Annotated in this window: 45 protein-coding genes; 23 read left to right on the plus strand and 22 right to left on the minus strand. The window is 45.3% G+C overall.

Annotated elements, in window-relative coordinates; genetic code table 11:
• Positions 1-138: 138 nt before the first annotated feature.
• Together QUA36_RS23035 and QUA36_RS23040 are read right to left on the minus strand one after the other, a co-directional pair.
• Entirely contained in the window at positions 139-3,294 is a 3,156-nt protein-coding gene (locus tag QUA36_RS23035) for a PAS domain-containing protein (RefSeq protein WP_333459231.1), read from the minus strand.
• 580 nt (positions 3,295-3,874) lie between these two features.
• On the minus strand, positions 3,875-4,813 hold the full coding sequence (locus tag QUA36_RS23040; protein WP_333459232.1) for a glycosyltransferase: 939 nt from the start codon (positions 4,811-4,813) through the stop codon (positions 3,875-3,877).
• A 309-nt stretch (positions 4,814-5,122) separates the two neighbouring features.
• On the opposite strand from QUA36_RS23040, the gene QUA36_RS23045 reads away from it, so the two are divergent.
• Complete coding sequence (locus QUA36_RS23045; protein ID WP_333459233.1) at positions 5,123-6,331, plus strand: argininosuccinate synthase; 1,209 nt, start codon at positions 5,123-5,125, stop codon at positions 6,329-6,331.
• Between the two features lie 356 nt (positions 6,332-6,687).
• On the opposite strand, the gene QUA36_RS23050 is transcribed toward QUA36_RS23045, so the two are convergent.
• Positions 6,688-8,136 carry a GTP-binding protein gene (locus QUA36_RS23050; protein ID WP_333459234.1) on the minus strand — a complete coding sequence of 483 codons (1,449 nt, stop codon included), beginning with the start codon at positions 8,134-8,136 and terminating at the stop codon, positions 6,688-6,690.
• 212 nt (positions 8,137-8,348) lie between these two features.
• Here QUA36_RS23050 and QUA36_RS23055 point away from each other — a divergent pair, with 212 nt between their 5' ends.
• A complete protein-coding gene (locus QUA36_RS23055) occupies positions 8,349-9,179 on the plus strand; it encodes a type II CAAX endopeptidase family protein (protein WP_333459235.1) in 831 nt (276 codons plus the stop codon).
• 118 nt (positions 9,180-9,297) lie between these two features.
• Here QUA36_RS23055 and QUA36_RS23060 read toward each other — a convergent pair whose 3' ends face one another.
• The 3 genes from QUA36_RS23060 to QUA36_RS23070 form a co-directional block, all read right to left on the minus strand.
• Positions 9,298-9,675 carry a HEPN domain-containing protein gene (locus QUA36_RS23060; protein ID WP_190659296.1) on the minus strand — a complete coding sequence of 126 codons (378 nt, stop codon included), beginning with the start codon at positions 9,673-9,675 and terminating at the stop codon, positions 9,298-9,300.
• Positions 9,665-10,129, minus strand: a complete 465-nt coding sequence (locus QUA36_RS23065; protein ID WP_333459236.1) for a hypothetical protein — start codon at positions 10,127-10,129, stop codon at positions 9,665-9,667. The genes QUA36_RS23060 and QUA36_RS23065 overlap by 11 nt, the downstream gene beginning before the upstream one ends.
• Before the next feature lie 419 nt (positions 10,130-10,548).
• Positions 10,549-12,489, minus strand: coding sequence for a bifunctional serine/threonine-protein kinase/formylglycine-generating enzyme family protein (locus tag QUA36_RS23070; protein WP_333459237.1), 1,941 nt, complete (start codon positions 12,487-12,489; stop codon positions 10,549-10,551).
• Between the two features lie 56 nt (positions 12,490-12,545).
• On the opposite strand from QUA36_RS23070, the gene QUA36_RS23075 reads away from it, so the two are divergent.
• On the plus strand, positions 12,546-12,923 hold the full coding sequence (locus tag QUA36_RS23075) for an S-layer protein (RefSeq protein ID WP_333459238.1): 378 nt from the start codon (positions 12,546-12,548) through the stop codon (positions 12,921-12,923).
• An 81-nt stretch (positions 12,924-13,004) separates the two neighbouring features.
• Here the strand turns inward: QUA36_RS23075 and QUA36_RS23080 are convergent, their stop codons facing one another.
• From QUA36_RS23080 to psbH, 4 genes are all read right to left on the minus strand, one after another.
• A complete protein-coding gene (locus QUA36_RS23080) occupies positions 13,005-13,271 on the minus strand; it encodes a DUF3146 family protein (protein ID WP_332958583.1) in 267 nt (88 codons plus the stop codon).
• Positions 13,268-13,930: an aminoacyl-tRNA hydrolase gene (gene pth, locus QUA36_RS23085; RefSeq protein ID WP_332958584.1), complete on the minus strand. Its 663-nt coding sequence runs from the start codon at positions 13,928-13,930 to the stop codon at positions 13,268-13,270. The genes QUA36_RS23080 and pth overlap by 4 nt, the downstream gene beginning before the upstream one ends.
• Positions 13,931-14,191: a TatA/E family twin arginine-targeting protein translocase gene (locus QUA36_RS23090; RefSeq protein ID WP_333152463.1), complete on the minus strand. Its 261-nt coding sequence runs from the start codon at positions 14,189-14,191 to the stop codon at positions 13,931-13,933.
• A 151-nt stretch (positions 14,192-14,342) separates the two neighbouring features.
• Positions 14,343-14,546, minus strand: coding sequence for a photosystem II reaction center phosphoprotein PsbH (gene psbH / locus QUA36_RS23095; protein ID WP_015176007.1), 204 nt, complete (start codon positions 14,544-14,546; stop codon positions 14,343-14,345).
• Positions 14,547-14,758: 212 nt separating this feature from the next.
• On the opposite strand from psbH, the gene psbN reads away from it, so the two are divergent.
• The 8 genes from psbN (at position 14,759) to QUA36_RS23135 (ending at position 21,648) form a co-directional block, all read left to right on the plus strand.
• Complete coding sequence (psbN, locus tag QUA36_RS23100; protein ID WP_190742515.1) at positions 14,759-14,890, plus strand: photosystem II reaction center protein PsbN; 132 nt, start codon at positions 14,759-14,761, stop codon at positions 14,888-14,890.
• The gene (locus QUA36_RS23105) at positions 14,871-15,047 is read left to right on the plus strand and encodes a hypothetical protein (protein ID WP_333459239.1); all 177 of its coding nucleotides are present in this window, start codon (positions 14,871-14,873) and stop codon (positions 15,045-15,047) included. Before psbN ends, QUA36_RS23105 begins: the two co-directional genes overlap by 20 nt.
• Positions 15,048-15,150: 103 nt before the next feature.
• Positions 15,151-16,251, plus strand: a complete 1,101-nt coding sequence (aroC, locus tag QUA36_RS23110; RefSeq protein ID WP_333167538.1) for a chorismate synthase — start codon at positions 15,151-15,153, stop codon at positions 16,249-16,251.
• 1 nt (position 16,252) lies between these two features.
• Complete coding sequence (locus QUA36_RS23115) at positions 16,253-17,164, plus strand: MBL fold metallo-hydrolase (protein WP_333163148.1); 912 nt, start codon at positions 16,253-16,255, stop codon at positions 17,162-17,164.
• Positions 17,165-17,726: 562 nt separating this feature from the next.
• On the plus strand, positions 17,727-18,722 hold the full coding sequence (locus tag QUA36_RS23120) for a hypothetical protein (RefSeq protein ID WP_333459240.1): 996 nt from the start codon (positions 17,727-17,729) through the stop codon (positions 18,720-18,722).
• 867 nt (positions 18,723-19,589) lie between these two features.
• Positions 19,590-20,183, plus strand: a complete 594-nt coding sequence (locus tag QUA36_RS23125) for a class II aldolase/adducin family protein (protein ID WP_333459241.1) — start codon at positions 19,590-19,592, stop codon at positions 20,181-20,183.
• 267 nt (positions 20,184-20,450) lie between these two features.
• Positions 20,451-21,005, plus strand: a complete 555-nt coding sequence (locus QUA36_RS23130; RefSeq protein ID WP_333167530.1) for an Npun_F5560 family protein — start codon at positions 20,451-20,453, stop codon at positions 21,003-21,005.
• A complete protein-coding gene (locus QUA36_RS23135; RefSeq protein ID WP_333453056.1) occupies positions 20,998-21,648 on the plus strand; it encodes a hypothetical protein in 651 nt (216 codons plus the stop codon). Before QUA36_RS23130 ends, QUA36_RS23135 begins: the two co-directional genes overlap by 8 nt.
• Positions 21,649-21,692: 44 nt before the next feature.
• Here QUA36_RS23135 and QUA36_RS23140 read toward each other — a convergent pair whose 3' ends face one another.
• Together QUA36_RS23140 and QUA36_RS23145 are read right to left on the minus strand one after the other, a co-directional pair.
• Positions 21,693-22,037, minus strand: a complete 345-nt coding sequence (locus tag QUA36_RS23140) for an STAS domain-containing protein (protein ID WP_333167526.1) — start codon at positions 22,035-22,037, stop codon at positions 21,693-21,695.
• A gap of 64 nt (positions 22,038-22,101) precedes the next feature.
• Positions 22,102-22,236 (minus strand): hypothetical protein, encoded by a 135-nt coding sequence (locus tag QUA36_RS23145; RefSeq protein ID WP_333459242.1) that lies wholly within the window; start codon positions 22,234-22,236, stop codon positions 22,102-22,104.
• A gap of 149 nt (positions 22,237-22,385) precedes the next feature.
• Between QUA36_RS23145 and QUA36_RS23150 the strand changes: the two genes are divergently transcribed.
• Together QUA36_RS23150 and QUA36_RS23155 are read left to right on the plus strand one after the other, a co-directional pair.
• Entirely contained in the window at positions 22,386-23,009 is a 624-nt protein-coding gene (locus QUA36_RS23150; RefSeq protein ID WP_333054585.1) for a DedA family protein, read from the plus strand.
• A 235-nt stretch (positions 23,010-23,244) separates the two neighbouring features.
• Entirely contained in the window at positions 23,245-23,457 is a 213-nt protein-coding gene (locus QUA36_RS23155; protein WP_333252133.1) for a Uma2 family endonuclease, read from the plus strand.
• Positions 23,458-23,731: 274 nt separating this feature from the next.
• On the opposite strand, the gene QUA36_RS23160 is transcribed toward QUA36_RS23155, so the two are convergent.
• Entirely contained in the window at positions 23,732-24,145 is a 414-nt protein-coding gene (locus tag QUA36_RS23160) for a DUF1542 domain-containing protein (RefSeq protein ID WP_333252114.1), read from the minus strand.
• A 44-nt stretch (positions 24,146-24,189) separates the two neighbouring features.
• Positions 24,190-24,846, minus strand: a complete 657-nt coding sequence (locus tag QUA36_RS23165) for a hypothetical protein (protein ID WP_333252115.1) — start codon at positions 24,844-24,846, stop codon at positions 24,190-24,192.
• Between the two features lie 157 nt (positions 24,847-25,003).
• Between QUA36_RS23165 and QUA36_RS23170 the strand changes: the two genes are divergently transcribed.
• Complete coding sequence (locus QUA36_RS23170; protein WP_333459243.1) at positions 25,004-25,789, plus strand: pentapeptide repeat-containing protein; 786 nt, start codon at positions 25,004-25,006, stop codon at positions 25,787-25,789.
• Positions 25,790-26,211: 422 nt separating this feature from the next.
• On the opposite strand, the gene purM is transcribed toward QUA36_RS23170, so the two are convergent.
• A complete protein-coding gene (purM, locus tag QUA36_RS23175) occupies positions 26,212-27,240 on the minus strand; it encodes a phosphoribosylformylglycinamidine cyclo-ligase (RefSeq protein WP_333459244.1) in 1,029 nt (342 codons plus the stop codon).
• 471 nt (positions 27,241-27,711) lie between these two features.
• On the opposite strand from purM, the gene QUA36_RS23180 reads away from it, so the two are divergent.
• The 3 genes from QUA36_RS23180 to QUA36_RS23190 all read left to right on the plus strand — a co-directional run bounded on the left by QUA36_RS23180 (position 27,712) and on the right by QUA36_RS23190 (position 32,182).
• Positions 27,712-28,794, plus strand: coding sequence for a septal ring lytic transglycosylase RlpA family protein (locus QUA36_RS23180; RefSeq protein WP_333459245.1), 1,083 nt, complete (start codon positions 27,712-27,714; stop codon positions 28,792-28,794).
• A gap of 341 nt (positions 28,795-29,135) precedes the next feature.
• A complete protein-coding gene (locus QUA36_RS23185) occupies positions 29,136-30,752 on the plus strand; it encodes a bifunctional pantoate--beta-alanine ligase/(d)CMP kinase (RefSeq protein ID WP_333459254.1) in 1,617 nt (538 codons plus the stop codon).
• A gap of 494 nt (positions 30,753-31,246) precedes the next feature.
• Positions 31,247-32,182, plus strand: coding sequence for a polysaccharide deacetylase family protein (locus QUA36_RS23190; protein WP_333459246.1), 936 nt, complete (start codon positions 31,247-31,249; stop codon positions 32,180-32,182).
• Between the two features lie 100 nt (positions 32,183-32,282).
• Here QUA36_RS23190 and QUA36_RS23195 read toward each other — a convergent pair whose 3' ends face one another.
• The 3 genes from QUA36_RS23195 to QUA36_RS23205 form a co-directional block, all read right to left on the minus strand.
• Positions 32,283-32,426 carry a hypothetical protein gene (locus QUA36_RS23195; protein ID WP_333167512.1) on the minus strand — a complete coding sequence of 48 codons (144 nt, stop codon included), beginning with the start codon at positions 32,424-32,426 and terminating at the stop codon, positions 32,283-32,285.
• Between the two features lie 39 nt (positions 32,427-32,465).
• Positions 32,466-33,533: an FAD-dependent oxidoreductase gene (locus tag QUA36_RS23200; RefSeq protein ID WP_333459247.1), complete on the minus strand. Its 1,068-nt coding sequence runs from the start codon at positions 33,531-33,533 to the stop codon at positions 32,466-32,468.
• Between the two features lie 64 nt (positions 33,534-33,597).
• Positions 33,598-34,350, minus strand: coding sequence for a methyltransferase domain-containing protein (locus tag QUA36_RS23205; protein WP_333167508.1), 753 nt, complete (start codon positions 34,348-34,350; stop codon positions 33,598-33,600).
• A gap of 169 nt (positions 34,351-34,519) precedes the next feature.
• On the opposite strand from QUA36_RS23205, the gene QUA36_RS23210 reads away from it, so the two are divergent.
• The 3 genes from QUA36_RS23210 (at position 34,520) to QUA36_RS23220 (ending at position 38,361) form a co-directional block, all read left to right on the plus strand.
• Positions 34,520-34,960, plus strand: a complete 441-nt coding sequence (locus QUA36_RS23210) for a winged helix-turn-helix domain-containing protein (RefSeq protein ID WP_333459248.1) — start codon at positions 34,520-34,522, stop codon at positions 34,958-34,960.
• Between the two features lie 1,033 nt (positions 34,961-35,993).
• Positions 35,994-36,839, plus strand: a complete 846-nt coding sequence (locus QUA36_RS23215; RefSeq protein ID WP_333167503.1) for a YaaW family protein — start codon at positions 35,994-35,996, stop codon at positions 36,837-36,839.
• 43 nt (positions 36,840-36,882) lie between these two features.
• On the plus strand, positions 36,883-38,361 hold the full coding sequence (locus tag QUA36_RS23220) for an O-antigen ligase family protein (protein ID WP_333459249.1): 1,479 nt from the start codon (positions 36,883-36,885) through the stop codon (positions 38,359-38,361).
• Between the two features lie 207 nt (positions 38,362-38,568).
• Here QUA36_RS23220 and glmS read toward each other — a convergent pair whose 3' ends face one another.
• The 3 genes from glmS to QUA36_RS23235 form a co-directional block, all read right to left on the minus strand.
• Positions 38,569-40,491, minus strand: a complete 1,923-nt coding sequence (gene glmS, locus QUA36_RS23225) for a glutamine--fructose-6-phosphate transaminase (isomerizing) (protein WP_333459250.1) — start codon at positions 40,489-40,491, stop codon at positions 38,569-38,571.
• A 158-nt stretch (positions 40,492-40,649) separates the two neighbouring features.
• On the minus strand, positions 40,650-40,895 hold the full coding sequence (psaC, locus tag QUA36_RS23230; protein WP_015175986.1) for a photosystem I iron-sulfur center protein PsaC: 246 nt from the start codon (positions 40,893-40,895) through the stop codon (positions 40,650-40,652).
• Positions 40,896-41,493: 598 nt separating this feature from the next.
• Positions 41,494-42,705, minus strand: a complete 1,212-nt coding sequence (locus QUA36_RS23235) for a chloride channel protein (RefSeq protein WP_333459251.1) — start codon at positions 42,703-42,705, stop codon at positions 41,494-41,496.
• Positions 42,706-42,843: 138 nt separating this feature from the next.
• Between QUA36_RS23235 and QUA36_RS23240 the strand changes: the two genes are divergently transcribed.
• Positions 42,844-42,987, plus strand: coding sequence for a hypothetical protein (locus tag QUA36_RS23240; RefSeq protein ID WP_333459252.1), 144 nt, complete (start codon positions 42,844-42,846; stop codon positions 42,985-42,987).
• Positions 42,988-43,326: 339 nt separating this feature from the next.
• On the opposite strand, the gene QUA36_RS23245 is transcribed toward QUA36_RS23240, so the two are convergent.
• Positions 43,327-44,232 (minus strand): CoB--CoM heterodisulfide reductase iron-sulfur subunit B family protein, encoded by a 906-nt coding sequence (locus QUA36_RS23245; RefSeq protein WP_333459253.1) that lies wholly within the window; start codon positions 44,230-44,232, stop codon positions 43,327-43,329.
• Between the two features lie 384 nt (positions 44,233-44,616).
• Between QUA36_RS23245 and acpP the strand changes: the two genes are divergently transcribed.
• Together acpP and fabF are read left to right on the plus strand one after the other, a co-directional pair.
• Positions 44,617-44,871 carry an acyl carrier protein gene (gene acpP / locus QUA36_RS23250; RefSeq protein WP_006633716.1) on the plus strand — a complete coding sequence of 85 codons (255 nt, stop codon included), beginning with the start codon at positions 44,617-44,619 and terminating at the stop codon, positions 44,869-44,871.
• Between the two features lie 97 nt (positions 44,872-44,968).
• Complete coding sequence (fabF, locus tag QUA36_RS23255) at positions 44,969-46,222, plus strand: beta-ketoacyl-ACP synthase II (RefSeq protein ID WP_333363213.1); 1,254 nt, start codon at positions 44,969-44,971, stop codon at positions 46,220-46,222.
• Positions 46,223-46,658 lie beyond the last annotated feature (436 nt).

Raw genomic sequence — 46,658 nt, forward strand, 5'->3', positions numbered from 1 at the left:
GATTTTAAATCACCCTAACCTTCCTTCAGTCTTGTCTTATGGTACTCTGGCTGCTTAAAAACTGTCCGGAGTATTGTTAGTGAACCACCCCCTACAATAATTAGGGTTAATTTACCGCAGATGATTTAACAGCTTATCCTAACTTTTAACTTTTAACTTTTTTTGCGAAATCGGCAGTTTGATCGCAAATTCTGTTCCCCGGCCAACTTCTGAATGACACTCCAACTTACCGCCGTGGGTGTCTTTCACAATTTGGTAACTAATTGACAACCCCAAACCAGTGCCGCTGCCGACAGGTTTGGTAGTAAAAAATGGGTCAAACATCCTGGACTGAACTTCGGGACGGATACCGAGTCCGCTGTCAGAAATCCGCACACACACTTGATTTTCGCTGCTGACTTCAGTAACAATGCGAAGCTGGTTAACTTTGCAAGTACAGTGGGCTGATGACTCTTCCATAGAGTCGATCGCATTTACCAGCAAATTCATAAATACCTGGTTTAATTGAGCCGGATAACACTCGACTTTGGGCAGGTTCCCGTAATTTTTAATAACTTGAATCTCTCGACGTTTTGGCTGTGACTGGAATCGGTGCTGCAAAATCACCAAAGTGCTCTCTATCCCTTCATGAATATCTATTACTTTGCGCTCTGTTTCGTCTAGTCTCGAAAAGTTTCTCAAAGACAGGACTATCTGCTTAATTCGGTTAGCACCTTCTTGCATTGAAGCCATGATTTTTGGAAAATCCCCAGCAATAAAATCTACCTCGACTTCTGCCAATTCATTGGCTATTTCATGAACTGGTTTAGGATAGTATTGCTGGTAGAGCTCGATCAATTTTACCAAATCGCGAGCGTACTGTGCGGCGGGAATAATATTGCCATAGATGAAGCTGATAGGGTTATTAATTTCGTGAGCTACTCCCGCTACCATTTGCCCGATACTTGACATTTTCTCGGCTTGAATAAGCTGAGATTGAGCTTTTTGTAAGTCTGCTAAAGTTTTTTCTAACTGTTTCGCTTTTTCTCGTTCTCGCTGTTCGCTAAATTGTAAATCTACTTCGGCTTGTTTGCGATCGCTAATATCAATATGCGTACCCGTCATCCGCAAAGGATTTGCCGAAGCGTCGTGTTCCATCACCTTCGCTTGAGCTAAAATCCACTTCCACTCGCCGGATTTTGTCAGCATCCTAAATTCCACTTCGTAAGTAGGACTTTTGCCTTGCAGGTGAGCATTTAGCGCTGCTTGAGCCGGAGACAAATCCTCTGGATGTACCAGTTTTTCCCAGGATGCAAAACTATTTGCTATTTCCTCTACTTCATATCCCAGCATCATTTTCCACCGCGGATTAAAATAGACTTCTCCCGTAACCAGATTCCAATCCCACAATCCCATCGCACTGCCTTCAAATGCCAGATAAAAACGTTCTTCGCTAATTTGTAAAGCTGCTTCGGCTTGTTTGCGATCGCTAATATCCATCACTGTTCCCAACAGTTTTATTACTTCTCCGGTTTCGCTAAAAACAGCTTCCCCCCTTCCTTCCACGTATATAATTTGACCGCTAGGATGCAAAAATCGAAACTCTCTTTTGTAGGAAATGCCTTGTGAGATAGTTAGGCTGACTGTTTGTTGAAAGAATTCTCTGTCGTCGGGATGACACATTTTTAAAAGTTTGGCAGATGTCGGTTCAGTTGCGGTTGAGTCAAGACCAAAAATGCGGAATACTTCTTCTGACCAAATAATTTTATTTGTGACTACATCAAATTCCCAACTGCCGATATGGGCAATTTTCTGGGCTGCTGCTAGACTAGCTTCGCTTTGTTGAAGTTTAAGCCGCTGTTGTTTATCTTGTTCCAGAAGATTTGCTTGAGCGATCGCAATTCCCATTTGTGCCGCCACAGCGCTCAATAATCTGATCTCATCCTGTGTCCAGTGGCGAGGGCGATCGTACTGGTGCAAGCATATCATTCCGTTGGCTTTTCCCTGGTAGGAAGTGCGGATGGATATCATCGAATTCAAACCTATTTGAGAACACAAATCTCTGACATTTTCTAGCAGCGGTTCGGCAAAAACATCGTCAGAAACTACAGCTTGATCTTGGGACAATATAAATTGAACGTGAGGATTGCCATGTACAGGAATTTGTAGTTCTAAAAGCGATTGGGATGCGGTTTTTCTGTACTCAGCCACATTAGGTAGGCGGGGAATTGGGTGTTCGGTATAGGTGTGAATCAAGCAGCAATCGGCATTAAAAATTCGACCTATTTGGGCGGCCGCTGTTTGAAAAACTTGATCCGGCTTTAAGCTGTAGCGAATTTCGAGAGTAATTGTTTCTAGCAGAAATCTTTGCTTAATTTGCCGTTCCAAAGCAGCTAAAGCTGTTTTAAGTTCGAGTTCTGCTTGTTTGCGATCGCTTATTTCAGTAGCCGTCCCCAAAATTTTCCAAGGTTTGTCGTCTGCTGTTCTGGCAAACACTGTATCCACGCTAACAAACCAGAGATATTCACCATTTTTGTGCTGAATTCGGTACTCTAACTCAAAGCTTTCACCGTCCTTTGCTGCGTCAATTTTGCTCAGATGTTCTGAGAATCCTGGCAAATCGTCAGGGTGTATTAAGTTAGGAATAAATCCTCCTGCCATCTTCTGGATTTCTTCAAGGGTGTAGCCAATATCGCTATAGATTTCGCGGTTGATATACAGAGTTCGCTGTTCTATCAAATCGGAAACGTACAAAAGGTTAGGATGTGTTTGAATTACTGCCGACAGCCAGCGTTGGCTGTCTCGGAGTTCTGCTTCGATCCGTTTGCGTTCTTCTATTTCTGCTTGCAGCCGCGCATTTTGTGCTAAGATTTGTTTATAAAGACGGCTCAGAAGCAGTTGATTTTCGACGCGACTCACCACTTCTTCTGTTTGAAATGGTTTACTAATGTAGTCTGCCCCCCCCACCGAAAAAGCTTTGACTTTATCAAAAACTTCATTTAAAGAGCTAATAAAAATTACAGGAATATGTTTGGTTTGCGGACAAGCTTTTAGCTGTTCGCAGACTTGATAACCATCCATACCGGGCATCATGATGTCCAGCAAAATCAAGTCTGGTGGGTTCGACATAGCAAAGTTAAGAGCCAATTTGCCATCTCGTGTCGGCCGCACTTTATATCCCCGCTTAGACAAAAGCTGGGATAAAAGCCGCAAGCTTTCTGGATGGTCGTCCACCATTAAAATATTTTCTTGTAAGACAGTGTTTTGAAGTCTAAGTGTTTCTAGTCTTGGATTTTTATCGTCAGTTGTATTCACAGCAAACCCTCAAACTATTCAAGTTGTATATGTGGGAATATTTTTAAAGTCCTTAACCGCTTTTAGCTAACACTCTCAGATCAACCAGCACAACTATTGACTATATAGCACACTCCTAAATTATCTGTCATTATATCAAAAATAATGCTCCTTTGAAAATGTTAGTGGCTCCAATTATCGAAGCCGAGTGAGAAAACAGCCTAGATGCCTCAAATCAAAGGCTAAGCAAGCAATTTTGATTAAAGGTAAAACTTTTACTTTTACAAATTTTATAACCCGGTTTTGCCTCCCTTGACCGGGTGGCTCTGTATTGTGTTTTATCAGCAGATATACACACTCTAAAAGTTAATTAAAACAGGCCGGGAAATGGGTGTCAACTTAAGACTAAATTTCTTTTATTTCTGGTTTTTACCCAAGTCTTGAATTTCCTAAATCCCCCTTCCTTGTTAAGCAGCCATAGGGCAGTGTAGGCATAATTGTCCGACAGTACCCCGTTACTAATTATGAGCTTAAGTTGACACCAATGGGCCCTGAAAAACTCATACAATATCTTATATTTTATTTGCGGGATGGGGTTGACTTAGGGTATTTTTGTTTCGGTCTGCAATTCCCCAGAAGCAGCGTACACGGCTTTCACGTTATACCAATTCAGAAAAATCCGAGCGATTTCTAAAGCTAACTGCGGCTTACCTTGGTCAATCAACCACTGCAAAAAAGGAGTCATCGTTCGCTCGTTTAGCATCCCACCTAATGATAAAACTCCCCACAGAATTTGGTGCAAAAAAGTCATTTGAATCATCATCCGCACTTCCCAATTTGGGTGTTTTTGATAAAACAAAACTCCCATTCTCCCGCGCTGAATTTCTCGGTCAATCATGCCGGGAATTTGCTCTAAACTAAAAGGTGGATGCCAGTGATAGCCGACAGCAGCCGGACATTTAATCAGTTTCAAACCTAATTTTTTTAACCTGACACCCAATTCTAAATCTTCCCATCCGTACAGTTGAAAGCGATTGTCAAACAGTCCAGCAGCCAGCAGCCAGTGGCGGGCGATCGCCACATTTCCCGTAGCAAAATAAGCCGCCGAAAAATCCGTTATTTTGTAGGGTTCCGAAGTAGGATTATCGAAATTGCAAGTATTAATCACACTGCCGTAAGTAAAAACCGCATCCGTATCTTTGTAACCCTGTAGCAAAGCATCGGCGTGCGCTTGCAAAAAATGCTCTGTTACCACCAAATCGCTGTCAATAAAAATAATCGTATCGCCCTTAGCATCTTCAACGCCCAAATTCCGGGCCGCCGCCGGGCCCTGGTGAGATTGACAGATCGATCGCACATGAGGCAACAAGTCGGCATTTGTCGCCAACCACTCCAGCGTCCCATCGGTCGATCCGTCGTCCACCACAATTACTTCATACTCTCTGGCAATCTCACCGAACTGCTGATTTTCCAAAGCCAGTAGACATTTTGCCAAAATCGGTTTACGATTGTACGTCGGAATCACAACACTAAAAAACACGGTTTTTCCCCATCTCCACAGTTACCGTATCCCACGGTAGCAGATTTTTCGCAGCAACTCCCCCGCGAAATAGCCAAGTTTAGCAAAAAAAGAATATATAAATCTGTACTATTTCTGACAAGAATCGATCTCAATTAGGTGCATAATGAAAAGTCGGTTAAACCTCACATTAGGCACCATTCTCAAGAACAGGCAAGATGCCCGTTCCACAAAAATGATATTTTTTTGTGGGGTGGGCCGAAGAGCCCGCCCTGAAAAGCTTAGTGACAAGGGTGCAAGATGTCAGTTAAATTCAGGATGTAAATAGCAATGAGTCGCGCTAAAAAAGTTGTGCTAGCATATTCGGGCGGAGTCGATACCTCCGTCTGCATTCCTTACCTCAAAAACGAGTGGGGTGTGGAAGAGGTAATTACTCTGGCTGCGGATTTGGGACAGGGAGACGAATTAGAACCGATCCGCAAAAAAGCTTTAGCATCCGGTGCTTCGGAATCTTTAGTTATTGATGCTACCGAAGAATTTGTCAAAGACTATGCGTTTCCAGCGATTCAAGCTAACGCACTTTACGAAAACCGTTATCCCCTTTCGACTGCCCTCGCTCGCCCGCTGATTGCTAAATTGTTAGTAGAAGCGGCGGAAAAATACGGTGCAGATGCGATCGCCCACGGTTGCACCGGCAAAGGAAACGATCAGGTGCGGTTCGATGTGTCGATCGGCGCGCTCAACCCCAAGATTAAAATCTTAGCACCAGCGCGGGAGTGGAAAATGAGCCGCGAGGAAACGATCGCATACGGCGAGAGATGCGGCATTCCGTCGCCTGTCAAGAAGTCTTCGCCTTACAGTATCGATCGCAACTTATTGGGAATGGCAATTGAAGCCGGAATCCTCGAAGATCCTTGGGCGGAACCGCCGGAAGAAGTGTTTTTGATGACAAAGGCGATCGAGCAAACTCCCGACACACCCGAATATATTGAAATCGGTTTCGAGTTCGGAAATCCTGTCAGTTTGAACGGCAAAGAGTTATCACCAGTCGCCTTAATTTCCCAACTCAACGAAACAGTTGGAAATCACGGAGTCGGGCGCATCGACATGATTGAAAACCGCCTAGTTGGGATTAAATCGCGGGAAATTTACGAAACACCAGCGATTTTAGTTTTGATGCACGCGCACCGGGACTTAGAAAGTTTGACGCTGACAGCAGATGTAACGCGATACAAGCGAGGCATCGAAGAAACCTACAGCCAAATGATTTACAACGGTCTTTGGTACAATCCTTTGAAAACCGCTTTAGACGCATTTATTCAGGACACGCAAAAGCGAGTAACTGGAACCGTGCGGCTCAAACTCTTCAAAGGCAATGCGACTATCGTCGGCCGCAAATCTGACAATTCTCTGTACAGTTTCGACTTAGCAACCTACGGCGCAGAAGACGAATTCGATCACAAAGCTGCCGAAGGATTTGTCTATGTTTGGGGACTACCAACCCGCATTTGGTCAGAGAAAAATAGAGGTTATAAATAGGATCGAATTAGGGTAGAAAACCTGATGTTAAGCCGCCAAATCGAATTCGGATTAACAATTCGATGTTAACCCGCCGAATCGAATTGGCGGCTACACAAGCAAAGTCCGCCTTCGCGGAATTAGAGTAGAGTTTGCACGGCGCATCTTATTTGCCACAATCGCCCAACCTGTGCCAATTGGCTAAGTCATGAGTTAGTAAGATACAGTAATAATTGGTAATTGGTAATTGGTTGTTATCCTAATAATTTGTTAAATTGTCTTCACACAAATTTAGCTTTGAAGCAGGGGTTGAAACCCCTGCCAGATTGCGGCAGGGCTGCGCCATAATTGCTGGGTAAACGTAAAAAAGCCGATCGCTAAGATTTCTGTTTTTCCACACTTCCCAAATCCAACTTAGCCCGCAACTCCTCCTTAATCCGATTTAAAATAGAATCCTCATCCAAAGAAGACAAAATCTTGCTCACAACAGCCTTTGGCCCATCATCTCCCCAAGAAGCGCCATTAGCCAAATAAGCCTTAGTAACTTGACCAATACCGTAGGAAGAAACCCCCGCAATTGCAGCTTGCGTCACCGCTACAGACAAATAAGGCCCTAAAGCCAAACCCCCCGTCGCCGGCGTCGCCAAACCCAACAATCCTTTCAACGAGCTCAAACCAAAATTAGCCAACAATTCGCCGGCAGTAATCCCGCCCATACTAATCGCAATCTTTTGCAGCAATTCCACCGCGCCCGCTTCCGTCATCGCAATGCCGTAAACTTTAGATAAAGTTAAGATCATCACCACATCAATTACCGCACCGCTAAGAATATCAACTACAGTAATTGGATTAAGTGCGATCGCCACAGCTTTAGTCATTACCCCGTTCCAGATAATGCGATTAGCCGCGTCATCTCGAATTTCCATTTTTCGCTGCACCAAATGCTCGTTAATATCCCCCGCACAGAGCATCGTATTCAGCGCGACCAAAGATTTGCCTTCCCGGTCTAAAATCTCCAAAATCTTTAATTTTAAATCTTGCACTTGTGGCAAACTGCGAGTCATTTGCACGCCCATACTTCCGTCGGGACGGCGCACCGCCCTCGCCGTCAAAGGCGAAGCCGCCGCCATCACAATTTCATCGGGAGACAACAATTCTCTTACGCGATCATCTCGAATTTTATGATAAATTGCCAGCCTGTCTGCATCAGGATACTGGTCAATTTTATTAAACACTAATAACATCGGTTTTCCGGCTTCCCGCAACTGCGAAAGTGCTGCGTATTCCACCTTTGTAATGTCGCCAGCAACTACAAACAAAATCAAATCTGCTTGTTGAGCAACGCGGCGGGCTAAAAGTTCGCGAGTTTCGCCGTCAACTTCATCTATTCCCGGGGTGTCGATTAATTCTACTTGCGACAAACGGTAAACAACTGGCGAAAGTCTATCGGGCAAATTCTCATCAATTCCCTCTCCGACATCCCACTGCCCGATAGTCGTGGTGCGAGTCACCCCGTGAGTCGGGCCAGTTTCAAACACATTTTGACCTAGCAGCGCGTTCAAAACCGAAGATTTTCCCCTTCCCACCATCCCAAACACAGCTATTTGCACGCAAGCGCGCTCTAGCTTGTCGAGCATTTTCTCCAACCCGCCAATTTCCGGTTCCAGTCCAGTTCGCTCTTGAACTGTCAAGTCGAGATTTTCTACTATATCTCGCAGAGCATCTTTAGCGTGGCGCAGGTTGAGTTCTGCCTGAATGTCTGCGAAGCTTAAAATTGTGTCATCTAATTCGCGATCGACATTTGAAAAATCGGAGGCTTCAGTCATTGTTACCTGATGTTATAGCTTTGCTTCACTTAAATTTTTAACCGATATGATGCCATTCTAGCTTTTTCCGTCTGCTTTGTACATTAGGGGTACGGCAATGGTGTGTTTAGAATCCGGGTAGGGACACAGCAATGCTGTGTCCTAATCCTGGTAAGGACACAGCATTGCTGTGTCCTTACAGATATCATGTAAAACCTGTTTAATTTACAACAATGATTAACCGCCTCCACATAATAGCCAGTTATCCATTTCCTTTACGTGTGATAATTTTCCTATTAATCTTGCTAGCAATTTGGCTGCCGCTAGCAGCACCAATTTATCTCTTAGTTAAAGATAGTAATCTAGCAACTATTCTGACAATGGGATTGTTGTTTACTGAATTTCTGTTCCTAGTGCCGCGCTGGGGAAAACAGGTTTACGGACAAACCCAATTACTCAAAAGCTACGGGTTAATCAATACGCGAAAAAACGGTCTTGAGCTTTTAATTGGATTGGCGATCGGGCTTTGTCTCACTTTCAGCTTATTTGCGGTGCAAGGGCTGTTCGGCTTAGTCGCGTGGCAAAATTCTGATAATTTGCCTAGAATCATCGCAGAAGGGCTGTTAAGTGCTCTTGGAGTCGGTTTTGCGGAGGAGTTGGTATTCCGTGGTTGGTTGCTGGACGAGTTGCAGCGGGATTACAATTATAAAATATCTCTGTGGGCGAATAGCTTGGTGTTTGCCCTCTCTCATTTTATCAAACCTGTCGCGGCTATGCTGGGGAGTTGGCCGCAGTTTCCGGGGTTGTTGTTGCTGGGTTTGAGTCTGGTTTGGGGAAAAAGATCGCGCCAAAATCGCCTCGGTTTGTCGATCGGGCTTCATGCAGGTTTAGTCTGGGGATATTACACGATCAACATCGGGCAGTTAGTGCGATATTCGGCATCTGTTCCCGAGTGGGTGACAGGAGTTAACGGCAATCCGCTAGCTGGGGCGATCGGGCTGTTGTTTTTGAGCGTATTGGCTGTGGGAATGCGAAAAATGTCTGAACATTCCAAGGGTTTGTAATATATCCATCAGGTGCGTCGCTATGAGATTGTTGGTATTTAGTTAGGAATTTATCGCAGGCGACACACCCTACAACTACTGCTGTTTTAGCAAAGGCATTATCAGATTAAATTGATATTTAGAGATTATTTAGGTTATAAATTATTTCTTGAGAACGCTTGATCGCAATAGTAGCAATCGCAGATAATAAGGGAAAATTATCGTCATAGTCTGCTTGATTTCGATATCGGCGCAACACTGCTAAATTATCGGCGATTAATTGATATCTTGAGTCAGGATTAATATCAAATTCTTGCCAAACATAGCGGTGAATATCGCTAGTTTTTGGCAGGGAATGACCTTGTTTATCTCGCAAATAGTTCCGCGCTAAGATAAAAGCAGCATAATAGGAACGACTGATAGCATCCCTCAATCGCGCCTCCTGTTCAGCAGGAATAGTTGCTTGACCAGCAAGTTCTTTTGCTAAATTTAGGTATTGCGACCAATCAAAACTCATCAGTATATTCCAAAATCGTATAAAAATGCTCCCGAATTTCATGGGATAATCCCCTAGACCAATTTTTACGCAATTCGTCTTCTCTATCCATTGCTTCATCGGGATCGAGGTCTGTCAAGATGATTGAGAGAACCAGATGAACATAGTTAGGAATTTCGGGGTCATTGATGACTTGAAGTAATAGTTTTTGTTCGGCAAAATAATTGCTAATTTGAACGGGTGCTTCTAGCACAACGGGAAGTAAAAACGGATATTTGTTAATAAATTCAATGACTTCTGTCTTGTCTCGGAAAATGTATGATTTTTCTAGGGTTTCGATGTCTGATTGGGAAATGAGGAAAGGCGCGACTCTTGGTGCTGATATCTTGTCTAAAATTAAGGATGCTATGGCATTTTGTTCTGCTTCGGGTAGTTGAGAGACGGTGGCAAAAGTTTCTTCTAATAGGTTATTCATTTTATAAATCTCCTATGCGACTATTCGTGATAAAAATCAATATTTCTAATTATAATCTGTTCGGCGGTGAATCTGAAAAAAAAAATAGTTGACTACGCTGGAACCCATCCTAAATCAGCATCAACTCCTCCGTAAATAAACCAGACTATTTCAGCAGACTTGTCTATACAGAAAGCATTGACACAATGACAGTGATTTTCCCAAACAGAACTTACGCACAGGTGGCCAGAAACCGGGTTTTTTGAGGATATCCTTCGCTGTACTCCACAGATTAAGTAAAAAACCCGGTGTCTTTGTCGGGAGTGCATCCACGAGTGCAAAAAAAAATCGAGTCACCAGAGGCGACCAAAAAAGTGAAAAAGACAAAAGAGTAAAGAGCAAAAGGGCAAAATAGCCAAGAAGAGTCCTCGCGGGGAAAACTAGGACGACGAAGAAACCGAAGCAACCGCTACACGAAAACCCCCGCACCAGCCCAAGAGGCCCGCAGAGACGTAGTAGCGGAAGGCAGCACGGCAATAGACCGCATCGTCGTACCACGAACACCCACGCATCACTCGGTATTTACTGTCTCCACCACTTTCCCAAGCACTTCCGTCAGTCGGCGCACCGTTATAATCATCGTGGGAAATATCTTGACACCATTCCCAAACATTCCCGTGCATATCGTAAAGTCCAAAGCTATTAGGTGGAAAACTACCCACAACAGTTGTTTTTTCACGATAGATTCCCTTCGGTGCAGAACCGTAGGGAAAATTGCCACGATAATTGGCTAAATCCGGGGTAACTGTGTCCCCAAAATGAAATGGAGTAGTTGTCCCAGCCCGACAAGCATATTCCCATTCCGCCTCACTAGGAAGGCGATAGCTTCTACCCGTCTTCCGAGACAATCTGGCACAAAATTCAACAGCATGATACCAAGAAACCTTTTCTACAGGAAGGTTTTTACCCTTGAAGCTAGAAGGGTCAGGATTAAGGTCATACTGAATTTTAGGCAGATTAGCTACTACTTCCCACTGTGCTTGAGTAATCGGGTATTTCCCCAGCAGAAACGGTTTGATTGTCACCTGATGTTGAGGTCTTTCCTCGTCATCGGTTCCTCGTTGCGTTGCAGGTGCACCCATTTTGAAGCTGCCTTTGGGGATAGAAACCATTTCTAAAGTAACGCCATTGGCGATAGTTTCTGTAAAAACCTGTGCTTGACTTTGGCTGCGCTTGGTGATTTTCCCCTTTGAATTCACTGTCACCGTTTCAAATTGAACTGTTTTTAGGGGATTTGACAATACTTTTACAGGTTGAGGCGATTTGTTCCCCAAACTTTGATACACAGTTGGTGTTGGTGGCGGTGTTGGTGGCGGTGTTGGTGGCGGTGTTGGTGGCGGTGGTGTTGGCGGTGGTGTTGGTGTTGGTGTTGGTGTTGGTGTTGGTGTCAGTGGTGTTGGTGTTGGTGTTGGTGTTGGTGTTGGTGTCAGTGGTGTTGGTGTCGGTGGTGTTGGTGTCGGTGGTGTTGGTGTCGGTGGTGTTGGTGTTGGTGTCGGAGGCGGCGACAAAGATAAAATTGCTTGCAATGCTTGCTCTGCATTTTGATAGCGCTGACTGAAATGATCGCGCACCATTTTATCTAACACATTTGCTAAATAATTGCTAACTTGCGCTTGATTTCGCCAAATAACTTCTCCCGTCTGCGGATCTTGTGGTAAGGTATCAGGAGGTTGACCAGTCAATGCTTGAATCCCAATCATCCCCACTGCATAAATATCGCTACACAGTTTAGGTTTGCCGTTCGCTTGTTCGCTGGGCATATAACCCGAAGTACCAATGCCAACGGTGAAGCGAGTTTGTCCTTGAGCATTAACAACCATTGTGCTAATTTCCTTGACCGCCCCGAAATCAATCAAGATAATTTTACCATCATAGCGGCGCATTAAATTAGCAGGTTTCAAGTCACGATGAATCACATTTTGCTGATGAACAATGGCTAAAACTTCTAAGATATCGTGCAATAATTTAATAGTATGGGATTCGCTTGATTTTTTACCGAGAATCAGTTCTTTGGTAAGGTCATGTCCTTCGATAAAATCTTGCACCAAATAAAATTTGCCCTTTTCCTCAAAGTGGGCGAAAAGGCTGGGGATTTGGTCGTGTAGCTTACCCAATTTATGCAGGGTTTGGGCTTCTTTATCGAATAAGCGTTTGGCCATTAGCAAAAGGCCAGGGTCAGCGTTTTGCGGTTTAAGATGTTTAACGACGCACTGGGGATGTCCGGGTAAGTCTAAATCTTTGGCAAGGTAGGTGTGGCCAAAACCGCCTTTCCCCAAGAATTTGATAATTTGATAATGATTGCGGAGGGTACGACCCAGCATAGTTTTCAGGGAATGCAGTGGAAGTTAGGATATATTGTCGCACAAGAGGAAATTAGATGCTTAAACTCAGAATCGTTTCCACAATGATACTGCTAATTAGTGCCAGTTGTTCATTTCCCGTACAAGCACAAAATCCTGCACAAATAAAGCCAAATAATTCTTTAGTTCAAGTGCAGCCAACGCGAGAACAAATTCTCAATGCTTGCGTGCAGAATCAGGCTGAAACCCTGCCCAATCCTTTTACCGATGTACCATCAAATCACTGGGCTTACAAAGCTGTTTTGACGATGTATTATTGCGGGGCTTACCGAGAAGGGACGCCACCTGCTTTAATTAAAGAATTACTGGAATCGGGACCTCCTACTAGAGAAAGTTTGCCTTCCCGATTACCGTTTCCCAATTTCCCATTACAGCCATTTCCCGTGATTAATTAAAGAATTAGTGGAAGCGGGATATCCTACTAAAAGAAGTTTTTATTCCCGATTACCTTTGCCAGATTTCCCATTACCAAGATTTTAAAACTCAGCCCTAACCGTAAACGAATAATCCCCACCAGGTTCAAGCTGATAATCCCATTTTTCCAGAAAACGGTGCAGCGGTTCCTGAATCAATGCCCTACCCTGAGAAGGCTCAAGTATCAGTGTTTTTTCTGACGTGAAACGCCACTGAAACTGCCACTCAAAATTGCCGGCAGTCACTTCACCCTCAATCGTGCCTTTTTGCCAAGATTGGCCAGTAACCCGGACATATGCAGTTGTTTCAGGCAAACGTCTCGAACTCACCTTTTTGTTTCCGCGTTTGTTTCTGCAATTGTGCGACTATTGTAAAGGCTCATGGCTTTTTCTACTCCTTGGTGCAGACTCAGTTCCACAGCTTCTACAACCAGTTTAAGCACTTTCTCTACTAACTGACTTTCCTCTGAGGAAAATTTTCCTAAAACGAAGGAAATCGTATCTTTCTCATTTTTAGCCGCATCGTTTTGAGGTTTGCCGATGCCAATCCGCAAGCGGGGAAACTTGTCTGTGCCCAAATGAGAAATTGTCGATTTCATGCCGTTGTGTCCGCCGGCAGAACCTGCAAGCCGCATTCTCAATTTCCCGATCGGCAAATCCATATCATCGTATACTATTAATACCGACTCAGCAGGTATCTTGTACCAATCCGTCGCCGCCCGAATCGATTGACCCGACAGATTCATGTAAGTAAGCGGTTTCAGCAAGCGAATTTTCTGTCCCCGCGGCCGGTTTCCCTCGCCAAATATGCCTTGAAATTTGCGATTTTCCGACAGCGAAATCTGCCAAGATTTAGCCAAGGCATCGACAGCATTAAAGCCTATGTTGTGTCGGGTGCGATCGTATTTAGGTTCGGGATTGCCCAAGCCAACAATTAGCTGGGGAATCACTAACTCCGCTGGTGTTTCCGACTTCTGAGTGTTGTTCATTTAACTGTCTGTGCTATCTTCCTTGGGAGTAGCCGCGGCGAGTTTTTCAGTTGCCGGTTTGCTGCTAGTTGCTACTGCTTCTTCTAACTGCTTAGCTTCCCGCGTGAACTCCGACTCAAAATCCCGCGAAGCGTCTTGAAAGCCCCGAATTGCCTTCCCCATACTCCTGCCAATTTCTGGTAATTTTTTCGGGCCAAATACCAATAGGGCGATCGTAAAAATAACTGCCATTTCGGGCAAACCAATGCCAAAAATATTCATTGTTTTTCTCCAGCAATTTGTTTAGTTACTTCTTGTTTATTTATGGAAAAAGTAATCGGAAAGGGTAAGGAAAAACGGAAAAACTTAGCTTTTACCCTTTCTCCTCAACCCTAAGCTTTTACTTTTAGCCTTACTGTTTTGTGATCAATTTTTAGCGGCCTAGGCTCGACCAATCCATATCCACACTCTCCAGAATCAGAGAAGAGTTGTAGATTTGCAAAATAATCAACAAGAACACGAAAAACAGTCCAATGAACACGCTCATCAATAGCGTGGTTCCCCAGCCGGGGGCTACCTTGCCGTATTCCGAGTTAAGGGGTTTGAGTATATCTCCTAACCAAGTCCGTTGTGCCATAAGTCACCTGCAATGAATCTCTACAGAAAAGTTTGACATATTTCTACCGCTAATTGCGATCGCAATTTCTCAGAAATGCTGCAGGGGGACTCGCAAAACGGGGAGTGGGGGTTGGCTGCCATAGCGTACAGCGCCTAAAATCACTAGACTTTCAGACGGATTGTTATTTTTTGTAATATTATAGAGTGGAGCACTCATAATCGATCAAAAATATGGAACCCGCAGCAGTTCTCGGCATTTCTCTCGGTGTGTGTCTGGTGGCCATCACCGGTTTCTCGATCTACACGGCTTTCGGCCCTCCCGCTAAGGAATTGAGAGATCCTTTTGAAGAACACGAAGACTAAAGAAGGAAGAAGGAAGAAGGAAGAAGGAAGAAGGAAGAAGGAAGAAGGAAGAAGGAAGAAGGAAGAAGGAATATTTTTTTATCTCCCTCTCTCGCCATCTCCCTCTCCCCATCTCCCTCGGAGATATTTTTATACTGGGAAGGGAGTGATGCTGTGAGGCGATCGCCTGTCGCCTACTCGTCAATGGTATATTTTTCAGAAATACAGTAAATCTCTATTCCATTTAAGCTAAAAATTATTAGGTGTCAGGCTAAAGCATCATGGGGAACACATTTGGGCATTTATTTCGGATCTCGACATTTGGGGAATCTCACGGCGGCGGTGTGGGAGTAGTAATTGATGGTTGCCCGCCCCTGGTGTCGATCGACGCATCGGAAATTCAAGCCGAACTCGATCGCCGCCGCCCTGGCCAAAGCAAAATTACTACGCCCCGCAAAGAAGCAGATACCTGCGAAATTCTGTCGGGGGTGTTTGAAGGCAAAACTTTGGGAACGCCGATCGCCATTTTAGTCCGCAATCAAAACACTCGCCCCCAAGACTACGAAGAAATGGCGACAACTTACCGCCCTTCCCACGCTGATGCTACCTACGATGCCAAGTACGGAATTCGTAACTGGCAAGGCGGAGGTCGAAGTTCGGCGAGAGAGACAATAGGTAGAGTAGCAGCAGGCGCGATCGCTAAAAAAATTCTCAAACAAGCAGCAGGAGTCGAAATAGTCGGCTACGTCAAACGCATCAAAGATTTAGAATGTGTCGCCGACCCGGACACTGTTACCTTAGAACAAGTAGAAAGCAACATCGTCCGCTGTCCAGATGCCGAATGCGCCGAAAGAATGATTGAACTAATCGAAAAAGTTCGGGATAGTGGAGATTCGATCGGCGGTGTAGTCGAATGCGTCGCCCGCAATGTACCCAAAGGTCTGGGAATGCCCGTATTCGACAAACTCGAAGCCGATTTCGCCAAAGCCATCATGTCCTTGCCCGCCAGCAAAGGCTTTGAAATTGGTTCCGGGTTTGCCGGGACTCTGCTCAAGGGCAGCGAACATAATGATGAATACTATACTGATGATAAGGGTGTAATTCGTACAGTGACGAATCGCTCTGGCGGAATTCAGGGTGGGATTGCTAACGGCGAAAATATCATTTTGCGGGCGGCATTCAAGCCGACTGCGACAATTCGCCAGCAGCAGCGCACCGTTACCCGAGAAGGCGAAGAAACGCTGCTGGCTGCCAAGGGACGGCATGACCCTTGCGTTTTGCCAAGAGCTGTGCCAATGGTGGAAGCGATGGTAGCTTTAGTGTTGTGCGACCATCTGCTGCGCCATCACGGACAATGTGGAACCTTAAAGCCTGAATTTTAAAATGGAAATCAGCTTGTCCTCTGTAGCGGCAACTCCCGTTGATTGCCCTCAACCCTCCGAATCAATAAAAGGTATAGATGATTTTGTCGTACAGTTCTGGGGCGTGCGGGGCAGTGTTCCGACACCTGGACAGGAAACTGTTCGCTACGGCGGCAATACTTCTTGTTTGGAAATGCGAGTCGCTGGCAAACGCTTGATTTTTGACGGCGGAACAGGCTTGCGGATGCTGGGAGACCAGTTGGTGCAAGAAATGCCGGTGCAAGCTTATATGTTTTTTACTCACTATCACTGGGATCACATTCAAGGTTTCCCGCTGTTCGCCCCAGCTTTCATCCGCGGCAATAGCTTTGATATTTACGGGGCGACTCCGCCGGATGGAGATTGCATGAAAAGGCACTTCGTCGAACGGGTACTCCACTCGAATTCGCCGGTGCCGCTGATGGGTTTGCAGGCAGATTTGAATTTCTACGAACTCAATCACAACCAGACGATGATGCTGGATGATATTGAGATTAGGACGGGTTCTCTGAATCACCCGAATACTGCTATGGGATATCGGGTGACTTGGCAGGGACGATCTGTTGTTTATTGTTCGGATACTGAACATTTTCCCGATCGCCTAGATGAGAATGTCTACAATTTAGCCCTCGACGCTGATGTGCTGATTTACGATGCGATGTACACAGACGAGGAATATCACAATCCCAAGTCTCCCAAGGTGGGTTGGGGACACTCGACTTGGCAGGAAGCGGTGAGAATGGCTAAGGAGGCCCGCGTAAAACGAGTGGTGATTTTTCACCATGATCCGGCTCACACAGACGATTTTCTTGATCGCATCGCCGAAGACGTGCAAATCGCTTTTCCGAAGGCTGTCATGGCCCGCGAGGGTCTTATTTTGCCGATCGGCTTCTGAACATTCGCCTAGGCGAGCTCGATCAAACCATCAACTGATCGAACCATAATTGTTATGTGAATATGTGGATCGGGTCTCGCCCCCCGATCCACAATTTTTTTTAATTTGCAGCAAACTCTTAACTGCATGGTATAATTCTTGCTTGTTAAGTTTTTAGGCAGATTATTTAAGGTTTTTTTTATTCTTCAACCGCGTCCGCAAGACGCCAAGACGTAAGATAATTGGAGGATTGCCAAGGGTGAAAAGGAGACAGTTTTGAATGTCAACAAACACGGGGAGGCGAGGATCTCGCACGCCTGAGTGCTAGTCTGATGCCAGTAGACTTCCAGAAGCCTTGTTACAGATTAATTATTAAGGACAAAAACTGAAGTTATAGCTCGGATCAAATAAAAGCGCGATCGGTTTTTTGGACTCATGAATATTGACAACTCTCAAAAGCTAATAGCTTTTAGGTACAAACTGAGAAAAATTTCAGCAGTCAATTTGAATAACCAGAAAGAAACGATCGCTCTGGCGTTTGGCAGTAGCTGCGGCAAGCGAATGTTATGACTTGACTATCAAAATGGGAAATTTACGTTTTAGATCTTCAGCAAATCAATACAGATGGATTGCCCTAGGCAGTTTTGCTGTAATTATGGGTATTTCAGGCGCCCTGGCCTACCGCCTCGCCCCGCCCCCCGGATTCATGGCTCAAGGCACTCTCACTTCTAATAATCCGCCAGTCAAATTTTCGACCACGGGCACGACAATTCTCAAGCAGGGAGAGCAACTCACCCCAGAGGTTCTGCTGGCAGATAATGTTGTCAAAGCAGTGGCAGATGCAGTTAAGCTGTCGCCCCAGCAAGTTCGACAAAATGCTAGTGTCAAGATTTCTAAGCCGGAACAACCCCTAGAGATTGTTGTTGGGTATCGCTCGCTCGATCAGGAGCAAGCAATCCAAACGGCGGATATGTTGATGAAGGGCATGGTGGAAAAAAGCCGCCTGATTAACAGATATCGGTGGCAATCAGTCAATCAGTCGCTCAACCAACGCTTGGCACAAGTCACTCAAGACCTGAAACAAGCTCAGCAAAAACTCGACCAATACGAAAGAGAGCGCGCTCGCCTGTTGCAGCAAATGAAGCTTCAGCAAGACTTTTACAACAAAACTCAGCTTGCAATGGCGGATACGCAAGCGTCGGAAAAAGAAATGGTTAGCAGTTTGGCCGCCGCTACAGTGCCACAAATTGTGGCGACGCCCACGAGCGATCCGACAGTGCCTCTGATTGTGGGAATTGGCTTGCTGTTGGCGATTTTGGTCAGCCGTGGTTTGATTCCTTCAGTGGCGGATTGGAGGTACAAAGCAGCTTTTCAGCGAGAAGAGAGCGAAAGGCTCCAAAGTGCTTTGTACCGACTGATCAAAGAAGGCCGCGGCGAAATTACTCTGGTGCGGTTTGCGATGGAAACGCGGCTGTCGCCGGATGTAGCTCAGCGTTTTTTGAACCAACAAGCTGAAGTTTTTAATGCCAATTGCGAAATTAAAGACGACGGCAGCATCTTGTATCACTTCCACATTTAAAGGGCTACGAGCGATCGCGCTTCACAGAAAAATTTAGCTGATTGGGCCATCACTGCTCGATCGGCTTGTTTTTTTCTTAATAGGACTTATATCAGGTTCGGTCGATCGACTATCCCCCTCTAGGTGGAGGCGGGTTTACGGGATCTATCACTTATACTACTACTACAGATTTTGGTGAACCCGCCGACGGGAGCTGGTGTTGCGGTGATTTTACGCGACATGATATTACCCTCAACCCGGTTTCTTATCTTCTAGGATGCCCCGGAGCTAAAAATTTCTCGATCGACATAGGTTTTGACTAACCTAGAACACCCGAAGATTGGGCCTGTTCGTCCCAGACGGGCAAAAAAATATTTTTTGTGTTCCGCTTGATTCTTGCTTAAATATAGATATAATCGTAAAAAATAAGTAAATCTACGGTTGCTTTTTACCGGAGTTACCGGATTAAGGGGTAATTTATCCTTAAATATTTATTAAGGTAGAGTTAAACTCAGTAGAAATGCTGTAGTATAGAGCAATAACCGATTCAGGGAGGTTATGTAGTTTCACATCAGAAACTCGATCGGGCAAAAGCCTGGAATCAAACTCCCCGACTGAAAGCGTACATTTTCATATTGAACTTTTGTAATCACCTAGAGGCTAAACCATGATTTTTGGAATAATTGGTTCAACTTTCCTAGCTTACTTTTTGCTAATGTCGGTCGCTAATTACGGCGACACTGGAATGTAGATTAGTTAAGGCACTTATGCACCGAGACATAAGGCAGCAGGCAAAAAAAGCTGTTTGACAACTTCTTGACAACTTCGATTAAGTCTCAGCTTGGGTCATGTCTGTCGTGTCAGAGTAGTGTCTGATCATACAAAAAAATGGATGAAGGAGTCGTTAAGTACCGCTGTGACTGGGAAGAAGCAGAACCTGTAGCTGCCCGGAACATAGGAGATTTGATGGACTGGCGCGATCGGCTCCACGATTGGGGATTAATTGGCGTCTACGAAAATGGCATAGGGTTTGGCAACGTCAGCGTCAGACTCGGAAATTCTTGCCAATTCGTGATTTCGGGAACCCAGACTGCACACTTGAAGACTCTGGGACCAGAATCATACTGTACTGTTACCGAATTTAACTTAGAACAAAATTTCCTCGGCTGCCGGGGGCCCGTACAAGCTTCGTCGGAGTCCCTGACTCACGGGGCCCTGTACCTTCAGAGAGAGGAGGTGGGCGGGATAATTCACGTCCATAATCCTAAGCTATGGCAGCAACTGCTGTTTAAAATTCCTACTACTAGAAAAGAAATACCTTACGGCACTCCTCAGATGGCCTTAGAAATGTTTAGGCTTTTTGAGGAGGAGAATTTGGCTGATCGCAAAATTCTGGCCATGGCCGGTCACGAGGACGGCATTATCTGTTTTGGCACCACCGTGGACGAAGCTGGAAAAGTGCTTTCGGCTGTGATTGGTTAGATCGGAGTTCTGGCACTATTCTCAAAAAAAGCTAAGAAACCTGATTTAGGGAGCAAAACCTAGGATTTTACCTCGGTCTATTGCAAGAAACTAAGGTGGTGACGTGGATGCCTGATTTGAGTTAAACTGAGCTTTACCCTTGACATCGGGTCGCTGGCTCGATTTACGCTAATGGGTTCAAAAATTTTGAAGTGCCTCTTGCCTCTGCGGTAAGGGAAAGATATTTTTAAAGAGAAACACATTATATAACAAAAGCTGAGAGTCATCGTGAATCAAACTAAACTTGTAAGCTCAAAAGAATTGCAATCAGAGGTATCTCGTCTCACCGAAGAGCTGCAAATGCGCGACCAATTGGTGCAGCAGTTGTCTCAAGAACTTTTCAGGCTGGTGAAGGGCAATTCTAATTTTGTGCCGGCGCCGGAAGTTTCCGATCGCCACCAAGCTCAAATGCAGGCCATGCGGGAACAACTCCAAGCTGTTGAAGAACAGGTGAGTTTTTATCAGGAACAAATCGCGGAGCGGGATGCTGAGGTTTACCAACTGCGGCAGTCGGTGCAAGAATTGACGGATCGCTCTCGGATGCTGGAACAGGTGGTTCAGGAATTGCCAGGGGTTTACCGCCAAAAGTTTGCCGAGCGCATCGAGCCAATTAAGGAAAAGTTGGATCAATTGCAAAAGGAAAACCGCCAGTTGCACACTGAGTTGCAAAGCGTAACTTACCGTCTCGCTGTGCGGAGCCGCAAGGCTAAGGGCCTGGATCTGCCGAGCGTCGATGCTGAGGACGATCGGGGAATTCAAATGCCGAGCTTTGGCAATGTCTAAGGTTTTGATTGTGGCGGGTGGTGAGAAAGATTCGGCCGCAAGTCTCAAGGCGGCGATCGCTCAATCTCATCCTTTAACAGAAGTCAATATCTGTGAGGTTTCGGAACTCAATTCAGGCGCGATCGCTCCGGGTGGGGCGATCGTTTGTCCTTTGACGCTGGAGGTGCCAGAAAATCTGGTTTTTCCGGCTCAAGATGTGTTTCGATTTTGTGGCAATGTTTCCGCAGCGCGCGATCGAGTGTCCCAGGAGCTGCTTTTTCCCGTCGGTGCTGGCAATTTTTGGCTGCCTGTGGTGTTGACGGCAAAGGGGCCACTGTATGCTGAGGTGATCGGTGGGGAAGCTGACAAGCAGTCTGGCGAGTTGAGTTACTCTCAACCGGTGCATTTGTCGGATGTTTGGCGACAGCAGTTGTATGAGTTGGCTTACCGCTTGCTGAATCTTTTAAATGCGCCGCCGGCGACTTATTTGATGCAGTTCGGGTTTGTGGGGGAAAGGATTTGTTTCGATCGACTTTGGCCTTTTCCGGCTGCACCTGCGATCGCTTCTGTCGGCGTTCAAGTGCCGGATTTATTTATTTGTCATTGGTATTGCTTGACAAATAAACCTATTTATGATATAGGAATTAGCTCTGCGGTTGCTTGAAGTCTCTGGGAAAATTGAGATTTAAACTTGGGATCTCATTTTAATCAAGCAACTAAAGCCGGAGTTTCAGTGGAGATAACTTGGTCGAAACTGTCGAAGATTTCAAAGAGTTGGTCGAGTTGAGTAATTTCAAAAATTAGCTTGACTGTGGCTGAGAGGTTGCAGATGACGAGGCGGCATCCTCGGTGGCGGGCGGCGTTGAGTCCGCCGACTAAGGCGCAGATCCCGGAACTGTCGATGAAATCTACGGCGGCCATGTCTATTACCCAGAGTTTGTGGCGATCGGGCACAATCTCGGCTAGCTGTTGCTGGAGGAGGCTGCCGGCTTGGGAGTCGAGGCAGTTGTGAGGTTGAAGGACGATGGGTTGGTTGAAGTTGGGAAATTCCATAGCAGTTATCCTACGATCGTAAAGTATGAATAAGTTAGTTTAGTTGCTGACTCTCTTGAGAGACTCAGGGAATTTCAGCGTATGTTTGAGGATGTGTGATCGCCCTTGTGGAATTGGTGGGGAGAGCCGTTGTGATAAATTTAGTAGGAAAACTGGCTAGCGATCGCCCAGAACGCAACTGCCACACTTCTCTACTCATCTAGTATGCCTCAAAGGCTAATGTTTAGTTGGACCAGCGATCGCGACAACAGTGTGTTCTTCATCACAGCGAAAGATTGCACTATTGGCTGAATCGAGCCAATATATAAATGTATTGAGCTTTGCAAAAGTTTACGAAGGCAGTATCGAATGTCTTTTGAGTTTTTATCGTTAGAGACTATTCAGCAGTTTGCGCGTGATTACGGCTACTGGGCAGTATTTCTGGGAATTTTGCTGGAAAATCTGGGAGTTCCTCTTCCAGGTGAGACAATTACCATTGCTGGCGGCTTTTTAGCTGGCAGCGGGGAACTGAATTACTGGTATGTACTCGGCAGTGCGATCGCTGGTGCTACATTGGGGGGAAATTTTGGTTATGCGATCGGCAGGTACGGTGGCTGGCCACTGCTGCTGAAGCTGGGACAATTTTTCCGCTTTCGAGAAGAACAACTGTTTGACTTAAAAGAACAGTTTAGCAAAAATGCAGCTAAGGCCGTATTTTTGGGTCGTTTCATCGCATTGCTGCGAATTTTTGCTAGCCCCCTAGCAGGTATTGCAGAAATGCCTTTTTGGAAATTTTCGCTGTTCAATGTTCTGGGTGCTGCAAGCTGGGCATCTGTAATGGTGAGTTTATCCTACTTCTTGGGACAAGTTGTGTCTTTGGAGAAATTGGTAGCTTGGGCTGCTCAATTTGCGGTATTTGCTTTGCTGTTAGCAGTTGCTTGGATTGCAATTCCTATTTGGTTGGAGGCGCGGACTTTGGACAAGACTAAGTAAGATTGGTGGTTAGACTTTTTGCAAGAGTTCGGGATTTTCTGTTTTTAACCGCAGATGAACGCAAATGAACGCAGATATTATCTATTTTTGCAAAAAGTCTAATGATTGGCGATCGCCTATTAATAAGTCAGGACTTCTGTCCTCAAAATCATCAATTTTGTAGCAAGAACTTCTGGCAGCAAAATCATCAAGTTGGTATTCAGGAATTCTGTCCTGAATAGGGGAATATTAGTGAATAAAGACTAAACTTTTTTCTCCCACAACTGAGGTGTTTGACAGAGTAGATAAATTTGCCGATTATCGATCGCTATCAACTATACAAGAATATGTATTAATTATTCAACAAGTGATGAATGTAGATTGCTACCGTCGCGATGTGGCCGAACGTTGGGGTTTTTCTTTCTACCGTGAGGGGGAATGTTTAGAGTTGGCTAGTCTCAATTTTTAGTGTCCAATCTCTACTTTGTATGAGGATGTTCTTGGATTGAGTGAAATAGTCCTGAACGCACTCCAACCCAAAAAACCGGGTTTTTTAGCTAATCTGCAGGCTGCAACGCGTCTTTTCGTAAAAAAAACCCAGTTTCTGAATGCCCATGCGTCCAAAACTATTAAATCGCACTTGACAAGCCTTTCACCATCCGTCAAAGAGTGTTGTGAACAAATGAGAGGAGAGGAAGTGCGATCGTAATTATTTGGCGTGTTTGCCGAAGGGCGATCGCTTACTAAAACCCAAACACTTTAGTAATCAATGGTAGTAGATTATTACAGAATTCTAGGAGTTTTGTGGCTTGTGGTACAGCGGAGATAATTCGTCCGAGCATCCGATCTGCCTTTTTGGCTTTATTCTTCATTTCTGCATCATTAGGATTTTGAGCAGCTTCAGCTAACTCTTTTACTTGTTCTAAAGCATCCTGTTTGTCATCTTCTGTTAAGTTTGGATCTGCTTTAATTTCTGCTTGGAGTTGGGTAAGTAACTCTTTGATTCCGGGTTTATCAGGTTCAGAGGATGAAGGTAACTCGTTTATAGCGAAGGAAACATTTCCTCCAACATAACTTGATGAAGCCCCTTCAATCTTACCTGCCGTAACAGGACCTCCAACACTTCCTCCGATCTGAATACGTTGTTTATCTTCCATTATTCCCTCCTAATTTGATTTATCTTTGGATGACACTTTTATTTTTAGTCATTTCGAGAGACATCTCCTCCAACTTGACTTGATGAACTGCCTCCAATATTACCTGCTGTGACGGAACCTCCAACACTTCCTTCTATTCGGATAGATCGATCGGTTGAGTATACTACATAACTACCTTCTGCATTACTTTCCATGAATTTGTGTAAAACTAAAACTACTTTTTCTAAACCTGGCATATCGCTAGTAATAAATACTGGGGACGGTGAACCTGAATTAAGGTATAATTTAAGCCCGTAATATTTGGGCATAAAAAAACTATTTATGATCAATAAAAAAATTGCCACTATAGCCATAGTTATTCCCCACAATCTACCATCAGAATTATTAGCTACAATAAGTCCAATAACAAACAATCCTAAAATCCATTGTAAGGGGATATTTTCGGTCTTAACTGGAGATATGCCAAAACCTGTGACGTTGCGAAACTGATAGATATCTAAACCAAATTGAACTGTATTTTTGGTAATATATATCTTGGTGTCATCCCAGATAGGTCTATCAGTATTTTGTGGTGATATGTTATTTGCAGCCATCATTCCCCCTTTCAAAAAAAACAGTGAACTCACCAGCAGATCAGCATTAACCTGCTCCATCAGGAAATGAAGTCCTTGGGAGTGTCGCTTAGTGTTATTGATATTCACATCCCTGTGCATCTAGAGATACAATAGCAACTCTATGCCAGGTTCAACAGTGAGAAAAAGTAACAAAAAAGTAATAAAAAAGTAATATCAGCTCCCTGTTGCGCTAGAATCTATGTTAAACCTACATTAACGCTTCACTGCTGAAGGAGTGTGATACATGACCGTTGACGAAGCCATCACGATCGCAGAAACAGCCCTCAACTACGATCGCCTCAACAAAGTTCAAGAGATAGTATTTCGTCAATCCTGGGAAGGACGGTCTTATAAAGAAATTGCAGCCAGCACTGAATATGAATATGATTATATCAAAGATGCTGGTGCTAAACTATGGAAACTACTTTCAACAGCACTCGCTGAAAAAGTTAAAAAAGATAATCTCAAATCAGTCTTAAAGCGATACTTACGGCGAACTCAAGTGAATCTACAGCGAAATCTGACAATAGAAGTTAACCTCAGCGGTGCAAATCTCAGCGGAGCAAACTTAAGTGGAGCTAGATTATTCGCAAACTTAAATGAAGCTGATTATGGTCAAGCTGATTTAGATAAAACAATCAATGCTGATAGTGAAACTGAATTATCTGACTCTGAAGACGAAATTAACTGGAATGGTTTTCGCTTTCACTCCGACGCACAAGTGAAAATTGCCGAAATACTCGATCGCACTTCCACTCTCTTCATCCCCAACTCCCAACTCCGACTGACAACACCCGCAGGGAGACAAAACCAACAAGCTGACTTTCTGATCTTCCACCAAAACAAGCTAGGGATACTGAAAATTGACCGTGAATTATCCCATCCAAACACAACAGAAGATGAAATGTGCCAGCGTTTCAGAGATTCTGGCATCAGTCTTGTCAAACATTACGATGCTACCCGATGCAGCGAACAACCGGATCTAGTGGTGCAGGAGTTTTTGGAAATTTTGAGTCACGTACAAGCCTAATAAGGTGTTTTTTATTTAAACTGTGATACAAACATTACCTTGATTTTTGATATTTTCTTTTTTCAACAATTAATAATTCTTTATTTCAGAGTCGATGTAATAAATAGTATATATCTTCAATTAATTTAAGCATTCGGCGGAAAATTTTACACTAATTCACGGAACTAATTTTGAATTATACCATATTTAAAAGCACAATAGCTTATTTCAATTGCCTTTAAAATTGTAGCAACGAGTTATCTCTTGTGAATTCCTTTTTCTCTTTCATCCTCTGTGTCCTCTGCGTCCTCTGCGGTTACTTTCAAAATTATAAATTTAACCGCAGATATACACAGATGAAGGCAGATTGAGATTGTCTGTTAACGCATAAAACAAAGCGAAGCAATCTTCAGCCCCTGCGATTGCTTCTTACTAATTACCCATTAACCGTTATCCATGATCAATTCTCCGTTCCCCTCAATCACTTCCCCGATCGCGAACGCACCAATTCCCTGAGATTCAAACCATTTAACAGCCTGTTCTACTTCCCTCGAATCGAGCAACAGCACAAAGCCAATCCCCATATTAAAAGTATTGAACATATCTGCTGTGGCAACTTGACCCGCTTCAGCAATCCACTGGAAAATTGGTAAATTTGGCCAGCTATTGCTGTCAATTCTGACAGATTGATTAACTCCCAAACAGCGCGGCAAATTTTCCGGCAAACCGCCGCCCGTAATGTGAGCCATGCCGTGAATTTCTAGACCGCTCTTAATTGCTTCGAGGACTGGTTTCACATAAATTTTAGTCGGAGTTAGCAGCACTTCTCCTAAAGTTTTGCCACCTAACTTTTCGGGTTGGGAATTCCAGCCAAAACCCCCATCGCCCGCAATTTTTCTCACTAAACTAAAACCGTTGCTGTGCACGCCCGAACTCGCCAGCCCCACAGCCACATCTCCCACCTGCACCCGCGAACCGTCCAACAATTTGCTCTTTTCGACAATTCCCACACAAAACCCCGCCAAATCGTACTCACCCGCTTGGTAAAAACCGGGCATTTCTGCCGTTTCCCCTCCGAGTAAAGCACAGCCCGCTTGCTTGCAACCGTCAGCAATGCCGGCTACCACCGCAGCTAATTGTTCGGGATTTAACTTTCCCGTGGCTAAATAATCGAGAAAAAAGAGGGGTTCGGCCCCGGATGTCAGCACGTCATTGACGCACATCGCCACCAAGTCGATACCTACCGTGTCGTGCCGATCGAGATTGTGGGCCAATTTCAACTTAGTGCCAACGCCGTCAGTACCCGAAACCATCACCGGCTCTTTTAAACCCTCCGGGACGCTGAAAAACCCGCTAAACCCGCCGAATCCGCCCAAAACTCCCGATCTGTGCGTGCTCTTGACCATACTCCCGATGCGCGAGACAAAAGCTCTGCCCGCCTCAACATCCACACCTGCTTCTCGATAATCCATAAGTCCGCCAAATCGATTTCTTCTAATTTTTAGTTTATTCCCATAACAGTTGACAAACAGCTTTTTTAAGACTAGCCATTCCGTAGCCCACAAAATACACTAAAGTTTTGTAAATTTTTGTAAATTTTTCCGTAAAGACTGAAACGGCTGTAAGCACTGGAACTAAAGGGTTTTATGATAGAGGGTTTTGAGAAGATTTTATGAAGATTTGGTGAAAATCGCGATCGCAGCGATCCCCAACCGCAAAAGTTTGTGGTAGTCTGTTGCAGTTCGTGAACAAAACACAAATTGCGGATCGAGTACGAGTTGTCAAGTGTCAGGGAAGTTTCCGCCAATTTTTTTTGGTACGGAAGCATTAAAGCAAAAACGCACCCGGATACTTTGCTTTGACTCACGGAGGAATGGCGAAGGGCAAGAGAGAAATCCTTGACGCCCGCCGCCAAATGGCCAATCCTCCAATCTCGGTTGGCAATGGCTATTCACAAAAATGGACGTATGAAGGAAAAATTTGTTGGTGGTCTACTCGCTGTCCTGTTAGTTCCTATGGTAGGAACGGCATCCTCTTGTCACGCACAAGCAACAGGTGCCGACAACCAAAACTCTCAGGTTTCCGAGCAAGTAATTGCCACCCAACCGTCCCAGCAGTTAAACGCTACTCGGGTCGAAGCGCAAAAAGTCGGACAGTATCAGTATCAAGCAAGAGCTGAAATTGCCCGAGACTTGATCGCCAAAATTCAGCCCCATAACTTAGGCGGGCGACAAGCAGCGACAGTCTACGTGCGAAACATTCCAGTCATCACCTTTCTGAACGCGAATCCGGAAACAAACACGCCTTTGGAAGAAACTGGCAACAGCCAAGCAGGTGCTAGCAGTCCGTCAAAAGTAGCGGGCTCCAGAGAAAATCCCAAAGTTGGAAACATTGCCAGCAACTCTAGCAATCAAGAACCCGATCCAGTTTGGCGGGCATCAAGCTTAGCAGCAAGACTCAATCAGCTAGCCCGCAACAACATCGATCCCAAAAGCATTACCGTTAAGTGGGAAAAAGGCGATCGCTACATTATCCAGGCAAACGGTGAGGACTTGGTAAACATCAACGCCGAAACCATCCTCCCCGACACCACCAGCGACTTTAGCCGAGACGCCCTGCAAGTAACCAATCGCCTCCGCCGGCTTCTGGGCAACGCCCCACCCCTGGAAGAAGTCGCAGGCAAACCCCAACCAGAACCTCCCGTGCTGTCTATGGGCCCAGTTCAAGTGCGCCTCAGCGGCTGGGCTTCCTGGTACGGCCCAGGATTTAACGGCAACCTCAGCGCCAGCGGCGAGCGTTTCAACCAAAATGATTTGACCGCAGCCCACCCAAATTTGCCTTTTGGAACCAGAGTCATGGTGAGAAATCTCGACAACGGCCGCACCGTAGTCGTCCGCATTAATGACCGCGGCCCCTATGTGGGCGATCGGCTCATTGACTTGTCCGCCGGCGCCGCCAACGTGCTAGGAATGATCAGCAGTGGCGTTGCCAGAGTGGAAATCGAAGTGATAGAACCGCCGCAGTAAACAACTGGTGGACGCCGAAGGCTACTCTCAGACAGAATACAAAAGTTATCCGAAGTGTAGAAAGCAGAAAGTAGAATAAAACTGACATCTTGCACCATTCTCAATTACTTGTTTAGGAACAGGCAGGATGCCTGTTCCACAAGAAAACTCATTCTTTGTGGAACAGGCAAGATGCCTGTTATTGAGAATGGTGCAAGATATGAGATAAAACTGACATCTTGCACTATTCTTTGTGGAACAGGCATCTTGCCTGTTCTTGAGGATGATGCAAGATGTCAAGTCGAACAAATTCCGACAAACAAATTCTGCCTTCTGCCGAATGCCTTCAGGAGATTCTACCGGTGCACCTGTTTACTACCATTGCAGCACTTCGCTGCTACTTAAATTTACAAAAGTCTGCTGCACCTCATTTGACAGTCGGTTTGGTGCCGACGATGGGAGCTTTGCACGCAGGGCATCTGAGCTTGATCCAGCGGGCAAGGCAAGAAAATGCGATCGCCCTGGTCAGCATTTTTGTCAACCCGCTGCAATTTGGGCCGACAGAAGATTTTCAAGATTATCCTCGGAATATCGAGCAAGACCGGCTGTTGTGCGAACAAGTTGGAGTTGATGCCATATTTGCTCCCTCAGCAACTGAAATGTTCGGCAACCAAGCGGTCGATTCCCTACGGGATAGCTTCGCTTCACGCGCAGAAACAGAGCAAACCGCCCAAAAACAGATAGAGATTGACCTTTCATCCTTAACTCAAGTAGTGCCGCCATCGGCGATGACATCGGTTTTGTGTGGCAAAGCAAGGCCTGGTCATTTTCAGGGCGTCGCGGCAATTGTGACTAAACTTTTGAGTTTGGTGCAGCCGACAAAAGCTTATTTCGGTCAAAAAGACGCCCAGCAGCTAGCAATTATTCGGAAGCTGGTCTTTGATTTTAACTTGCCTGTAGAGATTGTCGCTTGTCCGATCGTCCGCGAAGAGTCGGGACTGGCAATGAGTTCTCGCAATCAGTATTTAACAGCAGAGCAAAAACAGCAAGCCTCCGTACTCTACCGCGCGCTGCAACAAGCCTCGGAAACTTTTGCTTCAGGCGACCGCACCGCAGCCGCCGCAATCGCTGCCGCCCACGCAGCAGTCGCAGGAGAGCCCGCAGTCAAGCTCGAATACGCCGAACTCGTCGATCCCGACACTTTGACGCCCTTGCCGGTTGTAGAAACAGCGGGACTTTTAGCCGTGGCCGCCAGAGTTGGCTCTACTCGTTTGATTGACAATATAATTCTCAGGAATCGTCGGCCCATTGTGGCGATCGACGGCCCGGCGGGAGCAGGCAAATCTACCGTAACTCGCCTTGCCGCAACTGCTTTGAACTTGTTTTATCTGGATACCGGCGCGATGTATCGGGCGCTGACTTGGCTGGCATTGAAAACCGACACGCCGATTTGCGACGAATGCGCGATCGCCGAATTAATCAGTTCCAGTTATTTGGAATACAACCTCGATCCCGCATCAAAGATGTTGAAGATTAACGGCGAAGACGTAACCGAGGCAATTCGCAGTTTGGAAGTGACATCCCGCGTCTCGGAAATGGCGGCAATTCCCGCCGTGCGACAGTTTCTGGTGGAGGAACAGCGACGCTGCGGCACAAAAGGCGGAATTATAGCAGAAGGCCGCGATATCGGCACTAACGTGTTTCCCGATGCGGAACTGAAGATTTTTTTGACGGCTTCGGTACAAGAGCGATCGCGCAGGCGGCTGTTAGAACTTAAAGATAGCGATCGGGCTAATATTAGCTTGGCCCAATTGGAACAAGACATTGCCCTGCGGGACGAAAAGGACAGCACCCGCGAGGTTGCACCTTTGCGTAAAGCGGCCGATGCTGTGGAAATTCAAACAGACAATCTGACTGTTGCTGAAGTTATCGATCGAATTGTCAGCTTGTACAAAGAGAGAATCGGCCCTAAAAGTTAATTTTACGACGCTGCGCGCGCGCGATCGCCCTGATATCAAATCCGGTTAAACTCACATCTTGCACCATTCTCGCTTAACAGGCTTTCGGGCCTGTTCCACAAAGAGTGAATTTTCTTGTGGAACAGGCCCGAAAGCCTGTTCCTAAAAAGCTTATTGACAATAGTGCAACATCTCCGGTTAAACCAACTTGCAGTCTCAGGTAGGGACGCGGGCCGATGCGGGCTGAGTCCCTAAGAATATCGTGCCATGAATCCGATTTGAGCGCCGTCCCCCTGGCTGGGGAAAAAGTTCAACCATCCCGCGTTTTCAGGGGTTAGGGCATTTCTGGCGTACAAATCTTAAATTTTTTTATCCGGACGGACTTCCCCACGATCGGTTATTTCCAGTAGCATTTTTACGGACTGTCCAATTTAAGATTATCCTCTTAAGTGGATTAACTTGATATCAACATAAAATCTCAAATTAACTGTACAAGGTGTGAAGGAGAGAATGACGTGACAAAATTGAAACTGCTGTGGAGGCGGCGAAAAACTTTAATCCTTGCTTTTATGGCAGCAACAGGAAGTTTTTTGCTGGGTGTGACATGGCCCGTTAACTTGCGGGCCAATCAGCCATTGCAACCGATTCAGGCGCAAGTCTTGGCCGTATCCCAGTCGCCAGAACAACAGCCGATGTCCAATATTAATAAGTTCTCCGAGGCGATCGCCAATCGAGTTGAATTTTCCCAAAGTGCTCTAGCCCAAGTGCAAGCCATCCGATTTCAATCAGCCGTACCGTCCCAGTTTCAAGGTACAACCATTCGTCACGCGAAACTCGACTCCCAGCACAAGGCGATCGCCCTGACATTTGACGACGGCCCCTGGCCGAAAACAACTACACAAATCCTAGATATTCTCAAGGAAAATAATATTAAGGCTACATTCTTCTGGGTAGGAAAATACCTGAAAAATTCTCCCGAAATTGGCCAACAGGTCGCAGCAGCCGGTCATGCGATCGGCAATCACAGTTGGAGCCATGAATACCTTCAGTATAACGAAGACGGTGCTGCTCGCGAGATCGATCGCACTTCATCCTTAATTGAGGACTTGACCGGCATCCAAACATCGATGTTCCGGCCGCCCGGAGGCATTTTAAACAATGGATTGACAGCTTACGCTCAAAAGAAAAATTATGCAGTTGTGATTTGGTCTGCTGATTCTTTTGATTGGCGCACTCTTACGGAGTCTTTGATGGACAACGTGATGAGGCAGGCAAATTCCGGTGGCATTGTGCTGATGCACGACGGCGGCGGCAATCGAGCAAGAACTGTCAAAGCTTTGCCGGATATTATTGCTCGATTGAGAAAGGAAGGGTACAGTTTCGTAACAGTTCCCGAGTTATTGCAGATGCAAGAACAAGAGTCTAAACAGCAGACAACAGCACAAAAATAAAAATTTGAAAAAGTGGGAGATTACACCATTTTTCCATTTTTTTGTAAGGAGTTAGATGGATTTTTCATAACTATATCGCGCAGGTGAAGGTTAATCGCAGTTATAAAATTAATACAGAGACGGCTGTGGTCATCGCTACTCCCGCCATCGCGTACACCAAACCGCGCCGATATTCATGCCGGACGGTATGATCACGTTCGAGGGCAAGGTAATCTTCGGGGCTAAACCCAGACGGGATGGCCATAGCGTTAGAGGCAAAATCGATACCTTAACTTTAGCCATATTACCAATTTAGGCTGGAATCTAATGGCAAATTTTGCAACTGAGAATTCACCCAATTAGCCGCCGCCAAACCCGATCGCAAAGCACCCTCTATTTGACCTTCCCCGCACAAATCCCCCGCACAAACCAGCGGCAAATTCCCCCCAGCAGGCAAACAAGAAACAGGCAAAGGATTTCGACAAAAAGCATAGCGCCAGCGGTGAACCTGTAACCATTCTGGCTCTTTGAGCCAAGGGATTAAATATTCAGAAGCTCTCGAAAGCAATTCTTGACCAACAGTTTCCAAATCAGCAGCTTCTAAATAGCGTTCTGCAAAAATTGCGCTGCTGTGAACCACAAATATTGGGTGTAGTGGATCGAGCCGTTTGCTGCTGTCCAAACCAACCCAAGCTAAATCAGAATTATCGGGAAAAGAAACAGATTTCCACTGCGGATTTAGATTACTCCAATCTTGCTGTTTGGCCGCAGGATAGCCAGCCATAACGGTAATGCAAGGCTCGTACTCCACAGAACGCAATTTGTCAAGAAAATCTGATGTCAAACCAATTTCCGAATTCAAAAACATTAAAGCTTGAGGAGCCGGAATTGCTACTACAACAGCCTTAGCAATCAATTCTTGAGGCGTCGGTAAATTGTCATTAGTAACTTCTAGGGAAAGATGCCACCTTTGGTTATCTGTAGTAGAAATAGCTTGTACGCGGTGGCCAAACCAAATCTCTAAATCCTCCGCCAGATACTTACCGATTGCATTCATACCTGCAGGTGCGACATAACAAGAACTAGCAGTAGCAGAAAGTTTCCCCTGTCTGAATTCCCAGACAGTATCAGTCCAGAGTTTGAGGATGTGGCGATCGACCAAAGCCTCAATTAACCCCTGCACCGCATCCCCCTGCGGTTCCAGATACCGCGCCCCGTGATCGGCCCTAGTACCCTGTACGCGGCGGGTAGCAACACGTCCCCCCGCGCCGCGAGATTTCTCAACAACAGCAACAGAATAACCAGCTTGACGCAACCGTTGAGCGCAACTGAGCCCCGCCATACCCGCACCAATCACCACAACATCGAACATAATTGGACTTTCAGATACATTACTTACCGGACTTTTTCTAGGAAATAAGCCTTAAGCTGATTTCTTAACTTGCAGTTAATTTGCGATAGCAACGAGCGGTAATTAAATGAGGGTGAAAAACCTCCATAAAATTAGACTGAAGTTTAGTAAAAAATGTGTTCATCTCTTGCTTATCTTCTAAATGAAAAGGAAATTCTTGATTAAAACCTTTAAAGAAATACCAGTTAAGGATAATCTTCCCTGACGGAGACAGCATTTTATGAAAATCCATCAATTGCTGACTGGGATTGAGTAAATGTTCCATCACATCTAAACAAATAATCGTATCAAAAGCCTCTGTAGGAGATACTTCTAGACTACACGAAATCTTCTCACTCAATCCTAACTTAGCAGCTCGGCTTTGAACAAAATTGCGATTTATGGGGTTAAGATCACAATAGACTACTTGTTCTACTTGAGGACAAAGAGCTGCTGCAATAGCATGAGTGCCAATACCGCCGCCAAAATCTAAAACTCGACCGGCAGCCATATCTGATATTAATGTTAAAGTGCCTCCTATGTAATCCTGATTGGACATATGCCAAGCTCCGAGGTCAAATAGGTAAGCTTGTCCGACTCCATCGCGATAAAACTCGCTAGCTTTTTCCCAATCAAAATCCCGATGTCCTATTTCTTTTAGGGATTGTTGACCGAGCGCCAGCTCTTGTTCAATTGTTTTTAAATCTAAGTTTAAAAAATCCTGTAGATGCTGCTTGAGATTGAAAGTATCTTGCCAATATCCCTGCAAAAAAGACGGTGCGACAGAAGAAGACATCATTTACCTTGTTCTAAAAAACCCAAACTCATTATAGGATTAACTGACATTTTTGAACAGAACTCCACTAAATTATTTTTCTTTTGTTTGTAGCGAATAAAATATAGCAATCCTAAATCATTGTCAAGACTATGATACAATTATATGCAATACTTGATTGTGACCATAAAAAATGAATAACTTACAACTGCAACAAAAAGATAGAGAAAAAGAAATAGCCCAATTAGAATCTTTTATTAAAAGCGATATCGATGCCAGAGAACTAAAACGAGCAATAGCTGTAAGGATGGCGCTCTCAGGTAATATCTACCATGAAATCAGCAAAATTTTAGGTGTAAGTAATTTTTTTGTTGGTTATTGGAAAAAACAATTTAAAACCAAAGGCATCGCCGGAATCAAACTAGGACATAAAGGGTCAAAAGGGTATTTAACAGCTCGACAAAATACTGAATTAATAGAGTGGTTAAAGAATAAAGAATATTGGAATTTAGATGAGCTGGTTACTTATTTAGCTCAAGAATTTGGTGTGATATATAAATCCAAACAGAGTTACTATGAACTTTTTGACCAAGCGAAAATTAGTTGGAAAAAAAACTCAAAAAACCAAGCCTAAATTTAATAAAGAACTGGTAAAAAAAAGACGGAAGAAATTAACGATATTTTATTTAAGAACAAGGCTGGTATAGCATCGGGGGAAATAATAGTATTGTTTTTAGATGAATGCCATCTACTTCATGGTGATTTAACTGGTTATGTTTGGGGTCAATCAAAAATCAGAATTGAAGTCCTAATCACCAATGAAAAAAAATAGACAAACTTATTTTGGCGCCATCAATTATCAAAGCAAAGAATTCCATATTCAGAGCCATCCATCTGGTGATGGAAAATCAACAGTTACATTCATAAAATACTTACAAAATAAATAAATATAAAAATCGCAAGATTGTCTTGATTTGGGATGGAGCTAGTTATCATAAATATGGAGAATTTAGAGACTTTTTATTAGAATAAATGGTGACAAAGAACCTGAAAACTGGTCAATTAATTGTATTTTATTTGCTCCCAATGCTCCCCAACAGAATCCCGTTGAAGATATTTGGTTACAAGTTAAAAACTTTTTAAGAAAGTATTGGTATTTATGTAGGTCTTTTAATATTGTCAAATTTTTATTTGAGTTTTTACTAACGAACATAAATTTGATTTCCCCAAAATACGTCAATACACTTGCACAGAGAAAATCATTTAGGATTGCTCTAGATATAAAAAATCATTTAGGATTGCTATAGTGGGGGTTCAGGGCGACGGTTTGACTCCTCAAGCTGCGGGGTTGCAGACGTACCGAGGGGTTCCGGGTTGGCTGTTGGGCATCTAAATTGTATTTTTAGGATCGGTGGGACACCCAACTTGACTTTACAATTGAGATGCGCGTCCGCCGATCAATGTAGCTGCTGAGGTTATAGCTTCTAGCAGTCGGATCTTCTGTGCAAATCCTGCCGATCGTCCTGCGCCAGGTAGTAGAATAAGGGACAGCACGAATCCATGATTAAGACAAAATAAAAAAAGCTACTGTAGGTAAATACTAAATCCCACTGATTGTCAATCAGCAGCAATCTAAAATCTAAAATCGAATACGGGAGGGCAAAATTTTGGACGAACTCAGAGCAGCACTCGAATTGACAACAGAAGAAGAATTGCAGCAACTAACAGAACTTCTGTTCAGCCGCAAGTTTAACCCTTTAGATTATGTGCAAACCCCCGCACCGATAGATGTACAAAGTCGCGATCGCCAAGCATGGCTCGACGCCGTAGAACAGCGGTTTCGCTATCTTGCAGCGGACGGGTTGACGGTACTCCGAGGGCGAAGCCAACAAGTAACTTACAGACAAGCACTAATTCAAGTTTGTCGCTATCTCAAAATCCCTTATCCCAGACAGTTGTCAACCACCGACTTAGAGGCAGAAGTATTTTTGCACTTAATGGGTCGCGCGTGGAAGCGTTTACCTGCAGACGAACAGCAAGCGCTGACACTGCGCGTACAGCGAGCGATCGTTGATTCTAAACTCTCAGAACCCCTGCCAATTTCTGCTGAAAAAGACCCGCTGGGTTTACTGTTCAAAGGCGGCAGCGCTTTAGCTGTTAGTTCCATCTTAAAACCAATGCTGCTCAAACTAATGGCCAATCAATTTGCGCTGCATTTTGCCACCTATCAAATGGCAAAACAAGGAGTGCTTGCAGGCACTGCAACTGCAGCAACCCAGTTTCAAAATTATGTCGCAATTCAGACAGCGCGGCGTGGTATGGCGGTGAGTGCTGCTCGTTACGGTGCGACGCGGAGCGTATTTTCGTTGGTTGGCCCGGTGATGTGGACTTGGTTTTTAGCGGATTTGGGTTGGCGATCGATTTCCACGAACTACGGTCGCATTATCCCGACCATTTTTGCCCTAGCTCAAATTCGATTAACGCGATCGGAATGCGTTTGGGAACTAGCTTAACGATGGTAGATTGTAGATTTTAGATTTGAGATTGGGAGTGTGGGTGAATATCAAAAATCGGTTGAAATTAGCTGCCCAACTGACAGCCAAAAATCTCAAGTCTCGCCTCCAGAAACATCCAGATCCCCGCCTGCAAATCCCTTGGAATTTCGCCCAAGTGGGGATGCTGATTTTTCCCTTAATTCCGATTTTGGGAGCTTTAGGTTTATTCCTGGGATTGGCCGGCACTTGCAAGCAAAAGTTCAGTCAAATTAGTCGGCGCCCGTTGAATCGAGGATTCGCAATTCTGAGCGCGCTGCTAGTCATCACAGCGGTTTTTGCCAACAACCGCAGCGAGGCTTTTGTAGGGTTGTACAATTTCTTGCCGTTCTTTATATTGTTTGCCACTTTCAGCAGTTTAATTAAAACTCTGCCTCAATTGCGGCAATTGTCTTGGATGATTGTAATTAGTTCAATTCCAGTGATAATTTTAGGCCTGGGACAGCAATTTTTAGGTTGGAGTGGCATCGATCAATTGCAGCCTGTTTTTGGCTGGGTACTCGAACCCCAAGGCAATCCCCCCGGTCGCATGGCTTCTGTATTTATGTACGCTAATATTTTAGCTTGCTATCTGACAATTGCTTTCATTTTAGCAATGGGACTGTGGATAGAAGAAGTCAGTTGTCAGTTGTCAGTTGGCAGTTGTCAGTCGTCACCACCTACCAATTCCCAATTCCCAATTCCCAATTCCCAATTCCTATTTTTAAGTTTGGCAGTGATCGGAAATGCTGTTGCTTTGATTTTTACTAATTCTCGCAATGCTTGGGGGCTGGCAGTTTTGGCAGTTTTGGCTTTTGCATTTTATGCGGGTTATAAAAAATTATTAGCTGCCGTTTTTAGTGTGGCTAGCACAGTTATTTTGTCTGCCTTTGGCCCGGAACCACTGCGGCAATTTTTACGAAGAATTGTTCCGGCTTTCTTTTGGGCTAGACTCACCGACGAGATGTTCCCAAATCGACCGACAGCTACTTTGAGAACAACTCAGTGGGAATTTGCTTGGTCGATGACTCAGCAGCGTCCTTGGACTGGTTGGGGATTGCGAAATTTTACGCCTCTCTATCAAGCTCAGATGCAAGAATGGCTCGGTCATCCTCACAGTTTGATACTAATGTTGACTGCGGAAACGGGAATACCCGCAACGCTTTTGTTGTTTGGTTTAGTTGGTTGGGTTTTGGCTAGGGCTGTTTTGCTGCTGGCGAATTGGCCGCTTTTTCCTGCGGATATCAAACACGAGCAAATAGCCACACTGGAAAAAGCGGAAAATGCTTTAGATATCAATCAAAAATCTATAATCAGTAGAACAAATCAGGTGGCTTGTCAAGATTTAAGAGCAACCGATCGCCTAATTTTTTTCAGTTATTTATTAGCCTTCGCCGCTTGTACACTTTTTAACACTGTAGATGTGACGCTGTTTGATTTTCGACTCAATACTACAAGCTGGTTGCTGTTAGCCGCAATTTGCGGAGTCAGCCAGAGGGAATAGGGCATCGGGCATCGGGCATCGGGCATCGGGCATCGGGCATACCTCACCACGCGATCAAACCGCTATAACAACTGTCAACAGTCAACAGTCAACAGTCAACTGCCAACAGTCAACAGTCAACAGTCAACAGTCAACAGTCAACAGTCAACAGTCAACTGCCAACAGTCAACAGTCAACAGTCAACAGTCAACAGTCAACTAAATTCTTTTATTCTACCGTCACCGACTTCGCCAAATTTCGTGGCTGATCCACATCCAAACCCCGACGGGCTGCAATGTGATAAGCCAACAATTGCAGCGGAATCACTGTCACAATCGGCGACAACAATTCATCCACCAAAGGCACCGGCAAAATGTGGTCAAAAATATCTGCTTCCGCCACACCTTGCTTCGGCGTAACGCCAATTAAACGGGCGTCGCGCGCCTTCGCTTCTTGAGCGTTGGAAAGCACTTTTTCGTAGACGCTTCCGGGCATGGCGATCGCCACTACAGGCACTTTCGCATCCAAAAGGGCGATCGGGCCGTGTTTCATTTCTCCCGCCGGATATCCTTCGGCGTGAATGTAGCTAATTTCCTTCAGTTTCAGCGCCCCTTCCAAAGCAATCGGAAAGTTAATTCCCCTTCCCAAAAATATAAAATCTTGGGTGTCTGTAAACTGGTGGGACAATTCCTCCACATACTGTTCTTGAATCTCCAAAAACTTCTCAATTTCTGCGGGTAACTGGCGCAAACCCGTAATAATTTCTGCCAATCTCTCCGTGCTGATTGTTTGCCGCTGGTGCGCCAAATCCAAAGCTAAGAAATAGAAGGCCATCAACTGAGTGACAAAAGTTTTAGTGGCAGCAACGCCGATTTCTATACCAGCGTGGGTGTTGATTACCTGTGGCATCATGTGGGCGATCGAACTTTCAGTTCGGTTAGTAATGCCTAACATTCTCGCCCGGAATTTATCAGTAAAACCCGCGCGGCGCTGCTGTTCCATCCCCAAAGCAGCCAGCGTGTCCGCCGTTTCTCCCGACTGAGTTACCCCAATAGTTAAAGTATTTGCTGTCAGCGGTGGCGGTGCGTAGCGGTACTCCGAAGCGTACTGCACGGCAGTGGGAATATTAGCTAATTGTTCCAACAAATATTTGCCAATTAGCGAGGCGTGCCAGCTCGTTCCGCAGGCGAGAATTGAAATTTGCTCGACATCACCGCAAAGTTCATTGGGCAAGTTGAGATTGATAGGAGAGCGCGGATTTCCTGGCTGCCAATCGCTGTCTAAGTAAGCCTCCAAACACGCTCTGACTACGGCGGGCTGCTCGTAAATCTCCTTGTGCATGAAGTGTTTGAAGCCTTGCTTTTCGACTAAAACCGGGTTCCAACCAAGGATGCGCGGGCTTTTTTTCAGCCTTTCTCCTGCAAAGCTGTAAACTTCGACTCCCATCGGAGTTAGCCTTGCCAATTCGCCATTTTCCAAGGACAAAACAGTGCGGGTATGAGATACTAAGGCCGGCGTGTCGGAAGCGCAGAAAAATTCGCCTGCACCAAAGCCAATCACCAAAGGAGCTTGCTGTCTGGCGACAATTATTTCCTCTGGAAAATCTGCACAGATAACGGCGATCGCAAAAGCTCCTTCTAATTTATTTACCGCCTTTAAAACAGTTTCCAAAAACGATAAATCAGCAATTTTCTCGGTTTTTTTATCTTTTTCTTCTTCCTTCTCCCTTCTTGCTTCTTTCAAAAATTCAGCTATTAAATGAGGAATAACTTCTGTATCGGTATCCGACACAAATTTATGTCCCTTTGCTTTCAATTCTTTCCGCAACTCGCGATAATTTTCGACAATTCCATTTTGAACTACCGCAATTCGCCCGCTATTATCTAGGTGAGGGTGAGCGTTATATTCTTCAGGCTTGCCGTGAGTTGCCCAGCGGGTGTGTCCGATGCCGATGGGAGCCGGAGAGTCTATCTCTGCTAGCTTTTCCCGGAGGTTGTGCAATTTGCCCTTTGCTCGGATGCAGGTAATTTCTCCTTCGGAGATGGTAGCGAGGCCCGCTGAATCGTAGCCCCGGTATTCTAGTTTCTCCAATCCTGCTAGCAAAATCTCGCTTGCTGCTTGCGTGCCGATATAGCCAACGATTCCGCACATTTAACGTACTACTCCTGCTTAGCGATCGCAATAAAACTCAAGTTTTATCATTTTTACCTTCTTCGGGCCCCGAATGCAGATTCCGCGACAAAAAAGAGGGGGCAATTTAATCGCCCCCTCTTTTGTGCCCGTAATTTGATCGGCGTGTCGATCGATATTTAGTAGGCTAGACCCATACTGCGAGTGGTTTCTGCTCCCAGGTAAACCCGGATGCTCAGAAAATCGGTGGGGCAAGCAGTTTCGCACCGCTTGCAGCCTACACAGTCTTCGGTGCGGGGAGATGAGGCAATCTGAGCTGCTTTGCAGCCATCCCAGGGCACCATCTCCAAAACGTCAGTCGGACAAGCGCGGACGCACTGAGTGCAGCCAATGCAAGTATCGTAAATTTTGACTGAATGAGACATTGAATAAAGGCTCCCAACGAGTCACTAAAAATTTGCTGCCTCTGCGAGTGAACAGATTTGACGGCGAGGTGCCACCGCTATAGCCTGCACAGAGAATTAAAGGTTAGTCTACCGCAGTGCCTGGAAGCACTTCGCGAAAAAGCGACAAAACTTCACAGTTATTCACGCTGGGACTCTTATAGAACCCATTTGGGATCTATATCATTCGCCAACCGTTTGAGCATCAGCCTGATGAAATACAAATTAAGTTTGGCACTAGGATGGGTGAGAGTGGACTCAAAGTTCTTGACCAAATTGCGATGATTTTATGCGGGTGATACCCCTTACCCTTGCAGAATGGTAATCTTCGGAATATTGACGGGCCCGAGTGTGAAAATAATCGAGGTTGTGACTCAACATTTCAATCAAGCCACAGTCATCGGACACCCTGGCTTTTGTGGAATGGATAAAAAACGGCAAGCTGGGTATTATCAACGGCTAGATGTTGTTTTATGCCATTGGTGCATTTGTAATGGCAGAAGCCTTTAGACTGGACACTCGCAAATTGCACGTATTTTTTACCGCTATACGGAGCTATTAGAGGATTTCTAGCCGTTTGTTAATCAATTTTACGCTGTGAGGTAATGAAGGGAGATCGGGGAGCCAAGAAAAAACCCACGAGACTCGCGAAGAGAATGGGTGTAAAAGTGCTGAATCCTGTCAACTTGGCGAGTAGCAGAGTTGTACTAATTGGAGTTCGAGTAACTGTTGAATTCAGAGCCGCCATTACACAAATCATTGCCAAAGTCTCGTTGGATGCGGGATTAATGATAGCAATTGCCTTTCCTAAACAGGCTCCTATAAAAAACAGTGGGATGATAATCCCCCCCCGCCAGCCTCCATTTATGGTCGTACTAATAGCAAATACTTTAGCAATAACTAAAGTTAAAATAACTCCCAAAGAAAAGTTGCCCTCAACAATTTTTTCAAGTTGATGTTCACCAAAGAAACGAGTGAGCGGAAAAAAAGCTGATAAAACACCAAGTCCTAGCCCAGCTAAAGTAGTACGCACATAGATTGGGCTGGGTATCGAATCAAACAAGCGACCTACACTGCGAAATATAGCGATAAAAAGCCAGCCCACGATCGCACCTACGATTCCATAAGCAATCGCTGCGCCAAAGTCATAAAGGCTGTCCACATTGTATTGAGGAAAATGCCAGGTAGGACCAATTCCTAGCTGGGTAATTGCTACAAAGATGGTGTAACTTGCACAACTTGCCACGACTGCAGGCAATATTGCTTCAAAATACTCCACAACATTCTGATGATGCAGGATTTCTAAAGCAAAAAAAGTACCACCCAATGGAGCGCCGAACAAAACTGTAAAACCAGATGCCATGCCAGCAATACTTAAAGTTCGTAGTGCCTCTCCACGCAATTGAAAGCGATCTGCTAACCACGTACCAATTGAACCTGTTACTTGCACCATTGGTGCTTCTGGACCCGCACTGCCTCCACTTGCGATACTGATTAGCGACGACAGAATCATCGAAGGATTCTCGTTCATTGGTAACCGCCCACCATTGAGATGAATATTGTCAATAATCAACCCTATTTCGCCAGGATTTCCCAGCCAATGAATGAGCAAACCGATGAGCAAACCCGCAAGTGGCATGATGATTAGCAGAGAAAATCCACTAAAATGTTCAAATCCCACCATCATGTAAGACAAAAATATCCAATAACTTGCACCAAACAAACCACAAATGATTCCTAGCATGGCCCATAGGAATACCGAACGTGTGAGATTTACTGGGTTTCGTTTCATTGCTGATTCCTTATTCATAACTAGGCAGTTAGGAAGTCTTAAAAAACTATTTTGTGTAATTGTATACAACTTTTGTTTCTGTTGTCTGCATATTAACCTACCAATCACCACACTTGCTTTGGAGTGTAGATCCGGGCTATGGAATGCGAAGAGAGCGATCGCAGTCTAACAAGGGCTGGCAACGGAACTGAGGCATCGGTTATCAGTGGTGTAGCCACCGTGCAACGCCGTTCGCTGAAGCCCCTGTTGTTAGACCGCTTCATCTCTTGGTGGTGTCAATAGCTTAAAGAACGCATTTGGGATCTCTGATGACGAGCTAAGATCACAAATAAATCTCATAGTCGAGCAACTTAACCTACAAAGAGTGATAACTCCGCAGCGCCATTGCTGCCCCATCAGGAAAACACTAGACCGCCTCTGGGGACAAAACGACAATTTGTGGACGGTATCTTCTATCAACTCAAGAGTGTATGAGCGCGATCGATCGTCCCGCTAGCACTCGCGTATAATTGCGATCTAACCGGATTTGATATGAGAAAAAACTAAAGTCCTGACTACCAACCTGGGTTTGATATGAGAAAGGACTAAAGTCATTACTACAAACCCCCGCAAATCGATCGGCTAAAAGCCTAATTTTTCTAACACGGGCTTAGTTGACACAATATGTCGATCGAGTCCTAGTTTTTTTGGCTCCACACCCAAAGCCAAAGCCACTAATTGCGACAAATGCAACACCGGCAAACCCAACTTGCGCCCGATTACTTTTTCCACCTCCGGCTGTCGCGAATCCAAATTTAAATGACAAAGCGGACAAGGCGTTACCATACAATCAGCGCCATTGTCAAGAGCATCTTGAATATGTTTGCCTGCCATCTGAAAAGATTGGTTAGTGGCATAACTCGCCAACGGCCAGCCGCAGCACTGCGTCCGCCCTCGATAATAAACCGGAGTTGCCCCGATCGCCCGAAATACATTTTCCATCGATTCCGGTTGGTGCGGGTCATCGTAAAGCAGCTTATCCTGAGCTCGCAGCAAATAACAGCCGTAAAAAGCCGCGCACTTCAAACCCGAAAGCTTGTGAGTGACTCGCTTTTGAACTTCCTCCAAACCGTAATCTGCCACGATCGCCCACAACAGATGTTTCACCTCGGTACTGCCTTGATAAGGCGAACAACCTTGTTTTTTGAGTAAACTGTTAACTTTATCTACGTAGTTGGGATCGGTTTTTTGGCAATCCTTGAGGCGATCGTCCACATGACCGATGACCCCTTGACAAGTGCTGCAATGCGTCAGCAAAGGCAGATTCAGTTCCTCAGCCAAAGCAATATTGCGAGCGTTGACAGTATCTTCGAGCAACTGCGAATCTTCCTTGAAAGTGCCAGAACCGCAGCAAGAAGCTTTTTTGAGTTCCACCAGTTCGATGCCCAACGCTTGAGTCAGTGCTTGGGTAGAAAGGTAAAGTTCGCGGGCGGCCCCTTGGGCAACGCAACCGGGAAAGTAAGCATATTTGAGATTTGGGGATGGCATAATTGTTGCTGCTGGGGACACAAGGTTCGGGAAAAGAAACTTGAGCGGTCAAAGTCGGGAGGTTTCCTGCTTAGTTTTCCCTCTTTATAATTAACGTATCACCGCATAGCTAGAAGCCAATTGTCAGCTTTTCTCAAGCATTTTGAGTTGATGACTGACGAACCATCGACCAAAAACCCGGTTCCTCAACGTTATCAGGTGGCTAAATGAGATGATTGATTTGGAGCTATGTGCGCTTTTTTGCCTTAGTCGTAGAGTTACTGCGATCGTCCGTGTCCCAATTGTCGCTGACCCGTGTCACTTAGAAAAGCGGCCAGCCTTTCTCCTGCAGATCCCCCTTTCGGATAAGATTAGATACGCAGCAACCAATGAGGACACGATGTTATGAGCCAAGACGACATTTTTGCTAGAGTCCAGAAAATTGTGGCAGAGCAACTGGAAGTCGATAAGAGCGAAGTCAAGCCCGAAGCCAACTTTGCTAACGATTTAGGAGCAGATTCCTTAGATACTGTAGAGCTGGTCATGGCCTTGGAAGAAGAGTTTGATATTGAAATTCCCGACGAAGCAGCCGAAGGAATTACTACGGTTCAAGCTTCTGTAGATTTCATCAGCAGCAAACTTGCAGCTCCAAAAGCATAAAATACCTGTCTTTTCCCCTAAGAGGAGAGAAGTTAGAAAACTGGAAACTCCTCTTTTGTTCTGCGTTCTGGGTGTTTAATTTTTTGAAACTGAAATCATGACAAATTTAGAGCGTAAGCGCGTTGTTATCACGGGTCTCGGCGCGATTACACCGATCGGCAATACCTTGTCCGAATATTGGGACGGGTTGCTTGCCGGGAAGAATGGTATAGGCCCGATCACCTTATTCGACCCGTCGCGGCACGACTGCCGCTTTGCCGCAGAGGTGAAGGGTTTCGACCCACACGACTATTTAGAGCGCAAGGAAGCAAAGCGGATGGATCGCTTTGCTCAATTTGGGGTGTCAGCGAGCAAACAAGCTCTTGCTGATGCGAAGTTTGAGATTAACGACCTGAACGCAGAACAGGTGGGTGTCATTCTTGGCACTGGCATTGGTGGCCTGAAGGTTTTAGAAGATCAGCAAGAGATATATCTGACTCGCGGCCCCGATCGGTGCAGCCCGTTTATGATTCCCATGATGATTGCGAATATGGCAGCGGGCCTGACGGCGATTCACACGGGCGCTAAAGGGCCAAACTCTTGCACGGTGACGGCATGCGCTGCCGGGTCAAATGCCGTGGGCGATGCGTTTCGCCTAGTTCAGGGGGGTTACGCGCAAGCCATGATTTGCGGCGGTACGGAAGCTGCGGTGACACCTTTGTGCGTGGCGGGTTTTGCTGCGGCGAGGGCGCTTTCGACTCGCAACGATGACCCGACTCATGCTTCTCGTCCGTTCGATCGCGATCGTGATGGTTTTGTCGTCGGCGAAGGTGCTGGCATTCTGATGCTAGAAGAAATGGAACACGCTCTGGCGCGTGGCGCGAGGATTTACGCAGAAATCGTTGGCTACGGTTTAACTTGCGATGCCTATCACATGACTTCTCCGGTACCGGGGGGGAACGGTGCGTCGCGGGCAATGGCTTTAGCGCTCAAGGATGCGGGTTTGACGCCGGATCAAGTGAGCTATATCAATGCTCACGGCACGAGCACGCTTCCCAACGATTCTACTGAAACAAAAGCGATTAAGCAAACTTTGGGAGACCACGCTTACAAAGTAGCAATTAGTTCTACCAAGTCAATGACCGGTCATCTTTTGGGCGGTTCTGGGGGAATTGAAGCGGTGGCGACGGTAATGGCGATCGCCAATGACAAAATCCCGCCAACAATTAATCTGGAAAATCCCGATCCTGAGTGCGATTTGGACTATGTTCCTCATACAAGTCGCGATCTAAAAGTTGATGTGGCGCTGTCGAATTCCTTTGGATTTGGCGGCCACAACGTCACACTGGCATTCAAGAAGTTTGTTCGGTAACGGCTAATCCAAAATCGAGAGTTAAAAGGTGAAAAATTAATTTTTCACCTTTTAATTTTTAGATAAATTTTAGATTTGGCGATCGGCTATTAAATAAATCAACTTAATTCAACCTAAAATGCGATCGCGCGTTAGAACCCCGCAACACTTTAACTGCTGGGAAGTTCTGCCTATTCTGTTTTTGATGAGCCGTTTCTCATATCACGTCCGGGTGAGCGCTTGACTCAAAACGGTTACTTTTCATGAGTCAAGCGCAACGAAGTAAGCGCGTTGCCGAAAGGGCGAGATTCTTCAGTTCCTTCAGAACTCAGGATGACAACTACTCAAGCGGACTTGATATGACTTAGTTTGTTAACAGAAACAGGTCTCTAAAAATATTTTCCCCAAACAAAAAGCGCCCCTATTTCTAGGAGCGCTTTTTGTTAATCTCAAGTTA

The organism is Microcoleus sp. Pol10D4 (genome assembly GCF_036701555.1).
Classification (GTDB): Bacteria; Cyanobacteriota; Cyanobacteriia; order Cyanobacteriales; family Microcoleaceae; genus Microcoleus.

What these genes read in the sequence shown, in the direction of transcription:
- QUA36_RS23045 (WP_333459233.1), top strand. Translation starts at nt 5,123, where the DNA reads ATGAGTCGCGCTAAAAAAGTTGTGCTAGCATATTCGGGCGGAGTCGAT.
- QUA36_RS23050 (WP_333459234.1), bottom strand. Translation starts at nt 8,136, where the DNA reads ATGACTGAAGCCTCCGATTTTTCAAATGTCGATCGCGAATTAGATGAC.
- QUA36_RS23055 (WP_333459235.1), top strand. Translation starts at nt 8,349, where the DNA reads ATGATTAACCGCCTCCACATAATAGCCAGTTATCCATTTCCTTTACGT.
- QUA36_RS23060 (WP_190659296.1), bottom strand. Translation starts at nt 9,675, where the DNA reads ATGAGTTTTGATTGGTCGCAATACCTAAATTTAGCAAAAGAACTTGCT.
- QUA36_RS23065 (WP_333459236.1), bottom strand. Translation starts at nt 10,129, where the DNA reads ATGAATAACCTATTAGAAGAAACTTTTGCCACCGTCTCTCAACTACCC.
- QUA36_RS23070 (WP_333459237.1), bottom strand. Translation starts at nt 12,489, where the DNA reads ATGCTGGGTCGTACCCTCCGCAATCATTATCAAATTATCAAATTCTTG.
- QUA36_RS23075 (WP_333459238.1), top strand. Translation starts at nt 12,546, where the DNA reads ATGCTTAAACTCAGAATCGTTTCCACAATGATACTGCTAATTAGTGCC.
- pth (WP_332958584.1), bottom strand. Translation starts at nt 13,930, where the DNA reads ATGAACAACACTCAGAAGTCGGAAACACCAGCGGAGTTAGTGATTCCC.
- QUA36_RS23090 (WP_333152463.1), bottom strand. Translation starts at nt 14,191, where the DNA reads ATGAATATTTTTGGCATTGGTTTGCCCGAAATGGCAGTTATTTTTACG.
- psbH (WP_015176007.1), bottom strand. Translation starts at nt 14,546, where the DNA reads ATGGCACAACGGACTTGGTTAGGAGATATACTCAAACCCCTTAACTCG.
- psbN (WP_190742515.1), top strand. Translation starts at nt 14,759, where the DNA reads ATGGAACCCGCAGCAGTTCTCGGCATTTCTCTCGGTGTGTGTCTGGTG.
- aroC (WP_333167538.1), top strand. Translation starts at nt 15,151, where the DNA reads ATGGGGAACACATTTGGGCATTTATTTCGGATCTCGACATTTGGGGAA.
- QUA36_RS23115 (WP_333163148.1), top strand. Translation starts at nt 16,253, where the DNA reads ATGGAAATCAGCTTGTCCTCTGTAGCGGCAACTCCCGTTGATTGCCCT.
- QUA36_RS23120 (WP_333459240.1), top strand. Translation starts at nt 17,727, where the DNA reads ATGGGAAATTTACGTTTTAGATCTTCAGCAAATCAATACAGATGGATT.
- QUA36_RS23125 (WP_333459241.1), top strand. Translation starts at nt 19,590, where the DNA reads ATGGATGAAGGAGTCGTTAAGTACCGCTGTGACTGGGAAGAAGCAGAA.
- QUA36_RS23135 (WP_333453056.1), top strand. Translation starts at nt 20,998, where the DNA reads ATGTCTAAGGTTTTGATTGTGGCGGGTGGTGAGAAAGATTCGGCCGCA.
- QUA36_RS23140 (WP_333167526.1), bottom strand. Translation starts at nt 22,037, where the DNA reads ATGGAATTTCCCAACTTCAACCAACCCATCGTCCTTCAACCTCACAAC.
- QUA36_RS23145 (WP_333459242.1), bottom strand. Translation starts at nt 22,236, where the DNA reads ATGAGTAGAGAAGTGTGGCAGTTGCGTTCTGGGCGATCGCTAGCCAGT.
- QUA36_RS23150 (WP_333054585.1), top strand. Translation starts at nt 22,386, where the DNA reads ATGTCTTTTGAGTTTTTATCGTTAGAGACTATTCAGCAGTTTGCGCGT.
- QUA36_RS23160 (WP_333252114.1), bottom strand. Translation starts at nt 24,145, where the DNA reads ATGGAAGATAAACAACGTATTCAGATCGGAGGAAGTGTTGGAGGTCCT.
- QUA36_RS23170 (WP_333459243.1), top strand. Translation starts at nt 25,004, where the DNA reads ATGACCGTTGACGAAGCCATCACGATCGCAGAAACAGCCCTCAACTAC.
- purM (WP_333459244.1), bottom strand. Translation starts at nt 27,240, where the DNA reads ATGGATTATCGAGAAGCAGGTGTGGATGTTGAGGCGGGCAGAGCTTTT.
- QUA36_RS23180 (WP_333459245.1), top strand. Translation starts at nt 27,712, where the DNA reads ATGGCTATTCACAAAAATGGACGTATGAAGGAAAAATTTGTTGGTGGT.
- QUA36_RS23195 (WP_333167512.1), bottom strand. Translation starts at nt 32,426, where the DNA reads ATGGCCATCCCGTCTGGGTTTAGCCCCGAAGATTACCTTGCCCTCGAA.
- QUA36_RS23200 (WP_333459247.1), bottom strand. Translation starts at nt 33,533, where the DNA reads ATGTTCGATGTTGTGGTGATTGGTGCGGGTATGGCGGGGCTCAGTTGC.
- QUA36_RS23205 (WP_333167508.1), bottom strand. Translation starts at nt 34,350, where the DNA reads ATGATGTCTTCTTCTGTCGCACCGTCTTTTTTGCAGGGATATTGGCAA.
- QUA36_RS23210 (WP_333459248.1), top strand. Translation starts at nt 34,520, where the DNA reads ATGAATAACTTACAACTGCAACAAAAAGATAGAGAAAAAGAAATAGCC.
- glmS (WP_333459250.1), bottom strand. Translation starts at nt 40,491, where the DNA reads ATGTGCGGAATCGTTGGCTATATCGGCACGCAAGCAGCAAGCGAGATT.
- psaC (WP_015175986.1), bottom strand. Translation starts at nt 40,895, where the DNA reads ATGTCTCATTCAGTCAAAATTTACGATACTTGCATTGGCTGCACTCAG.
- QUA36_RS23235 (WP_333459251.1), bottom strand. Translation starts at nt 42,705, where the DNA reads ATGAAACGAAACCCAGTAAATCTCACACGTTCGGTATTCCTATGGGCC.
- QUA36_RS23240 (WP_333459252.1), top strand. Translation starts at nt 42,844, where the DNA reads ATGGAATGCGAAGAGAGCGATCGCAGTCTAACAAGGGCTGGCAACGGA.
- QUA36_RS23245 (WP_333459253.1), bottom strand. Translation starts at nt 44,232, where the DNA reads ATGCCATCCCCAAATCTCAAATATGCTTACTTTCCCGGTTGCGTTGCC.
- acpP (WP_006633716.1), top strand. Translation starts at nt 44,617, where the DNA reads ATGAGCCAAGACGACATTTTTGCTAGAGTCCAGAAAATTGTGGCAGAG.
- fabF (WP_333363213.1), top strand. Translation starts at nt 44,969, where the DNA reads ATGACAAATTTAGAGCGTAAGCGCGTTGTTATCACGGGTCTCGGCGCG.